The following is a 55903-nucleotide window of genomic DNA, read 5'->3' as shown; positions in this document are numbered from 1 at the left end:
CCTCCTACGGCCATGTGCGCGATTTGCCGCCCAAAGACGGCTCGGTCGACCCTGAGCGCGACTTCTCGATGCGCTGGGACGTCGACAGCCAATCCAAGAAGCGGATCGACGAGGTCGCCAAGCGCCTGAAGGGCGCGAAACGCCTTTACCTCGCCACGGACCCCGATCGCGAGGGCGAGGCGATTAGCTGGCATATCCAGGAAGAACTGGCCCGGCGCAAGGCGCTGAACGGCGTGGAGGTCAACCGCGTCGTCTTCAACGAGATTACGAAGAACGCCGTGCTCGACGCGATGGAGCGCCCTCGCCCGCTCAACGACGAGCTGATCGAGGCCTATCTGGCGCGCCGGGCGCTCGACTATCTCGTGGGCTTCACGCTGTCGCCCGTGCTGTGGCGCAAGCTGCCCGGCGCCAAGTCGGCCGGCCGCGTCCAGTCGGTGGCGTTGCGTCTGATCTGCGAGCGCGAGGCGGAGATCGAGGCCTTCCGACCGCAGGAGTACTGGTCGATCGACGCGACGATGGCGAACGCCGAAGGGCGGCGGTTCCCGGCCAAACTGACCCGTCTCGACGGCGAGAAGCTCGACAAGTTCTCGCTCGGCGGCGAACGCGCCGCGACCCGGGCCCTCGAAGCCGTGCGCGCCGGCGCCTACACGGTCGCGAAGGTCGAGCGCAAGCAGACCAAGCGCAATCCCGCCCCGCCCTTCACCACCTCCACCCTGCAGCAGGAGGCCAGCCGGAAGCTCTATTTCGGAGCGACCAAGACGATGACGCTGGCCCAGAAGCTCTACGAAGGCGTCGACATCGGCGGCGAGACGGTCGGCCTCATCACCTATATGCGGACCGACAGCACCATTCTGTCGAACGACGCGCTGACGGCGGCGCGCAACCTGATCAGCGACGATTACGGGCCGGACTACCTACCCTCCGGCCCGCGGCAGTACCGCACCAAAGCGAAGAACGCGCAGGAGGCGCACGAGGCCGTGCGTCCGACCGACCTGTTCCGCCGGCCAGAGCAGGTTAGCCGCTATATCGACGGCGACATGCTGCGCCTCTACGAGCTCATCTGGAAGCGCACGCTGGCGAGCCAGATGGAGAGCGCCGTGCTCGACAACGTCGCGGTCGATCTGGCGGACCGGACCGGCGAGACGATGCTGCGCGCCACAGGCTCCGTCGTTCGCTTCGACGGGTTCCTCACGCTTTATCGCGAGGACGTGGACGATCCGGGCGAGGAAAGCGACGAAGGCCGCATGCTTCCGCAGTTGGAGGAAGGCGCCGACGCCAAACTGCTCGAGGCGGCGGCGAACCAGCACTTCACCCAACCCCCGCCCCGCTATTCGGAAGCGAGCCTCGTCAAGAAAATGGAGGAGCTCGGGATCGGCCGTCCCTCCACCTACGCTTCGATCCTTAAGGTGCTGCAGGACCGGGAATACGTCCGACTCGACAAGCGGCGCTTCATTCCGGAGGACCGGGGTCGGCTGGTCACGGCCTTTTTGGCCAGTTTCTTCGAACGCTACTTTTCCTATGACTTCACCGCGGCGCTGGAGGAGCGGCTCGACGAGGTCTCCGACGGCCAAGTCGACTGGAAGCAGGTGCTGCGCGATTTCTGGGAGGCCTTCTCGAAAATCTGCGAGGAGACGATGGACCTCTCGCCGATCGAGGTGCGCGAGACCATCGACCGCGAACTCGGCCCCCACTTCTTCGAGCAGGACGAGAACGGCTCGACCGAAGCGGCGCGCGTCTGTCCCGCCTGCTCCAACGGGCGCCTGAACCTGAACTTCGGGAAGTTCGGGGCCTTCATCGCCTGCTCCAACTATCCCGACTGCAAATTCACCCGCGACATCGGCACCGCCGCCAACGACGCCGACGGAATCGGCCCGGTGGAAGGCGAGTTCCCGCGCGATCTCGGCTACGATCCCGATACGGGCGAAGTTGTCAGCCTGCGCAAGGGACCCTATGGCCTCTACGTCCAGCGCGGCGAGGCGGAGAAAGGCAAAAAGCCCAAGCGTACCTCACTGCTGAAGGGGATGGACCCGAACACGCTGGATCTGCAGACGGCCCTCCGATTGCTCGCCCTCCCCCGCGACCTGGGCGAGCATCCGGAGTCCGGCGCCAAAATCCAGGCCGGTCTCGGCCGCTACGGCCCCTATCTGAAGCACGGCGACCGCTTCATCTCGCTGCCGGCGGACGACGACGTGCTGACGATCGGCATCAACCGCGCCGTGGCGGTGATCGCGGAGGCGGGCGAGAAGGGCAAGGCCGGCGCCGGCAAGGAGCTCGGCGCGCATCCCTCCGACGGCAAACCGATCCAGCTCGGCTCCGGCCGCTTCGGGCCTTATGTGAAGCACGGCAAGATCTACGCCTCGATCCCGAAGGGCGCCGAGCCCGGGGACGTGACGCTGGAGCAGGCGATCGAGTTGATCGACGCGAAGGCCGCCAAGAAGGGCGCGGCCAAGAAGGCCGGCCCCAAGCAGGCGACTGCGAAAAAGGCGGGCGCAAAGAAATCGAAGGCCAAGAAATCGAAAGCCAAGAAGGCGACGGCGAAAAAGGCCGCCGGCCGCAAGGCGGGCTGACGGATTTTGGCGAAGAAAGGCGATCCGGACGACAAGACGCCCCTTCCTTCGAAGCAGCAGATCGTCCGCTTCATCCAGGACAGCGACAAACCGGTCGGCAAGCGCGAAATCGCGCGCGCCTTCAACATCAAGGGCGCGCAGCGCGCCGACCTGCGCGGCCTGCTGAAAGAGATCGAGAGCGACGGAAAGATCGACCGCGGCGCCAAGCGCAAGATGGCGCCCAAGGGCGCCCTGCCCGAGGTGGCGGTGCTGCAGATCGACGGCGTGGACCGGGACGGCGAGCTTTACGCCAAGCCGACCAGCTGGCCGGACGACGCCGGCGACCCGCCGCATATCCTGATCGTCGGCGCGCCGCGCAGCGGCCCGGCGCCGCGCGAAGGCGATCGGGTGCTGGCGAAGCTGCGCCGCGTCGGCGCAAAGCGCTATGAGGCCGGGATCATCCGGACCCTGAAGGCCGGCCCCGCGAAGCTTCTGGGTTTGCTGGAATCGGCCAAGGGCGGCGCCCTGCTGGTCCCGACGGAAAAGGGATCGACCAAGAGCTGGTTCGTCGAACGCGAGGATCTGGGCGGCGCCGCCGTCGGTGACCTGGTGCTGGCGGAGACCCTGCCCGGCGGGCGCGGCACGGGCCACATGGCGCGGGTCGTCGAGCGGGTCGGCGCGCTGGACGATCCGAAAGCCTTCAGCCTGATCGCGATCCACAGCCAGGGAATACCGGTCGAGTTTCCGGAGGCGGCCCTCAAGGAGGCCGAGGGCTCGAAGGTCCCCGCGCTCGGCAAACGCACGGATCTGCGCGCCCTGCCGCTGGTCACCATCGACGGCGCCGACGCCCGCGACTTCGACGACGCCGTCCACGCGCGTCCGGACCCGGATCCCAACAACGCCGGCGGCTTCGAGATCACGGTCGCCATCGCCGACGTCTCGCATTACGTCCGGCCCGAGGGCGCGCTCGACAAGGCGGCGCGCGATCGCGGCAATTCCGTCTATTTCCCTGATCGCGTCGTGCCGATGCTGCCGGAGGCGCTGTCGAACGATCTGTGTTCGCTCCGCCCCAACGAAGATCGCGCCTGCCTCGCCATGCAGATGGTGATCGACATCGACGGACGCCTGAAGCGTCACAAGGTGGTCCGCGCGCTGATGCGCAGCCACGCGCGCCTCACCTACACCCAGGTGCAGCGCGCCGCCGACGGCCATCCGGACGAGGCGACCGACCCGCTGAAGGAGGCGGTTATCGAGCCGCTCTACGCCGCCTACGCCGCTCTCAAGCGCAATCGCGAGGCGCGCGGGACGCTGGAGCTCGATCTGCCGGAGCTGCAGGTCGTGGTCGGCGAAAGCGGACGGGTGAAGGAGATCGCGCGTCGACAGCGTTTCGACAGCCACAAGCTGATCGAAGAGTTCATGATCTGCGCCAACGTCGCCGCCGCTCAGGCGCTGGAGGCGAAGCGCGCGCCGGCGATGTACCGAGTGCACGAGCCGCCGCCGCTCGACAAGCTGGAGATGCTGCGCGAATCGCTCGGCGCGCTCGGCTTCAAGCTCGCCAAGGGCCAGACGCCGAAGCCGGCGCAGTTCACCGGCATTCTCGCGCAGGCGGCCGATACCGAGAAGGCGCAGATCGTCTCCGACCTGATCCTGCGCGGGCAGGCGCAGGCCGTCTACAGCCCCGAAAACCGCGGGCATTTCGGCCTGGCGCTGGAGCGCTACTGCCACTTCACCTCGCCGATCCGACGCTACGCCGACCTGCTGGTCCATCGCGCGCTGGTCTCGGCCTACGGGCTCGGCGACGGCGGGCTGCCCGGCGAACAGGCGGAGCGGTTCGAAGAATTCGGCGAGCATATCTCTCAGACCGAGCGGCGCGCCATCATGGCCGAGCGCGAGGCGACCGACCGCTACCTCTCCGCCTACATGGCCGATCGGATCGGCGCGGAGTTCCAGGGCCGCGTGACCGGCGTGCAGCGCTTCGGGCTGTTCGTGCGTCTTGAGGAGACGGGCGCCGACGGGCTGGTCCCCATCCGCTCCCTGCCCCGCGATCGGTATCAGCATGACGAGGTGCATCATCGCCTGGTCGGCGCCTATGACGGTCTGGCCTTCCGCCTGGGCGATCCGGTGACGGTTCGCCTTGTCGAAGCGAGCCCGCTTTCCGGCGGGTTGATCCTCGAAGTGATCGACGGCGGAACCGTCCTGCCGAAAGGCGAGCGCCAGGTCGCGTCGTCCGGAGATCGCGGCCGCCCCGGGTCCAAACGACCGGTCGGCAAGCGCGGGCCGCCGCGCAAGGGCGCCAAGAAGGGTCCGAAAAAGCCCGGCAAGAAGGGCAAGGGGCGCTAGGCTTTCAGGGCGGCGCGCAGGCGGGACGCCCGGTTTCCCCAGGAGCCGTGCGGACGGCGCGACGCTTCGCAGCCGCCATCGCTTCCATCGGATATCCCGCCCCTAGCCTTGGGGACGCCCTGCGGCTATGGTGCCGTCAGGGCATCAGATTGTTTCAAAAGGGTTTTCACGGGTGGCGAACGGGTCGGGCATGGCTTCGCGAGCGGCGGCGCGGCTGCGACGCGCAGGCGCGCTGTCGGCCGCCCTTCTCCTCGCCGCCTGCGCGGCCGGCGATCCGGACGATCGCCTCGACCCCGGGGCCTTCGAGCGGATGACTGAGGCCGCGTTGGAGGAGATCGATCTTTATTACATTGAGCCCACAGTCCCGGCCGATTTGGTCGCCGCCGGCCTCGAAGGCCTGGCGCGGTTCGACAAGACGCTCAAGGTCGAGGCGCGCGACGCCGGCGTGACGGTGCGCCTGAACGAGACGGTCGCCGGGCGGGCCGACGCCGGAGCCGACGACGCAGGCGACGCAGCCGCATGGGCGGACAAGGCGCGCATGCTGCTGGTCGCGGCGCGGGCGGACAGCCCGGCGCTTGCGGCGGTCGAGCAGGAAGCGCTCTACGACGCGTTTTTCGACGGCATGCTGGCGCGGCTTGATCGCGCGTCGCGCTACGCCGGGCGTGAGGCCGCGCGCGAAGCGCGGGCCGAACGCGACGGTTTCGGAGGGATCGGGGTCACGCTGGAGGCCCACCCGGACGGCGCGCGCATCACGCGGGTCGAGCCGGACAATCCCGCCGCCGGCGCCGGTCTGTTGGTCGACGACGTCATCGTGGCCGTCGAGGCGGCGCCGTTGAGCGGCCTGGGTCTTCGCCGGATCGCTGAGCGGCTGCGCGGCCCGATCGATCGGCCCGTTACGGTTACCATCCGGCGCGCGGGAGTGGCAGAGCCGATAACGGTCGCGGTCGGCCGAACCCGGATCGTACCGGACACGGTCGATCTGCGGCGGGAAGACGGCGTCGCCGTCATCTCGGTCTCGAGTTTTAACCAACGCACCGCCAAACGACTGGCGGAGGCCCTAGCGAGCGCCCAGGCTGCGGCCGGCGGGCGCCGCGAGGGGGTCATTCTGGACCTGCGCGGCAATCCCGGCGGCCTCCTGGACCAGGCTGTGGACAGCGCCGACCTGTTCCTCGAGGCCGGGTTGATCAGCCGCGCGGACGGTCGGCATCCGAACAGCCATCAGCGCTTCTACGCAGAGCCGGGCGATCTGGCGCACGCCCGACCGCTGGTGATCCTGATCAACGGGGCCTCCGCCAGCGCGGCGGAGATTCTGGCCGCCGCCCTGCAGGATCAGGGCCGCGCGGCGGTCGTGGGCATGAACTCGTTCGGAAAAGGGACGATTCAGACGGTCATCCCGCTGCCGAACGACGGAGAACTCTATCTCACCTGGGCGCGGTTCGTGGCTCCCAGCGGCTATCCGCTTCAGCGGCTGGGCGTCGGCCCGACCATCTGCACCAGCGGCGCGCGCGACGCCGTGCGGGCGCTGGACGAGGGCCTCGCCGCCGCCAGCGCGGGCGAAAGCCCCGTCGCCCTGCGCCGCGGGCTTGCGCCAAAGGCCGCCGACGCCGACATTGCGCGGGTGCTGTCCGCCTGCAGTTGGATTCCCCACGAGGGCGGCGACATCGATATGGCCGTCGCACGGCTTCTGCTTGAGCAACCGGCCCTTTACGAACGGGCGATCGCGCTCGGCCGTTGGCCCGCCGATACGTAAGAGCCCGTCGCGTCAACAGAGAGACCCGCCGCCCCGATGATCGATCAACCCGTCCCCGGCGCGAGCGCGCCGGCCGAGCCCGTCACCCCCCGTCCCGCCGCGAGCCTGGTGCTGTTGCGCACGCCGAAGGCGGGGCCGGAGCGCGCGGAGGTGCTGATGGGCCGCCGGCCCGAGACGGCGCGTTTCATGCCGGGCGTTTTCGTCTTCCCCGGCGGGGCCTTGGACCCGGGCGATTCGGCCCACGGGGCGGCGCTGATCGGCCGCGATGCGGCGCCCCCGCATCTGCTGCGTACTGCGCAAGCGGACGAAGCCGTCGGACTGATCTGGTCGGCGTTGCGCGAGACCTGGGAGGAGACGGGCCTGCTTATCGGGGCGGCCGCCGCCGCGGCCGCGGCGAGCGCCACGCCGCCGGACTGTCCTGCGGGGGCGGCGTACGCCGAAGCCGGCCTCGCCCCCGGCCGTGAGGCGCTGCACTATATCGCGCGCGCCGTCACCCCGCCGATCAGCCCGATCCGCTTCGACACCCGCTTCTTCATGGCCGACGCCGAACGCGCGCACGGCGAAGCTGCGGCGAGCGGCGAGCTGCCGGAAGTGCTGTGGGTGCCGGTCGGGGAGGCGCTCGCCTCATCGAAGGTGCGCGGGGTCAGCAAGTTCGTGCTGCGCCGGGCGCTGGAGTTGGCGGCGGAGCCGGCGTTATTGCGCGCGCCGGAGCGCCCCGTGCCGCGCTACACCTATGAAGGCGACGCGCGCGTCGTCACCGACGAGTAGCCCGCCCGCGCGGCGCAAGCGTTCCCTCTTGACTTGGGCCGGCCCGCGCGTATGGTGCGCGCCGGATTAGCCGAGGGGGTGCGCCGGCCGCGCCCCTTCGCCATTTGAAACCGCGTACGCGTCAGCATAGGAAGAGCGATCATGGCGAAGCCCGCGACCCTGCAGGTGAAGCTGGTGAGCACCGCCGGCACCGGGTACTTCTACGTCGCCAAGAAGAACCCGCGCACCCAAACCGAGAAAATGGAATTCCGCAAGTACGATCCGAAGGCGCGTAAGCACGTGCTGTTCAAGGAGTCGAAGATGAAGTGAGGCCGCACGGCCCGCTTCGTCGCTTGCGACGCAAAAAGCCGCCCGGAAGGGCGGCTTTTTTCGTCCGCGGATGAGCGTCGGACCGCGCTCTACGCCCTGGCCTCCCCGGCCCCCAGCGTGGTGAAGCCGGCGTCCGTCCAACCGACGGTCTTGTTGCGACCGGAGCGCTTCGCCTCATAGAGCGCGTCGTCGGCCTTCTTGATGACGCTGTCGACGCTGTCCTCGCCGGGCTCAAACATGGCCGCGCCGACGGAGATGGTGATCTCCAGCGCCTGATCGCCGCCGCCGCGCACCCGGAACGGGTCCTTGGCGACGTTGGCGCGCAGACGCTCGGCCACGGTGCTGGCCACCGGCTCCTCGGTATCGGGCATCACGACGATGAACTCCTCCCCGCCGAGCCGGGCGACCGTGTCGACGGAGCGCACATTGTGGACGACGCGCCGGCTCAACTCGACCAGCACCTCGTCGCCCACCGCGTGCCCGTGGGTGTCGTTGATCTGTTTGAAGAAATCGATGTCGAACATGAGGACGGCGAGCGGCTTACCGCTCTCGCCCATCCGTTCGATCAGAGCGGCCATGTGGGCGGTCAGATAGCGCCGATTGTAGAGCCCCGTCAGACTGTCGGTCAGCGCCATCGCCAGACTGCGCTCGTAATTGTCGCGCAACCGCTCCTGGAAACGCTGTCGGCGGATCTGGGTGCGGGTGCGGGCGAGCAACTCCTGGCGGTCGATCGGTTTGATCAGATAGTCGTTGATGCCGAGATCGAGCCCCTTGGCGAGACGGTCCGTATCGTCCTCCTCCGCAACCACGAGGATCGGTGTGTGACGCGTCAACTCGCTGGCGCGCATCTGGCTGCAGAAGCGTAAGGCGTCCTGATCGCGCAGACGCAAATTGACGATGACAAGATCGTATCGGTCCTCGCGCAGCTTGGCGTGCGCCGCCTCGACCGAGGCGACCGCCGCCACGTCGTCTTCGTCCTGATCGAGGGTCGCGCGCACTTTCGCCGCATCCACCTCGTTATCGTCGAGAACGAGCACGTTCGCGTGCCGTGCGTTGACCTCGTAGAGCGGCTTCTCATCCTTCAGCACGCCGAGCTGACCCGACGTCTGCTCGCGCAGCCGCCATTCGTCGGTCAGCATCTTGAGCCGCACCAGCGAGCGCACGCGCGCGAACATCGCGATGTCGTTGACCGGCTTGGTCAGAAAGTCGTCGGCCCCGGATTCGAGCCCCCGCACCCGATCGGAGGCGTCGGAGAGCGCGGTGATCATGATCACCGGGATGTGCATCATCTCCGGATCGGCCTTGATTTTCTGACAGACCTCGAAGCCGTCCATACCCGGCATCATGACGTCCAGCAGAACGATGTCGGGTTGCGATTCCCGGATTTTCTCCAAGGCCTCGGGTCCGTCGGCGGCGGTGATGACGTCGAAATACTCGCTCGTCAGCTTCGCCTCCAGAAGCTTGACGTTCGGACGTAGATCGTCGACCACCAAAACCCGTGCAGTCATCGTCCCCTCCGGCCCCTCAGCCGACCGCGCGCATCAGGCCGTGATCAGGCCAGAAATTTCTCAACCGTCGCGAGGAAGCTGGACACCGAAATCGGCTTGGCGATGTAGGCTTCGCACCCGCCTTCGCGGATCTTTTCCTCGTCGCCCTTCATGGCGAAGGCGGTGACGGCGATCACGGGAATGGCCTTCAGGTCGTCGTCTTCCTTGATCCACTTGGTGACTTCGAGACCCGAGACCTCCGGCAGTTGGATGTCCATGAGGATCAGGTCAGGCTTTTCGGTGCGCGCGATCTTCAGCGCCTCCATGCCGTCCTTCGTCTGCAGAATATTATAGTTCCGCGCCTCGAGCAGATCATGAAAAAGCTTCATGTTCAGCTCGTTATCTTCGACGATTAGGACGGTTTTCGCCATCACCCCTGTTCCTTTTACCGCATCGGGCGCCGCACTTCCCATAGCGCGGCGCGGCGCATAGGCTTGCGCCGCGCTCACCCCTGGTCTCCTTATAGCATTATGGCCGAGTTTACTAAGAAATTCCTACCCGAAGGCGGTTTGAACGCCGCCGGATGGACCGTGGGCGTCGACCTCGGCGGCACCAAGATCGAAGCCGCGCTGGCCGCCCCGGACGGCGCCCTCGTCGCGCGCCCGCGCGCGCCGACGCCGCGCGGCGACTACGCCGGCACGATCGAGGCGATCGCCGCCCTGGTCGCGACCGTCACGGCCTGCGCCCCGGCGGACGTCGGTCCGATCCCGGTCGGCGTCGGGATGCCCGGCGCGCTTTCACGGCGCACAGGCCTCGTCAAGAACGCCAACTCCACCTGGCTGATCGGCAAACCGCTCGACCACGATCTGGCCCGCCGACTGGGGCGGCCTGTGCGCGTCGCCAACGACGCGGACTGCTTCGCCCTGTCGGAGGCGATCGACGGAGCGGCCGCCGGGGCCGACGTCGTCTTCGGGGTCATCCTGGGCACCGGCGTCGGCGGCGGCGTGGTCGTGGGCGGCCGTCCGCTGGCCAGCCCCAACGGGATCGCGGGGGAATGGGGGCACAATCCCCTGCCTTGGGCCGACCCGGCGCGCGATCCGGCGCACGCCTGCTATTGCGGCAAGCGCGGCTGCATCGAGACCTATCTTTCGGGTCCTGGCTTCGCGGCGCACGCCGGGATCGGGGCGGACGCCGCGGAAATCGCCGCCGCCGCGCGCGCGGGCGACTCCGAGGCCGCCGCGGCGCTCGACCTCTATTGCGACCGGCTGGCGCGGGGGCTGGCTGGCGCCATCAACATTCTCGACCCCGACGTGATCGTGCTGGGCGGCGGGCTAAGCCATCTCAGCGAACTTTATGAACGCGTTCCAACCTATTGGAAAAAGTATGTCTTTTCTGACCATGTCGAGACCCGACTGACCCCGCCTTTGCATGGCGACAGCGGGGGCGTGCGCGGGGCGGCCTGGCTCTGGCGCGACGCGGATCCGGCCGCGATCCTGGCGTGGTCGCCGCCGCACGACGACGCGCCGCCATGACGGACGAGGCCGCGCCGATCGTCCATTTATGCCGCGAGTGCCTGACCGACTGGCGCGCGCCCGCCCCTGAGACCTCGGCGCGCGCGCCCTGCCCGGCCTGCGGCGCGACCCGCACCATCGCGCACGCCGAACTCGACCGGCTGTCGATCGCGCACATCGACTGCGACGCCTTCTACGCCTCCGTGGAGAAGCGCGACGATCCCAGCCTGATCGACAAGCCGGTGCTGATCGGCGGCGGCCGGCGCGGCGTCGTGGCGGCGGCGTGCTATGTCGCGCGGATGTACGGCTGCCGCTCGGCGATGCCGATGTTCAAGGCCTTGGCCGCCTGTCCGAACGCCGTCGTCATCCGGCCCAGGATGGAGGTCTACGCCGCCGTCGGACGCCAGATACGCCAGATGATGCTGGACGCCACGCCCGCGGTGGAGCCGCTGTCGATCGACGAGGCCTTCCTGGATCTGGCCGGCACCGAGCGCGTGCACGGCGGTTTCCCGGCCAAGACGCTGGCGCGGCTCGTGCTGCGCATCGAGCGCGAGGCGGGCGTCACGGCCTCGATCGGGCTAGCGCCCAACAAGTTCCTCGCCAAGCTCGCCTCCGACCTCGACAAGCCGCGCGGCTTCGCCGTGATCGGCCGGTCCGAGGCGGAGGATTTCTTGGCCCCGCGGCCGGTCACCGCCATCTTCGGCGTCGGCAAGATGCTGGGCGCGAAGCTGGCGCGCGACGGAATCCGCACCATCGGCGACCTTAGGCGTTACGACGCCGAGACGCTGCAGCTGCGCTACGGCGCGATGGGGCGGCGGCTCCACGCCTTCTCGCGCGGGTTGGACGACCGCACCGTCGATCCCAGGAGCGAGGCGAAGAGCGTTTCGAACGAGACGACCCTCGATCAGGACGTCAGCGATGCGGAGCGCCTCAAGCGCATCCTCTGGCCCTTGTGCGAGAAGGTGGCGGCCCGGATGAAGAAGGCCGACATCGCCGGGCGCACCGTGACGCTGAAGCTCAAGACGGCGGACTTCAAAACCCGCACGCGATCCCATAGCCTGCCGGCGCCGACGCAGTTGGCGGAGACGCTCTACCGCACGGCGGCGCCGCTTCTGGAGAAGGAGGCCGACGGCGCGCGCTTCAGGCTGGTCGGCGTCGGCTTGTCGGAGCTGACCGACAGCGCGGACGCCGATCCGTATGATCTGGCCGACCCCGACGCCGCCAAGCGCGGCCAGGTGGAGCGGGCCATTGACGCGGTGCGCGAAAAGCTGGGGGACGGCGCGTTAACGAAGGGGCGCGGATGGCGCCCTCCTGCGCAAAGGCAAAAGGATAAGGGGGATCGTTCGGACGATGAGTGAAGCGACGAAAGGCTTTCGCGTGCTGGCCACCCGGCTGATGCCCGACGCAGTGGAGGCGCGCTTTCGCGCCGAATTCGACGCCGTCCCGAACGACGAGGACGCTGCGCTCGATCAAAAGGCGATCCTGCGCCTCGCCGAGGGGTGCCGAGGGATCGTCTGCACGCCGACCGAAAAGTTCGACGCCGAGACGATCGCGCTCCTGCCCGAGAGCGTCGAGATCCTCGCCACCTTCTCCGTCGGCTGCGATCATATCGACCTTGAGGCCGCGCAGGCCCGCGGCCTCGTCGTCGCCAACACGCCCGACGTGCTGACCGACGCCACCGCGGACACGACGATCCTGTGCCTTCTCGGCGCCGCGCGCATGGCCCAGAACGCCGAACGCATCCTGCGCGAGGGGCGCTGGGGCCGCTGGTCCCCGCGCGAGATGTTGGGCGTCCACATGTCCGGCAAGCGCCTCGGGATCGTCGGCATGGGGCGGATCGGCCAAGCGGTCGCCCGACGCGCCCAGGGCTTCGGCATGTCGGTGATGTACCATAACCGCCGCGAACTGCCGGCCGAGGACGCGCAAGGCGCGACCTTCTACGCCGAGCCGGCCGAGATGCTGCCGCAGTGCGATTTCCTGGCGCTGACCTGCCCGCTGACGCCGCAGACGCATCATTGGCTGAACGCCGAGCGCATCAAGCTGCTGCCGGACGGCGCCGTCGTCGCCAACACGGCGCGCGGACCCGTGGTTGAGGACGACGCGCTGATCGCCGCCCTCAAATCCGGCAAGATCGCCGCCGCCGGTCTCGACGTCTTCACCGGCGAGCCCAAGCTGGACGAACGCTATCTCGACCTCGGGAACGCCTTCCTCCTGCCCCACATCGGCTCGGCCACGGTCGAGACCCGCAACGCGATGGGGAACCGCGCGCTGGACAACATCGCCGCCCACGCGGACGGGCGCGACCATCCCAGCCGGGTGGCGTGAGGCGACGGGGCCGAGGCCCCGATGTCAGGGCTCGGGGCTGTCGGCTCTTCTGCTCGGAGATGTCGGAAACCGTCGTCATGGTAGGGCTCGACTCGCGCCCTTGATGCGACGCGCTCAGATCTTGTTGTCCTCAAGCTGATCGCGCAGCTGCTCCAGGCGCTGGGCGATGCCCGGCATGTAGGGATTGAGGTCGAGGGCTTTTTCATAGGCCTCCGCCGCGGCCTCGGCGTCGCCGAGCGCGTCGTAGTTGAGGCCGAGGCCCGACATGGCGCCGAAATGGCGCGGCTCCAGAGTGAGCGTGCGCTTGATGTCCTCGATCGAGCCGGCGTAGTCGCCGCCGTAATAGCGCACGGTGGCGCGCTTGTTCCAACCTTCGGCGAAGTCGGGCGCGAGTTCGACGAGGGCGGTGAAGCTTTCCTCCGCGCGTTCGACGTCGCGGTCGCTCATCGCCGCCATGCCGTCCTTCAGCAGCACTTCGGCGCTGCCGCTGTCGGTCTCGAGCCAAACGCCCCAGATCCGCTGCTCCAGCGCCTTGGCTTCGGTGAAGGAAAGCTCGCCCGATTGCAGGACCTCGAACATCTCGTCGAGGCGGGGGTCGTCCTGCCCCGCCGACGCCGGCGCGGCGAAGAGCGTCAGCAGCGCGCACAGCGCGAGCGCGAGCGCCGCGCGCATTGCCTGCATCGGGTCGGCTGGAGTACATCCGATCATGACAGAAAGTATGGGGCGCGGCCCGCACGGCGGCAAGTCGCGCTCCCGATTCTTGAACTTTTAGGGGGAGCCGGGCCGGAATGGCGGACGCCGATAGGCTGTTCAGCGACGATTTGGCGACGGCGCGCGCGCGGTTCTTGACCGCCTGCGACAAGATAGGTCTGCGCGTCGCCTCCTATCCCGGCCGCGGTCCGGCGCCGGCGGATGACGGGCCGCTCTATTGCGACGTCGCGCGCCTCGGCTCGCCGGAAGCGACGCGCATGCTGGTCTTGTGCCCGGCCGGGGCGGGCGGCGCGGGATTCGCCGGGGCGGCCGCGGTTTTGGGGGTGCTGTCCGGCGGGCTGATCCGCGACTTGCCGCGCGACGTCTCGTGCCTGCTGATCCATGCCGTCAATCCGTTGGGTCCGATATGGCCCGACCGCCCGGACGCCCCGCCGCCCGCCTCCTCGGCCGGGAACGCCCCCGGCCCGGGGGACGGCGCGCCCCTGACGGCGGACTGGGACGACGGCGTCCTCAGCGCCGCCGAACGCCGGTTCGCCGCCTACGAAGAAGCGCAGCGCTTCGACCGCGAACGTCTGGCCGGACGCACGCTGGCCGAACTCGCCCCGCCGGCCTGGGACGCCGCCGTGCTCCAGGCGATCGCCGACGCGCATTTCCCGGGAAAGCGGAAGCTGTTGTTCATCGACGTGCGCACCGGGCCCGGCCCGTTCGGCGACATAGAGTTCATCGCGCCGAAGCAGGCGGGCGCCGGCGCGCCGGAGACGGCTCAGCGTTGGCTGGGTCTGCCGCTCGCCGGCGGCTCGGAAGGGCTGGCGGAGGCGCGTGCGCCCACCGCCGGCGGTCTGCCGGCGCTGGCGCGCGCCCCGGCGCTGGAGACGTCCTGCGTCGTGCTGGAGGCCGGCGTCTATTCCATGGCCACTCTGTTGCAGGCCAGCGGTCCGGCCAAGAGCGGCGCCGGCGCCGCCTATCCGCGCGACCGGCTGTGGCGCGAACAGGTCTGGGATGCGGCGGCCGACCTGATCCGCCGCGGCTTCAACGGCCTGGCGGCGGCGTGACGCCGCCGCTCATCAACTCGGCTGCGCGCAGCGCATCTGAACCCGCATGAAGCCGTCGGCGTCGAAGACCGCGTCCGACGACAGGCCCAAAGCCGCGGCCGCCGCCGCGACCGTGCTGCGTTCTGCCGCCGACAGCGGCTTGCGATAGGCGACGGGCGCGCCGTAGGGCGCGACCGCATAGCCGTGCGCGGTCACCGCCGAGGCGATGGGGCCGGGGTCCACATTAGGACGCGGGCAATAAAGAATTGTCGGGCGGCGCGGCGCGGCGGCGGCGATCAGGCGCGGCAAGGCCGGCGCCAGCAATCCGCCGACGGCGCCGCTCTCCACGATCAGATCGGCCTGGCGCAGGAACGCCGTCAGGCCGGCGCTCGGCGCCTTTTCCAGAACGTTCTCGCAGAAGCCGAGATCGACCGCGCCCACCGCCTGCGCATAGGCGAGCGCGCGCCCGGCCACGTCCAGGCCGGCGATGCGCCAGCGGCCCGGCGCCGCGTCGAAGGCGCGCGCATCGTCCGAGGGGTCGGCGGCGTCGGCGTAGCGTCGATAGAGATCCGCCATCGACAGGCCGGTCCTCAGCAGAAGCCCGACCGCGCCGTAGCCGCAGGCGAAATCCAGCACATGAAAGGGACGCCGGCCGACGCTAAGCCGTCGGACCGCCTGCGCGACCTGCGCCGGCATGGCGTAGCCCGACGGCGCGAGCCCGCGATAGTAGGCCCGCGGATCCGCCAGATCGTACAGCGCCTCAAAGTCCTCCGACCGTTCGGGCGCGGGACCGCTCGCCGTCATCTTTCATCCCCTTTGCGGGCGCGCTACGATGCGGGCAGTCTACGCTGAAGCGACAAGCGCCTGCGAGCACCCATGACCGACGACGCCCCCCGTCAGCCGCTGGCCGGCGTGACCGTGCTGGATTTCACCACCCTGCTGCCCGGGCCGCTGGCGACCCTGCTGCTGGCGGAAGCCGGCGCGACGGTGATCAAGGTCGAGCGGCCCGACGTCGGCGACGAGCTGCGGATCTATCCCCCGCCGCGTTGGACCGAAAGCGGTGATACGGCCGCCTTCGCATTGCTCAACCGCGGCAAACGCTCGATCGCGATCGATCTGAAGGACGAAGGCGAACGCGCGCGCCTCACGCCGCTGCTGGAGCGCGCGGACGTCCTGGTCGAGCAGTTCCGGCCGGGCGTGATGGCGCGCCTCGGTCTCGACTACGAGACGTTGGCGGGCGCCAATCCGAAGCTGGTCTATTGCGCGGTGACCGGCTGGGGCCAGTCGGGGCCGATGAAGGACCACGCCGGCCATGATCTGAATTACATCGCCGAGACCGGGCTGCTGGCGCTGGGCGGCGCGGGCGCGGACGGCGCGCCGCTTCCCCCGCCGGGCCTGATCGCCGACATCGGGGGCGGCGCCTTGCCCGCCGTCGTCAACATTCTGCTGGCCCTGCGGGAGGCGGAGCGCACCGGCCGCGGCCGCTATTTGGACGTCGCCATGGTCGACGGGGTGATGAGCTGGCAATGGTGGGCGCAGGCGGCGGCGCAGATCACCGGCCGGGCGCCCGCAGGCGGCGGGGCGCTGTTGACCGGCGGCTCGCCGCGCTATCGCGTGTATCGCACGGCGGACGACCGTTTTCTCGCCGTCGCGCCGCTGGAGCAACGCTTTTGGGACGCCTTCTGTCAGGCGATCGATCTGCCGGAGGCGTTGCGTGACGACGCGCACGATCCGGCCGCGACCGCCGCCGCCGTGGCCGAAATCCTGGGCCGGCGCAGCGCGGCGGCGTGGGAGGAGCGCTTTCGAGGGCTCGACGTCTGCGTCACGGCCGTGAAATCGGTGGCGGACGCCCCCGCCCATCCCCATTTCCGAGCCCGCGGGCTGTTCGAGCGTGAGGTCCGCGCCGGACGGGACGCGGACGCCCCGGCGATGACCGCGCTGCCGACCCCGATCGACGCGAGCTTCAAGCCCGCCGACAAGAGCGCCGCCGCCCCGCGGCTGGGCGAGGACACGGACGCACTGGCGCCGCGTCGCGATTGAGCCGAGCGATCGGGCGCGCTATTGAAGAGCCCTCGCGACGCGATCCGGTCGCCTTAACATGAAATGTCCGCGCTAAAGGATTGATGCATATGAGTCTTCCGACGAACAAGACCGTCGCCGTCGTGGGCGCCGGCGCGATGGGGCAAGGCATCGCCCAGGTCGCCGCCGAGGCCGGCCATCCGGTGCTGCTGTTCGACGCCGCCGACGGTCAGGCGGCGGCCGCGGCGGAGCGGCTGGGGCGGGTTTTCGCCCGGCTGGTCGAGAAGGGCAAGCGCACCCAGGCGGACGCCGACGCCGTTCTAAAACGGGTCACGCCGGTCGCGACGCTGGAAGATCTGGCCCCGGCCGCGCTGATCGTCGAGGCGGTGGTCGAGCGCCTCGACGTCAAGCAGGAGGTGTTCGGCAAACTGGAGGAGATTTGCGGCGCGGACGCGATCCTCGCCACCAACACGTCGTCGCTTTCCATCACCGCGATCGCCCGGCCGCTGAAGCGCCCGGCGCGCGTCGTCGGGATGCATTTCTTCAATCCCGCCCCGCTGCTGCCGCTGGTCGAGGTGGTGAGCGGCCTGTCGACCGATCCCGAGGTCGCGGACCTCGTCTTCGACACGGCCGCCGCCTGGGGCAAAAGCCCGGTCTTCGCAACCTCCACCCCCGGCTTCATTGTGAATCGCGTGGCGCGCCCCTTCTACGGCGAAGGCCTGCGTATCGTCGAAGAAGGCGCGGCAGATCCCGCGACGGTGGACGCCTGCATTCGCGACGCCGGCGGCTTTCGCATGGGGCCGTTCGAACTAATGGACCTGATCGGCAACGATGTGAATTATTCGGTCTCCGCGGCCGTATTCGAGGCCTTCAGCTACGACCCGCGTTATCGCCCCTCCGTCCTGCAGAAGGAAATGGCGGACGGCGGCCTGCTGGGCCGCAAGTCCGGCCGCGGGTGGTACGATTATGCGCAAGAGGCGGAGCGTCCGGAGCCGCCGGAGGCCGAGACTGCGGACATCGCCCCCCCGGACGCCGCGATCCTGCTGGGCGAGCCCGGGCCGTGGAGCGCGCTGTTCGAACGGCTGGCCGAGGCCGGTCTGCAGATCGAGCGCCAGGAGGACGACTGCCTCTTCCCCTTGCTTGATTTCGGACCTGTGATCCTGTGCCCCACCGACGGGGCGCACGCGGAATCGATCGCCGAGGCCGAGGGAAAACCTGCGATCGTGATGGATCTCGCGCTCGACTGGACGAAGGCGGGCCGGATCGCGTTGGCGCGCTCCAGCAACTGCCCGGCGGAGGATTTCGCCCGCGTCGCCGCGCTGTTCCAGGCGGCTGGGATGAAGGTTTCGCCAGTCGAGGATGTGCCCGGCCTGATCGTCGCGCGCACCGCGGCGATGCTGATGAACGAAGCCTGCGACGCGCTTTACAAGGGCGTCTCCGATCCCGAGGGGATCGACACCGCCATGAAGAAGGGCGTCAACTACCCGATTGGGCCGCTGGCCTGGGCGGACCGACTGGGCCACGCAAGGGTTCTGGAGATCCTCGACAATCTTTGCGACAGCTACCGCGAGGAGCGCTATCGCCCCTGCGCGCTCTGGCGCCGGCTGCCGGAGGTCCTGCAGTTCCGGGAGGAGTGAGCGCGCGAGGCCGCCGACGGACGGGCGCGCGCGGTCGCGAAGACCGGCGGCCGGCGCTCGTCGGCGTTTCAGCCGCTCACATCACGCAATTCTTGGCGAAGTCGCCCGCCTCGTTCGCGGTCCAGTCGCCCTTGGGCTTTTCTTTCATCGCCTCGCACCAATCCGGCGAGCCGACCTCCGGTTCGCAGGCGGTGAGGGCGAGCAGCGCGACGAAAGCGGCGATCAACGAAAACGGCGTACGCATGGCGAAACGTCTCCCTGTGGGATCGTCGGGCGGTCTCTATGCCGCGATTCGCCGGCGGCCGTCAGAGATCTTCGAGCTGGCGCTCCAACTCGTTCACCAGATCGGTGGCTTCCTGCAGTTTCAGCCGGGCGGCGCCGAGCTTGGAGCGGATCGCCTCCACCGGATCCACGGCGCCCGCCGTCTCGAACTTGTCGACATCGCCTTCCAGCAGCCAATGCGGGGTCACGTTCAGGATGCCGGCCAGCGTGAAAAGCCTGTTGGCGCGCGGATCCCGATCGCCCTTCTCCCACGCCTCGATGGTCTCAAGGGTGACGCCCATGCGCCGCGCCAGCTCCTCCTGAGACCAACCCTGATGGTCGCGCGCACGCGCGATCCGCGGTCCGACAGGCGGGGTTTGCTGATCGATCTGGCCGGTTTCGGTCGACATCGGGCGGGGCTCCTCAAAAGCTAAATTCGACGCGGGCGTGCGCGCTGAACGTTATCGTCGAGAACCGCGCCGGCGCCTGCAACGGGCGCGGCGAGCGTTTCTCTCAGGGCGTCATTTTCTGGAGGTCGGAGCCTACCTGTCGGGCGCCGAAAGGTAAAGCTCAGGTCGGATCAGCGCGAGAGTTCCCGGGCCACTGCGTCGGCGAGCGCTTCGACGACGGCTTGGGCGATCTCGTCGCCCTCCCCCTTGATGGAGCGCTTGTAGACCACCTTCATCGCGTCGACATGTTGGTCGATCAACGCCGGCGTCACCTCGCGCTCCTCCGGCAGTTCGCGCACGTAGCGACAGAAGGAGCGACCGATGTCCGTGATCAGCGGGTAGCCGAAGGTGGAGCCCTGGCCGCGCATGTTGTGGATCAGCTTGAACAGCGAATCCAGGGCGCGCGGATCCCGACTGTCGCGATACTTCCGCCCATAGGCCTCAAGCCGGTCGATGTCCTGACCCAGCTTGTCGATATACTCAGCCTCAAGCTTCCCGACGATCTGTTCGGCCTGCGCGATCGCGCGTTCGGGGTCCTTGCCGCCCGTCTTCGGCACCTTCTTGGCCAGATCGTTCGGGCGTTCGATCACTTGATGCCAGGTCTTCCCGCGTTCGGCCGGCACGTCGGGCAGGTTCTCCTTGGGCACGATCCGCCTTCCTTTCCCCGCCCTCACCGGCGGTCGGCGCGCGTCGGCGCGCCGCTAAATCTCAATCTCGTCATGCTGGCCGCGCCGATCCTGCCCGTCGTAGGTCGGCAGGTTCAAGCGGCGCCGGCACGGGCCGAAGAAGGTGGCGGTGCGCACGAACGGCCGCGGATTGTCGACGATCTGCACCAACCGCGCATGGAGCGAGCGGGCGGCCACCGGCTTCGCCAGGAACTCGGTGATGCCGAAGTCCCGCGCGCTGGTCACCTTGGCCTTCTCGGTATAGCCGGTCAGCATCACGATCGGCACGTAACGGCACGGGCTTTCCGGATCAAGCCGGACCCGGCGCACAAAACTCGGCCCGTCCTCCGGCTGCATCTCCCAGTCGCAGATCACGACGTCGGGCTCGAGCTCGTTGATCTGGTCCCACGCCTCGAAGCCGTCGGCGGCGAAACGAACCTTGGTGATCCCCAATGCTTCGAGCATGCGCTCGAGCACCATGCGCATGAACTTGCAGTCATCCACGACGAGGATGCTGAGCTGGCTGAAATCATGGCGATGTCGATTCGACATGCGAACAGGCTCCACCGGGACCCAATCGGAACGTCCCTCCCGGTCCAATACGGCAAAAGCGGCCGCTTATTCGCCGTTCTATAGCAAAAGCGTCACGCGACGGGAACTCTTTTGCACGACGCCGCGAGAGGCTGCGGTATTCCGCGGCGCCGGCCGTCTCTGACAGCGCCGTCGCTGGCGAGTCCCATACGACGCATGATAGCATCATCGCGATTGTGCATTGGCGAACCGGGGAGCCGAGATGTCAGGCGACAAGGGCGTGAAGGTCCTGAACCGCCGCACCTTCTACAAGGGCGACGTGATTTTCCATGAAGGCGATGAGGGGGCCGTCGCCTATGTCTTGCAGCAAGGGCGCGTGCGCATCACCCGCAAGACCGACTCCGGCGAACAGGCCACCCTCGGGTTCGTGGAAGAGGGCGGGGTCTTCGGCGAGATGGCCCTGATCGACAAGAGTCCGCGGATGGCGTCCGCGATTGCGGACGGCGCCGTCGTCTGTATCGCCATCCCGGAGGAAACCGTGCGCGCGAAGCTGAAAGCCAGCGACCCAGTGCTCCGAACCCTGATCGTCATGCTGATCCGGATGATCCGGACGATGGCGGATCAGACGACCTTGCCGCCGGACGATTTGAAGGCCCTGGCGGCCGCGGCGGAGGCCGAGGCCCACGCGGCCGCCGTCGCCGCCGAGAAGGGCCAGACGTCATGAGCGCCGGCGGCTCGCTCACGCGCAAACGCTTCGCCGAGGGCGACCTGATCTTCATGGAGGGCGATCCCGGCGACGAGACCTTCCTGATCCAGACCGGCAAGATCGAGATCATCAAGCGCGACGCGACCGGGATGTTCGAGCCGGTCGCCGTCTTGGGGCCGGGCCAAGTGTTCGGCGAGATGGCGCTGGCGACGTCCAAACCGCGGGCCGCCGGGGCCCGCGCGCTGGCGGACAGCGAGGTGATCGCCGTCAGCCGCGCCCAGGTCGCCGCCAAGCTCAAGGACGCGGATCCCTTCATCGCCGCCTTGTTTCGCATCCTGGCCGGCAATCTTGAAGCGATCGTCGCGCGCAAATCGAAGGAGGAGAAGCGCAGCGCCGCAAAACCGACCGCGCAGGATCTCGACGCGCTCACCGGCGAGGAATAGCGCGCCGCGGCGGAGGCGGCGGCGCGCCGGTCGCGCCTATTCCCCCGTGAAGTCCGGCTTGCGCTTTTCGGTGAACGCCTTGACCCCCTCTCGAAAATCGCGGGTCTCGGCGCCCTCCAAGAACGCCGCCCGTTCAGCCGCAAGCTGGCCTGGGAGGTCGTTGGTCACCGACTGTTCGATCAACCGCTTCACCCGCGCATAGGCCTTCGTCGGACCGGCGGCGAGGCGTTTTGCGAACAGCGTCACCTCCTGGTCGAACTTTTCCGGCGCGACGATCCGGTTGATCAGGCCCCAGGCCAGCGCCTGATCCGCGTCGAAGCGCTCGGACAACAGGGCGATCTCCAAAGCGCGGCGCTGACCGACGATCCGCGGCAGAAAATAGGTCGACCCGCCGTCCGGCGAGGCGCCGATACCGGTGTAGGCCAAGCTGAAGATCGTGCCGGACTCTGCGATCGCAAGGTCGGCCGCCATGGCCAGACTGACGCCAGCGCCGGCGACCCGACCGTGCAGCGCCGCCAGCACCGGCTTCTCCATCGCCCGCAGCGCCTCGATCGTCGGGTGGTAGCGGTCGATCAGATCGCCGGCGAACGAACCCACATCGTCGCCGTGGGCGGCGAAATCCGCCACGTCGCCGCCGGCGAAGAAGCCCTGGCCCGCGCCGCGCAGCACGACGCAGCGCACGGACGACTCATCGCGGGCGGCCTCGGCGGCGGCCAGAAATTCATCCGCCATCCGCGCATTCAACGCATTCATGCGGTGCGGGCGGTTCAGGGTCAGAACCCGGACCGCCTCGTCATCCTCCACCAGAACGCTCGGGCCGTCGTCGCCATCCTGCATCCGCTCACCTCTCCTCTCGATAGTCGTACCATCCGCGGCCGGCTTTGCGTCCGTAGCGGCCGCTTTGCACCATCTGCTTCATCAAGGGCGGCGGATGGAAGCGCTCGCCGTACGCCTCGTGCAGGATCTCCATCACCTGCAGCGCCAGCGGGTTGCTGACCTCGTCCAGCAGCTTGAAGGGCCCCACCGGATGGCCGAGGCCGAGCCGGCAGGCGGTGTCGATATCCTCCGGCGTCGCCACCCCCTCCTCGACCAGCTTGTTCGCCTCGATGAAAAAGGCCATCAGCAGACGATTGACGGCGAAGCCGGTCACGTCCTTTACCGGCACCGCCGCCTTGCCCGCCGCTTCGCACGCCGCCTGCGCCCGGGCCAGCGCCTTGGGATCTGTGTCGAAGCCGGAGATCGCCTCCACCAGCTTCATTCGGCTGACGGGGGAAAAGAAATGCAGCCCCATGAAGTTCGGGCGCCGCGCCTCGGACCAATGGCTCGCAAGCGCGGAGATAGAGATCGAGCTGGTGTTGCTGGCGATCAGACAATCCGCCGGCAGGACCGGATCCAGCGCGCGGTAGATCTCCGCCTTCACGCCCTCGTCCTCGAACACCGCTTCAATCACCAGCTCGCGATCGGAAAAGCGCGCGAGGTCCTCGGTGAAGGTCAGGCGCTGCAACGTCTCGGCCGCCGCAGCCGCGTCGTAGGCGCCTTTGGCGACGCCCTTATCGAGGATGGCGGAGAGCTTCGCCCGCGCGCGCTCCAGGGCCTCCGCCCCCTTGTCGGCCAGCAGCACCTCGCAGCCCGCCAAGGCGAAGACCAACGCGATCTCCGAGCCCATCATGCCGGCGCCGACGACGCCGATCCTTTTAATTCCACTCATTTAGCCTTCCCGGTCCCCTAGTTTCGGCGCACGCCGTATGAGGTCCCCGCCTTCGCGGGGACTCCCGAGTTACAGCCGGCGCCCCCGCGAAGGCGAGGGCCTTCATCGGTCCGCTCTGCGCCTAGAACCACGCCTCTTCCATGGAAAGCGCGCTCCGCTCTCCCTCCTCGATCAGGCGGGCCAGCGCGTCGATCTTCGGCAGATCGTGGGCGACGACGAAGCGGCAGCTCTGAATCTTGCCGCGGTAGAAATCCGCCTCCTCGCCCCCGGCGCCGGCGTCGAGCGCCGCCTGCGCGACCAACGCCGCCTTCAGCGCCGTCCAGGCCGTCACCAGATGGCCGGAGAGCTCCATGAAGGCCTGGGCGTTTGCGAGCTGCACCGCCGGCCCCTCCGCCTCGCCGAGGCGGATCAGCGCGGCCGCCGTCTCCTCGAAACGCGACAACGCACCCGCGAGCGCGGCGGCCTGCGGCGCAAGCGTCTCGACCGCGGCGCCCTCGCTGGCGGTCGCATCGATGCGCGTCGTCAGCGCGCGCAAGGCGGCGCCGTCCTTCATCGCGATCTTGCGGCCCGCGAGGTCCAGCGCTTGGATGCCGTTGGTCCCCTCATGGATCGGATTCAAGCGGTTGTCGCGCCAATATTGCTCGACCGGAAAATCGCGGGTGTAGCCGTAGCCGCCCAGCACCTGGATGGCCGCGTCGTTCGCCTCCAGCGCCCGATCCGAGAGATGCGCCTTCACGATCGGCGTCAGGATCTCGAGCAGCAGATGCGCCTCCGCCCGCACGCCCTCGTCCGGATCCTCGTTCTTCACATCGACCAGCGAGGCCGCGTATAGCGAGAGGGCGAGCCCGCTTTCGGCGATCGCCTTCTGCTTGAGAAGCAGCCGGCGCACGTCGCCATGTTCGATCAGACGGGCGGGCGGCGCGCTGGGGTCCTTGGCGCCGAGCGGGCGACCCTGGCGGCGCTCCTTGGCGTAGCCGAGCGCGTAGCGATAGCCGGCGTAGGCCAACATCGCCGAACTCATGCCCACGATCGTGCGCGCCTCGTTCATCATATGGAACATGTAGGCGAGGCCTTGACCCGGCTCGCCCAGCAATTCGGCCTTGCACGGCCGGTCGCCGCCGATGTCGAGAACCGTGTTCGTGGTCCCGCGATAGCCCATCTTGTGGTTCAGCCCCGCGAGGCTGACGCCGTTGCGCGCCCCCGGCCGGCCGTCGTCGTCCAGATGATGGTTCGGCACGATGAACAGGCTCAACCCCTTCACGCCCGGCTTGTCGCCGCGGATGCGCGCCAGCATCAGATGGACGATGGTCTCGCTGAGCGGATGCTCCCCGCCGGAGATCCACATCTTCGAGCCCTTCAGGACATAGCCGCCCTCGCCGTCCGGCTCGGCCGTCGTGCGGATGTCGCCGAGCGAAGAGCCCGCCTGCGGTTCGCTGAGCGCCATGGTGCCGAAGAAACGCCCTTCAAGCATCGGCTGCATGTAGCGCGCCTTCTGCCGCTCGTCCGCGAAGGCGTCGAGCAGATTGGCCGCCGCCACGGTCAGGAAGCCGTAGGCGAAGCTGCCGATGTTGGCCGCCTGGAACCAGGCGTAGCAGGCCTGCGCCACAGTCCAGGGCAGTTGCATGCCGCCGCGCTCGAAATCGGCGTGGGCGGCGAAGAAACCGGCCTCCGCAAAGGCGTCGAGCGCCTCTTTCACCTCCGGGATGATCTGCACGGCGCCGTCGACCAGCTTGGGCTCGTTCAGGTCGGCCTTGCGGTTATGCGGCGCGAACTTCTCCTCGGCCAGCTTCTTCGCCGTCGCCAGCGCGCCGTCGAAGGTCTCGCGCCCATGCTCGGCGAAGCGGGGATAGCGGGTAAGATCCTCCGCCTGCAGCACCTCATAGAGCGCGAAGGCGATGTCGCGCTCGCTCAAGATCGACTGATCGTCGGCCATGCCTGCGACCTACCCCTCACCGCACCAGAAAGCCGCCGTCGACCGTGATGGTCGAGCCCGTCATGTAGGCGCTCGCGTCCGAGGCGAGCAGCAGCAACACGCCGTCCAACTCAGACGGCGCGCCGGTGCGGCGCATCGGGATCGACTTGCGCAGCTTCTCGCCCGCGTCGGTGGCGAAGAAGGCCCGATTGATGTCGGTCTCGATATAGCCGGGCGCAATGCCGTTGACGCGCACGCCGGCGCGGGCGAGCTCGGCGGCCATGACCCGGGTCAGCTGGCTCAACCCGCCTTTCGAGGCGCAATAGGCCGACAGGCCCTTCATCGTCGTATAGCCCAGCACGCTCTCGATATTGATGATCGAGCCGGAGCCGCGCTGCGCCATGTGCTTGGCCGCCGCCTGGGCCACGACGAAGGCGCCGCGCAGGTTGGTGTCGAGGACCTTGTCCCACTCGTCGATCGCAAGCTCGGTGAAGCTCTGCGTCACCGCAACGCCGGCGTTGTTGACCAGTATGTCGAGGGGGCCCAGCGCCTCCTCCGCTTGCCGGACCGAGCGCTCGACCGCCTCGGGATCGGTCACGTCGAGGGAGACGGCGTGCGCCCGGCCGCCCGCCTTCTCGATCTTCTTCTGCAGTTTGGCGAGCTTGTCGGTCTGGCGCGCGGCGAGGCACACGGCCGCGCCGCGGCCCGCCAGCACCTGCGCGAAGCGCTCCCCCAGCCCCTGGGAAGCGCCCGTCACCAAGGCGGTGCGCCCGGTCAGATCGAAGATGTCGCGTTCGCTCATGATCCGTTTCGTCCTTCTCGCAACCGGCGCGGCCGTTCAGCCCGCCTCGTCCTGCAGCCGGCGGCGCAGGACGTGTTTTTGAACCTTGCCGGTAGAGGTCTTCGGCAGCTCCTCGAAGATCACCCGCTTCGGCGCCTTGAATCGGGCCAGACGCTCGCGCACCCAGGCGATCGCCTCCGCCTCGGCGAGACTCTCGCCGGGCTTGAGCGTCACGAAGGCGCAGGGGCTCTCCCCCCATTTCTCGTCCGGCATCGCCACCACCGCACATTCGAGCACGGCGGGGTGCCGGTAAAGCGCGCCCTCGATCTCGAGGCTCGAGATGTTCTCGCCGCCCGAGATCACGATGTCCTTGGAGCGGTCGCGCAGTTCGACATAGCCGTCGGAATGCAAAACGCCCAGATCGCCGGACAGAAACCAGCCGCGCCCCAGCGCGCGCTCGCTCGAAGTCGGATCCTTCAGATAGCCCTTCATGACCGTGTTCCCGACCATCGCGATCTCGCCCATGGTCTCGCCGTCGGCCGGGACGGGCCGAAGCGTCTCGGCGTCCAGCACCGTCATGTCGACGAGACCTAGCGTGGGGACGCCCTGGCGTTTCTTGATCTCCGCCTGCTCGGCCATCGGCAGGTCGGACCAAGCCTCCCGCCAGTCGCAGCAGGACGCCGGCCCGTACGTCTCCGTCAGGCCGTAGCCGTGCAGCACATCGAAATTGAGCGCCTCGGCCCGCTCCAGCAGCGCCGCCGGCGGGGCCGCGCCGCCGACCGTGTACGCGACCGTATGCGTACTCTCCCGACCGACCCCTTCGCCCGCGTTCATCAGCATATTGAGAACCACCGGCGCGCCCGACATGTGGGTCACGCCGCGCCGGTCGATCAGCCGGAAGATCTCCTTCGGGTCGACCGCGCGCAGGCAGACGTGCGTCCCCATAAGCGCGGTGATCGCCCATGTGTTGCACCAGCCGTTGCAGTGGAACATCGGCAGGGTCCAGAGATAGACCGCATGCGGCGCCAGTCGGAAACCCATGTGGTTCGCCAGCGCGTTCAGATAGGCGCCGCGATGGTGATAGACGACGCCTTTCGGCTCGCCCGTCGTGCCGGAGGTGTAGTTGAGCGCGATCGCCCGCCACTCGTCGTCGACGCCCGGCCAGTCGTAGGCGGGGTCGGCCGCCGCCAGCAGCGCCTCATAGGAGTGATCGCCGACCCGCGGCTCGGCCGGATAGGCCTCGCCGTCCAGATCGACGACGGCCGGCTTGTTCCTGGCGCGCTTGAGCGCTTCCTGAGCGATCCCAGCCAGCCCCGGGTCGACCAGCAGCACTTTCGCCTCGCCGTGATCGAGGATGTAAGCGACCGTCTCCGGGTCGAGGCGCGTGTTGATCGCGTTCAGCACGGCGCCGGCCATCGGCGCGCCGTAATGCGCCTCCAGCATGGCGTGCGAGTTGAAGGCGAGCGCGGCGACGCAATCGCCGGGCCGCACGCCGAGTTCACCGAGCGCATGGGCCAGACGCACGCAGCGATCCTTCATTTCCGCATAGGTCCAGGAGTGATCGCCGTCGATCACCGCCGTCTGATCGCCCACCACGCGGGCGGAACGCATCAGAAAGGTGATCGGCGTCAACGGCTGATGGTTGGCCGCACGCTGCGGCAAATCGGTCTCGAAGATCGACCCGTCCCGGCCCAAACCGTTATGTCGGCTCCCGGTCATGCGACCCCGCTCCTCCCCGGCCGCCGGCGCGCGGCCTGCGGCGTGCTCGTCCGTTTGTCGGACAATTCTTTGTCAACGCATCATGGCCGAACCGCCCGGGCCTCGCAATGGGCCCGCGGCCCCCTCTCACGCGATCGGCAGACCTTGCAGGCGCAGGAAGGACAGCTTGTCCCAATAGCCGCGCTGAAAGCGGATCAGCCCCTCTTGCACCTGGAAGAAGCCGCAGCCGCGCAGGCCGTTCGGATCGCGCCATTCGAGGATCGCCCACTCCCCATCCTGGAACAGATTGACCGGGATGCAGGTCATCTCGGCTTGCGCGAACAGCCGTTCGAAATCGGCGTGGATCGCCGCCCAGCCTTCGATCGGGTCTTCCGCCACCTGATGATTGACCGCATCTCGGTGATAAAGCGCCGAGATCTCGGCGGCGTCCGCGCGGTTGAAGGCCGCGATCCAGCGTTCCAGCAGCTGTTTCGGACTCATAGCCCCTCTCCTTTGCGCGACGATCCTATCACGGTCGGCCTCGGCTCCGTCGCCGCCGATTGAGCAGAAGACCGCCCAGCACCCCGCCGAACACAGCGCTCGGCAGGACGGCCGCGGTGCGCTGATCCAACAGGAACGCCGCGCCCGCGCCGATCCCCGCCCACAGCGCCCAGGCGGCGCCGGCGGCGAGGACCACGCCGCGGGTCCCGTACCGCTCTCCGAGAAGCAGCGCCGCCCACAGCAGCAGCAGCGGCTCCCAGGGGCTCGCGGCCTGCGGGCCGACATGGCCCGTGAAGCCCGCGGTCAGCGCGCCGGCCAGCGCGAGGGCCGCGCCGCCCGCAATGGCCGCCGCGGCGTCGATCAGCCGCGCCGATAGAGACGCCGCCGCGCCGAGCGCGACGAGCGCCGGCGCCAACGTCGCGATCGCCCCGGCCCCCGCCCCGAGGATATCGGCGAAGGGCCGCCCAGCGCCGGCGATCCCCTGCCCCGCCCCAAGCGCCGGGGCGCGCAGCAGCGCTTGCTCGACCGCGAGCGCCAGGAGCAGCGTCGCCGCGCCGGCGATCCAGACCGGAGCCCGCCGCAGCGCGCCCCAAAGCAGAGCCCCCGACACGCCGCCCAGCACAAGCGCCGCCACCGCGCCCACGGCGAAGGGCGCCTCCGGCCCCGCCAGCCGCCCGGGAAAGGCCGGCGCCGTCGTCCAGGCGGCGGCGTACCCTCCAAGCGCCAGAAAGGCGGCGGGTCCGAGATTGACCAGCCCCGCGCCGCGCCGATGCAGCCGCAGCCCCACGGCCGCCAAAGCCGTCAACGCGGCGAACGTCGCGGCGATCAGGAGCTGATCCGCGATGGCGGCGGGATTGAGGGGGATCATGCTACCGGCGGGCCATGCTATCGGCAGGAGACCGGCGCCGGCTCCGGATCGACCAGCGGCCAGGCGGTGCGGACGATCCGCCGCTCCCGGCTGCGCCAATAGCCTTCCAGCGTCAGCACGGAGCCGTCGTCGCCGAGGCAGAAACCCTCGGCGTTCGCCGCAGGCGCGCTCAGCCCCCGCCACTTGCCGTTCGGATAGGCGCAGACCGCGTTTGCGGCGGCGTGCGCGACGGAGGCCACCACCTCCGCCGGCGTACAGGCGTCGGGATAGAAGCTGCTGATATGGCGTTTCGCCCGCCAGCGGTCGCCGTCGAAGATCTCGACCCCGTCGGCGACATAGACGCCGGTCGCCTCATTGCGATCGACGATGCGGGCGATGCGCGCGCTCGACGGGCTCTCCCCGCCCGGACGGTGATGGAACCCGGTCCCGCGATCGCGCCGATTGACCTCGCCGCAGAACAGATGCGCGCGGTTGACCGGCGGCTCGGTCGCGCTCAGTCCGCCCTCGCCGAGGGCGCAGCCCGGCGCTTGCGCCGTCGCCGGCGCGGCGAGCGCCAATGCGAGCGCGAAAAGGACGGCGCTCAGGGTCTGGCGCAAAAAATTCATCGGCCTATCTCTGTGTTGCGGGATGCGGGGACGACCCGCCTTCTCTATAGTCGTCGACCGGGCTCGGACCGCCCGTCAGGCCTTTCGAACCAGCCTAGTGCAGGATCTCATGACCGTCAGCATTCGAGTGCGCGGCGCGCGCGAGCATAATCTGAAGAACGTCGACGTCGACCTTCCCCGGGACAAGCTGGTGGTGGTGACGGGCTTGAGCGGCTCGGGCAAGAGCTCGCTCGCCTTCGACACGATCTACGCCGACGGCCAGCGGCGCTACGTCGAAAGCCTCTCGGCCTACGCCCGACAGTTCCTCGAGATGATGCAGAAGCCGGACGTGGATTCGATCGAAGGCCTGTCGCCGGCGATCTCGATCGAGCAGAAGACCACCTCCAAGAACCCGCGCTCCACCGTCGGCACGGTGACGGAGATCTACGACTACATGCGCCTTCTGTGGGCGCGCACGGGCGTCCCCTATTCGCCCGCCACCGGCCTGCCGATCGAAAGCCAGACGGTCAGCCAGATGGTCGACCGCGTGCTGGCTATGGGCGAGGGCGCGAAGCTCTATCTGCTGGCCCCGATGGTGCGCGGGCGCAAGGGCGAGTACCGCAAGGAGCTGGCGGAGCTGCAAAAGAAGGGCTTCCAGCGGGTCAAGATCGACGCCAAGTTCTACGAGATCGACGACGCCCCCGCCCTCGACAAGAAGCTGAAGCACAATATCGACGTGGTGGTCGATCGCGTCGTGGTGCGCGACGGGCTTGAAGGGCGCCTCGCGGACTCGGTCGAGACGGCGCTCGGAATATCGGACGGGCTCTTGGTGGCGGAGGACGCGACCAACGGCGAGCAGACGATCTTCTCCGCCAAGTTCGCCTGCCCCGTCTCCGGCTTCACGATCCCAGAGATCGAGCCGCGGCTGTTCAGCTTCAACAACCCCTTCGGCGCCTGCCCCGAATGCGACGGCATCGGCACCGAGATGAGCTTCGATGAGGAGCTTGTCGTCCCCGATCCGACCAAGAGCCTGCAGCAGGGCGTGATCGATCCCTGGTCGCGCAGCTCCAGCCCCTATTACAAGCAGACGCTGGCGGCGCTGGCGAAGCATTACGGCTGCTCCATGAGCGCGCCGTTCGAGACCCTGCCGCAGGAGGCGCGCTCCGCCATCCTGTGGGGCACGGACGACGTCGTCACCTTCCGGTATGACGATGGGCTGCGCACCTACAAGACCGAAAAGCCGTTCGAGGGCGTGATCCCCAACATGCAGCGGCGCTACCGCGAGACGGAGAGCAATTGGAGCCGCGAGGAGCTCTCCAAATACATGACGACGACGCCGTGCGAGGCCTGCGGCGGCCATCGGCTGAAGCCGGAGGCGCTGGCCGTCAAGGTGGCCGGCCGCCACATCGGCGAGGCGGCGCAGCTCTCAATCTCGGAGGCGCATCGCTGGTTCTCCGAGGTCGAAGGCCACATGACCGCCCAGCAGGCCGAAATCGCCCACCGCATCCTGAAGGAGATCAACGAGCGGCTCGGCTTCCTCAACAATGTGGGGCTCGAGTACCTGACGCTCAGCCGCAATTCCGGCACGCTCTCGGGCGGGGAGAGCCAGCGCATCCGGCTGGCCTCTCAGATCGGTTCGGGCCTCACCGGCGTGCTTTATGTGCTGGACGAGCCGTCGATCGGCCTGCACCAGCGCGACAACGACCGGCTGCTGGAGACGCTGAAGCGCCTGCGCGACCTCGGCAACACCGTGATCGTGGTCGAGCATGACGAGGAGGCGATCCGCGCCGCCGACTATCTCGTCGACATGGGCCCGGGCGCGGGCGTCCACGGCGGCTGGCTGGTCGCCGCGGGCACGCCGCAGGAGGTCCTGCAGGTCCCGGAAAGCGTCACGGCGCAGTATCTGACGGGCGTGAAACAGATCGAGGTGCCGAAGAAGCGCCGCAAGGGCCACAAGGGTCAGACGATCAAGGTGATCGGCGCGCGCGAGAACAATCTGAAGAATGTCGACGCGACCATCCCGCTCGGGACCTTCACCTGCGTCACTGGCGTCTCCGGCTCCGGCAAATCGACGCTGATCCTGGAGACGCTGCAACGCGCGCTCGGCCGCGCGCTGATGGGCGAGAAGGCCCACCCCGGCGCGCACGACAAGATCGAGGGGCTCAAATTCCTCGACAAGGTGATCGACATCGACCAGTCGCCGATCGGGCGCACGCCGCGCTCCAATCCGGCGACCTACACCGGGGCCTTCACGCCGATCCGCGATTGGTTCGCCGGCCTGCCGGAGGCGAAGGCGCGCGGCTATCAGGCCGGGCGCTTCAGCTTCAACGTCAAGGGCGGGCGCTGCGAGGCGTGCCAGGGCGACGGCGTCATCAAGATCGAGATGCACTTCCTGCCCGACGTCTACGTCACCTGCGACCAGTGCGACGGCAAGCGCTACAACCGCGAGACCCTGGAGATCAAATATCGCGACAAGTCCATCTCCGACGTGCTGGAGATGACGGTCGACGAGGGAGCGGAGTTCTTCAAGGCCGTGCCGTCGATCCGCGACAAGATGGTGACGCTGCAGCGCGTCGGCCTCGGCTACATCAAGGTGGGCCAGCAGGCCACCACGCTGTCCGGCGGCGAGGCGCAGCGCGTGAAGCTGGCCAAGGAGCTTTCGAAAAAGGCCACCGGCCGCACCCTCTACATCCTGGACGAGCCGACGACGGGCCTGCATTTCGCCGACGTCCACAAGCTCCTCGAAGTCCTGCAGACGCTGGTCGAGAGCGGCAACACGGTCCTGGTGATCGAGCACAACCTGGAGGTCGTCAAATCGGCCGACTGGCTGATCGACCTCGGCCCGGAAGGCGGCTCGGGCGGCGGCGAGATCGTCGCCCAAGGGACGCCCGAGGAGGTCGCGACGGTCGAGCGCAGCTACACCGGCCGCTACCTCGCCCCCTATCTGCCCAAGTTGGCGGCGAAGCAACAGAAAGCGAGCTAGGGAGGCGGCGATGCGCGCGGCCCCGGCCCTTTTCGCAGCCGTTCTGCTAACCGGCTGCCTGGGTTTCGGCGGCGAGGAGGCCCCGCGCGGCGCCGCGCCTACTCAGCAGGCCGCCCTTGCTCCGGCCGCCCCGCATCAGGCCGAGACCGACGCGCCCTCCCCCGCCCCTACGGGCGCCGACGACCCCGCGCTTCGTCCCACCCAGGACTGGGCGCTGGTCACCCGCCGGGCCGACGACAACGGGGCGTTGATCGAATTCACGCCGAAGGGCCAGGGGCCCGAAAGCTGGACCAAGATGGCGAGCGCGACGCGCGCCGTCCTCGGCGAGCCGGCGAGCGCGACCAAGGTGCGCCGCTACATCTTCGAGCCCTATCGCGAGCGCTGCGCCGAGGCCGCCGTCGAAGTGCTGGCGCGCAAGCCGCCGACCAGCGGCGATCTGGCGGAAGAAGCGGTGCTCATCTGCAAAGGGTTCGACCGATCCGGCCTTCCCGCTCACATTCAGGCGAAACCCCACGCGATGCTCTATCTCGTGGTCACCGCCACCCGCAACGGCTACGAGACGTTCCAATTCGCCTGGCATCATGACACCATTCCAGCACGGGCTTACCGATTGAGCCCGCTGTTCGACGGAGAGGCGCGCGCGTGGCGGACCGGGATTCAGGAAGCCCTGAGACGGGCGATGCAGGCGACGAGCCCCAGCGGCTGAGCGCCCCCGGCCTGCGGCGGCCCGAAGACGGCCCGCCCGGAATGGTGAAGGGCGTGGGCGTGCCCGGGCGGCGCCCGCGCACCCACGCGCCCGAGGGCTGGCCGGGGCCGAAGGATTTCTCGATAGATCCGGGACGTATGCGGCGCAACATGCTGACGCTGCTGGTCTTCGCCGGCGTCGGACTGATCGCCTACGCGTCGCTGGGCGGCGGTCAGGTGCTGGCCTGGGGGCTGGCGATCCTGATCCTGGCGCTGGCGGCGGGCTCGATGGTGCGGGTGCAGGGCGACGCCTCCGCCGTCCGCCTGACGCGCGAGGGGGTCGAGTTCGTCGGAACCCGCCCGCCCAAGAGGATCCGCTGGGACGAGGTGACGGACGTCGATCTCGTCGAGATGCCCCGTGGCCTCTCCTTACGCCCCGGCGACGCGGAAGACCGCGTCATCCGGCTGAAGCTGGCGCCGACGCGCGCGGGCGGGCCGGCCGGCTTCGAGGTCATCCCGACCGGCGCCGGCGCGGACCTCGACGGGCTGGCCTGGGAGATCGAGGGCTGGTGGCGCTACGCGACGCGGCCTTGGTGAGAGGGCCGCCCGGCCCAGAGCCCGGACCGACCTTTGCTTCGCCCGCCGAAAGGCCTATGTCCGTGGTCGGTTTTGCGACAATCAGGAGGATATGAGCCGGTATGAGCAGCCAGACGGCCGACGGCTGGGGCGGTCGCTTCGATCTGCCCTACCGCATCCTGAGCGGAGACGACACGGACGAGCGCGCCTGCGAGGCGATTCCGGACGGGCAATGTTCGGACGTCCCGAAGAACTTCACGCTGAACGCGCTGAACGGCGCCTGTTCGAAACTGGCGGAGCAATTGGCCTCTCCCGGCCTGGTGCTCCCCTGGCTTCTGACGGCGGCCGGCGCGCCGGCGGTCTTCGCGACGGTCATGCCGGCCCTGAAACAGGCCTTCTCGCTCGCCCCCCAGATGGCGGTCGCGGGCCTGATCCGGGGCCGTCCGCAACGCAAGTGGATTTGGACCGGCGCCGGCGCCGTGCAGGCGCTGGCGATGGTCGGGATCGCGCTCGCGGCGGCCTCGCTCGAGGGGCTGGCCGCCGGCGTCGTCGTGGCCGCCCTTTTCGCGCTGTTCAGCCTGATGTCCGGCGCTGCGTCCGTCGCCTTCCAGGACGTGATGGGCAAAACGATACCGAAAGGTCGACGCGGACGGCTTTTGTCGACGCGCGCGGCGATCGGCGGCGCCCTGGTGCTGATCGCGGCCGCGGCGCTGAAGTTCGGCGTGGAGGACGGCGCAGACCTCGCCTTGCCGCTGGTCTTCGGCGCCGCGGCGCTCTGGGTGCTGGCGACGATCGCCTTCGCCCTGATTGAGGAACAGCCCGGCGCGACCGGCGGCGGCCGGTCGATGGGACAGTCCCTGGCGGCCGGGTTCGATCTGATCCGCAAGAACAAGCCCTACAACCGCTTCGTCAAGGCGCGCGCTCTGCTGTTGTCGATCGAACTGGCGATGCCCGTCTACGCCTTGCACGCGGCGGCGCTTTACGGCCAGGGGGCCGGCGTGCTGGCGGTCATGGTCTTCGCGGTCGGCCTCGCCAACATCGTCTCCAGCCCGTTATGGGGAAAGCTCTCCGACGCGGCCTCCGAAAAGGTCATGGCGGCGGCGGCGATCGCCGGCGCGCTGGCGGCGGCGCTGGCGCTCGCAGTCGATCTGGCCCTCGGCGCGCCGGGCTGGAGCCTGTGGCTCTACGCGCTGGTCTTCGTGCTGTTGGGGATCGCAGAGGCCGGCGTGCGCCTCGGCCGCAAGACCTATTTGGTCGACGGCGCGCCGAAGGAGGAGAAGGCGCTCTACGCCGCCTTCGCCAACAGCGCAGTCGGGGTGATCGCGCTGGCCGCGCTGCTGTTCGGCGTCCTGGTGGACGCGACGAACGCGCTGGCCGGCGTCGGGGCCGCCGGCGCTCTGGCGCTTCTGGCCGCGCTCTATACCCGCACCCTGCCCGCCGCGTCGGAGATGGAGAAGGCCGCACCGGCCGGAGACTGACGCGCTTTACGCGTGTATGGTCTTAAGCGCGTCCGCGGACTAAGCTCGCCCGACAACAACAAGACCCTTCGGGACATGGGGTCGGCGGTCGATGGAAAACAGGATGGCCGGTTGGGCCATGGGCGCAGACGCGCCTGCGCATATGATGATCTTCTGGGGCGGGCTGGCGGTTTTCGCGGCCGTCGTCCTGTTGTTGGCCCTGCTCGCCCTGCTCGCGGCGCTGCGCCCCGCCCGCCGCCGCGCCCCCCACGCCGCCGCGGCGTTCGACCCCGCCCGGCCCGCGCGTCGCCACCGGCCGCGCATCGGCCCTTGGCGCGACGGAATAGAGGGTCCGCCGGCGGACTTCGTTTTCCTGATCCCGGACATCAGCGGCTACACCCAGTTGGTGAAGCCGAGCCGCTTCTCGATCGCGCACGCGCATCACATCGTCCACGACCTGCTCGATGCGCTGATCGCCGCCGCCGCACCGTTCAAGCCGGCGCGGATCGAAGGCGACGCGGTGCTGCTCTATGTCGACGCCGCGACGCTCGCCTCCGATCCCAAGCGGTACAGCGCGGCGGTCACCCGCCTGTTCGACGCCTTCGACACGCGGCTGGCCGAATTGCGGGCTGAGAACAGTTGCCCGTGCGCCGCCTGCTCGCGCATCGACAGTCTGGATCTCAAGATGATCGCCCATCGCGGCGAGGCGGTGCGCTTCGCCATCGGCGCGATGGAGGATTTTACCGGCGAAGTCCTGGTCGAGGCGCATCGGATGCTGAAGAACGACGTCGGCCGCAAACGCTACCTGCTGGCCAGCGAGGCGGCGCTGCAGGTCTGGCCGCATCCGACGGCGGGCGCAGCCCGGCCGCGCCCGCAAACCTACCCGGACGTCGGCGAGATTCCGGCGCGCCTGTTCGACGCGCCGCCCCGCGCGGGCGATCCCGACCGCCCGGCGGGCGGCGTGCGCAAGATGTTGGACCTGCAGCGCAAGGTGCGCGCCGCGATCAAAGCGGCGGCTTGACCTGCGCAGGCGTCGATCGCCCCGGCGCCGGCGCCCGCCTCAGCCGGCCGCCTTCTTCTCCAACCGATAGGCGTGGAGCAGCGGCTCGGTGTAGCCGGACGGCTGCGTACGGCCCTTGAAGATCAGGTCGCGCGCCGCGTTGAAGGCGACCCCGTCAAAGGCCGGCGCCATCGGCGCGTACGCCGGATCGTCGCCGTTCTGCCGATCCACCACCTCGGCCATCTTGCGCAGGATCGCGTCGACCTCCTGCCCGTCGACCACGCCGTGATGCAGCCAGTTGGCGACATGCTGCGCGGAAATGCGACAGGTTGCGCGATCCTCCATCAGGCCGACGTCATTGACGTCGGGCACCTTGGAGCAGCCGACGCCCTGATCGACCCAGCGGACCACATAGCCCAGGATGCCCTGCGCGTTGTTCTCCACCTCCCGGCGGATCTGGTCGGGCGACCATTTGCGGTACTCCGCCGTCGGAATGTCGAGCAACGCGTCGACATGGGCGCGCCGGCCGCCCGCGGCCAGCTTCTCCTGCACCGCGAAGACGTCGACCTGATGATAATGCAGCGCGTGCAAGGTCGCGGCCGTCGGGCTCGGCACCCAGGCGCAATTGGCGCCGGCCTTCGTATGGCCGATCTTCGCCTCCAGCATCGCGGCCATCATGTCCGGCATGGCCCACATGCCCTTGCCGATCTGCGCCTTGCCGGACAGACCGCATTCCAAGCCGATGTCGACGTTCTGATCCTCATAAGCCGCGATCCAGCCCTTGCGCTTGATGAAGTCCTTGCGGCTGAAGGGACCCGCCTCCATCGAGGTGTGAATCTCATCGCCCGTGCGGTCGAGGAAGCCGGTGTTGATGAAGGCGACGCGATGTTTGGCGGCGCGGATGCATTCCTTCAGATTGACCGAGGTGCGGCGCTCCTCGTCCATCACGCCCAGCTTGACCGTGTATTGCGGCAGGCCGAGGACCTTCTCGACATGGCTGAAGATCTCGTCCGAGAAGGCGACCTCTTCCGGCCCGTGCATCTTCGGCTTCACGACATAGACCGAGCCTGCGACGCTGTTGCGTACGCCGTCGGTCTTCTTCAGATCGTGCATGGCGATCAGCACGGTCGCCATCGCGTCCATCAGCCCTTCGAAGATCTCCGCGCCGTCGGACGTGCGGATCGCCGGATTGCGCATCAGATGCCCGACATTGCGGACCAGCATCAGCGCCCGTCCCTTCACGCCGACCTCGCCGCCGTCGGGGGCGGTGTAGACCGGATCGGGATTGAGCCGTCGGGTGACAGTCTGACCGCCCTTCTCGAAACTTTCCTCCAGATCGCCCTTCATCAGGCCGAGCCAGTTCCGGTAGGCCAGCACCTTGTCCTCGGCGTCGACGCAGGCGACCGAATCCTCGCAATCCATGATCGCCGAGACGGCGCTCTCCAGCCGCACGTCGGCGAGGCCCGCCTGATCGCGCGCGCCGATCATGTTGGTGCGGTCGAAGACCAACTCGACATGCAGGCCGTTGTTGCGCAGCAGAACGGCGTCCGGGGCGCGCGGATGACCGCGAAAACCGACGAACTTCTCCGGATCCGCCAGCGGAAGGTCGTCGATGAGCAACCGTCCCTGATGGACGTAATAACGCCGCGCGTCCGCATGGCTCGTCCCCTCGATCGGGAAGGCCTGATCCAGAAACACGCGCGCCCGTGCGATCACCCGCGCCCCGCGGCCGCGGTCGTATCCGCCGGCGGGCGGAAGCGAGCCCATCGCGTCCGTCCCGTAGAACCCGTCATAGAGGCTGCCCCAACGCGCGTTGGCCGCGTTCAGCGCATAGCGCGCGTTGGTCACCGGCACGACGAGCTGCGGACCCGGAACGCTCGCGATCTCGGGATCGGTGTTCGCGGTCTCGATCTGGAACGCCTCGCCCTCCGGCACGAGATAGCCGATCTCCTCGAGGAAGCTGACATAGGCCTCATGATCGTGCGGGCGGTCGCGGTGCTCGACATGCCAAGCGTCGATCTTGGCTTGCAGATCCTCGCGCTTGTCCAGAAGAGCCTGATTGCGCGGTCCGAAGTCCGCCGCCAGCGCCGCGAGACCGGCCCAGAATGCGTCCGCCTCGACGCCCGTTCCGGGAATCGCCTCCTGCTCGATGAAGGCCGCGAGCTCTTCGGCGACCTTGAGGCCGTGGCGATCGGTAAAGCGGGTCTCTGCGGCCATCACGGCGCTCCCTTCTCTAAAAGTCTGCTCTGCAGAAGCGGCCGATAAAGTCTTAGGCGCGACCCGGTTCGTCAAGCGCGGAGGGACGGCGCCCTACCGCGGTTCAGGCCATCGCCGCGACGCGGTCCCCCAAAGCCAGCGAAGCCGTCAGACCCGGGCTCTCGATGCCGTAAAGCCCGATCCAACCGCGGACGCCGTGCTCGGCCGGGCCTTGGATCACGAAATCCTCGCCCGAGCCGCCGGGCCGCGCGACTTTCGGTCGGATTCCGGCGTAGGCGGGAACCAACGCCCCGTCGGGCAAGGCCGGCCAGTAGCGCCGCACGGCGGCGTAGAAGCTCTGCGCCCGGGCCGGGTCGACGTCGTAGTCGATCGCCTCGACCCACTCCACATCCGGGCCGAAGCGCGCCTGACCGGCTAGATCGAGGGTCAAGTGGACGCCCAGCCCCCCCGGCTGGGGCGTCGGGTAGATCAGGCGAGAGAACGGCGCGCGGCCGGTCAGCGCGTAATAGTTTCCTTTGGCGAGATGCAGCGGCGGGGCGGCGTCGATCGGCGCGCCCGCCACCGCCGCGGTGACGGCCTGCGCGCTCAGGCCGGCGGCGTTGACCACCAGCTCGGCCTCAAGCCGCATCGGCGCGTCGCCGCCGACCTCCAGACGGATCCGCCCGTCGTCCAGCACCTCACCGCCCGCGACCGGCGCGTTGAACGCGATCACGCCGCCCGCCTCTTCCAGATCGCCCTGATAGGCGAGCATCAGATCGTGACTGGATACGACGCCCGTCGAACCGGAATGGAGCGCGGCGGTGCAGACGAGGTCGGGCTCCATCGCCTGCGCCTCGGCCCGGCTGAGCCGGCGCATCTCCTCCACGCCGTTCGTCTCGGCCTTTTGTGCGATGGCGTTCAGGGCGGCTTCCTCGTCCGCGCTGGTCGCCACGATAAGCTTGCCGCAGCGCCGGTAAGGCACGCCGTGCGCGTCGCAATAGGCGTAGAGCGCGCGCTTTCCCTCCAGGCACAGCCGGTGCTTCAGCCCGCCCGTCGGGTAATAGATGCCGGCGTGGATCACCTCGCTGTTGCGCGAGCTGGTGACGGAGCCGATCAGGCCCAGCGCCTCGAGCACGACCACCTCGCGGCCCTGCAGCGCCAACGCGCGCGCCGCGGCCAGGCCGACGACCCCCGCCCCGATCACCACGCAGTCGGTCCGCGCGCCGTCCATGCACCCTCCCCGCCCGTGCGCCGCCGGCCGCCCTCGCTTGTGAGGGCGCCGGGCGCCTGATAGGTAACGAGAGGTCGATAGCCCGCGCCCGCGTCCTGGGCAAGAGGCCTTCCAGAGCGATCAAGACCAGGGAGTGACGAGGCCATGGAACGCGACACCCGGATCGCCCACGCCGGTCGGCGCATTCGCGAGTACAAGGGCGCGGTGAACCCGCCTGTCTACCGGGTCAGCACGGTCGCCTTCGAACATATCGAGGATTTTGAAAACCGCCGCGGCGAGATGGTCTACGGCCGCTTCGGCACGCCGACGACCCGCGCGGTGTGCGAGGCGATGAGCGATCTGGAAGGCGCGGCCGAGAGTTTTCTGTGCGCCAGCGGCCTCAACGCCATCACCGCGACGATCCTGGCCTACGCCAAGCCGGGCGGCCATTTCCTGGTGAGCGACAGCGCCTACTATCCTGTCCGCAAGTTCTGCGACGGTCTGCTGAAGCAGCTTGACGTCGAGACCGAATTCTACGACCCGCGCATCAGCGCCGAGGACCTCAAGGCCAAGTTCCGGCCCGAGACCTTCATGCTTTGGCTGGAGAGCCCGGGCTCGCTCACCTTCGAGATCCAGGACACGCCTGCGCTCGCCGCAGCCGCGCGCGCGGCCGGGATCGTCAGCGCGATCGACAACACGTGGGGAGCGAGCCACTATTATCTGCCGCTGACGCTCGGCGTCGACATCTCGGTCGTCGCCGGCACCAAGTATCAGGTCGGCCATTCGGACGCGATGATGGGCGTCGTCTGCTGCAACGAGGCGACGGCGGACGCCGTCCGCGCCAGCGTTGTCGGCCTCGGCGTCTGCGCGGGCACCGAGGAGGCTTACCTCACCCACCGCGGCTTGCGGACGCTGTCGGTGCGCCTTGAACGCCACCAGAAGAACGGAATCGAGGTCGCGCGCTGGCTTGAGGCTCGCCCCGAAATCGCCCGGGTGCTTCACCCGGCGCTTGAAAGCCACCCCGACCACGCCTTGTGGAAGCGCGATTTCACCGGCGCATGCGGTCTTTTCGGCGCGATCGTCAAGGCGCCGAGTAAGGAGAAGCTGGTGGCGATGATCGACGGCCTGGCGCTGTTCGGCATCGGCGCCAGCTGGGGCGGCTATGAAAGCCTGATCCTGACCGGCTATCCGGAGAAAATCCGCAGCGCGACCAAATGGGAGGCGGACGGCTTTTTGATCCGGCTGCATATCGGGCTCGAGGATCCCAAGGATCTGATCGCCGATCTGGAGGCGGGCCTTGCGCGGCTGGCTTGAGCCCTCTTCCCCGGCGCGGAACGCTGCGATATAGCTGAACGACCATATCGCTCGAGCCGGAGCCGCCATGCTGCGCGTCATCGCGTTCGCCATCGCCCTGTTCTCGCTGACGCCCGCCGCGCGCGCGGAGGCGCCCGCGCTTTACGTGTTCGCGGCCGCCAGTCTGACCGATGCGCTCAGCGCCGTGGGGCAGGCCTACGGCGAGCGAGAGGGCGCGGATCTGCGTCTGGTCTTCGAATCGAGCTCCACCCTCGCCCGACAGATCGAGAACGGCGCGCCGGCGGACCTTTATTTTTCCGCTAATCCGCGCTGGATGGACTACGCGGAGGCGCGCGGGCTGGTCGCGACGGCGACGCGACGCGATCTGCTGGCCAACGCTCTTGCGCTGGTCGCGCCCACGGGCCGCGCGCCGGCGGGCGACGCGCTCGCCGATCCAGACGCCCTGCTGAGCGCCTTAGGCGCGCGCGGGCGCCTGGTGATGGGCGATCCGGATCATGTCCCCGCCGGCATGTACGGGCGTCAGGCGCTGGAGAGTCTGGGGTTGTGGGAGACGGTCGCGCCGCGCGTTGCGCGCGCGGCCAACGTGCGCGCGGCGTTGGCGTTGGTCTCGCGCGGGGAGGCGCCCTTGGGCCTGGTCTACCGCACCGACGCCCTGATCGATCCGGACGTGGAAATTGCGGCGAACGTACCGAGCGACGCGCATGGGCCGATCCGCTATCCCGCCGCCATAACCGCCGATACGGCCGCCGATCCGAACCGGCGTCCGGCGGCGGAGCGGTTCCTGGCCTTCCTCGCCGGCGAACAGGCCGGCGCGATCTTCGCGCGCTTCGGCTTCACGCGTCCCGACGCGGCCCGATCCGACGGGGCGGACGGCTGATGGGCGACTGGCTGACGCCGGTCGAATGGGAGGCGCTGGCGCTCTCTCTCAAGGTCGCAAGCTGGAGCGTCGCGGTCAGCCTGCCGCTGGCGCTGGCGACGGCCTGGGCGCTCTCGCGCGGGCGGTTTCCCGGCCGCACGCTGCTGAACGGCGTCGTGCATCTGCCGTTGATTCTGCCGCCGGTGGTGACCGGATATCTGCTGCTGATCGCGTTCGGGGCGCAAGGGCCGATCGGCGGAGTCTTGCAGGACGTCTTCGGGATCAGCGTCGCCTTCCGATGGACCGGCGCCGTGTTGGCGGCGGCGGTTATGGGCTTTCCCCTGATGGTGCGGGCGATCCGGCTGTCGCTGGACGGTGTGGATCGTCGGATGGAGGCGGCGGCGCGCACGCTCGGCGCCGGCCCCGCGACGGTCTTCGCCACCGTGACGCTCCCGCAGCTCCTGCCCGGGATGATCGCCGGCGCCATCCTATCCTTCGCGAAGGGCGTGGGCGAATTCGGGGCCACCATCACATTCGTCGCCAACATTCCCGGCGAGACGCGCACGCTTTCGATCGCGATCTACAGCTTTCTGCAGACGCCGTCGGGCGACGCGGCGGCGATCCGATTGACGGTCATCGCGGTCGCGCTCTCGATGGCCGCGCTGGTCGCCTCCGAGCTGCTGGCGCGCCGGGCGAGCCGCCGGATCAAAGGTTTCGACGCATGAACGCGCCCGCCCCCGCCCTCCATATCGCCGTCGAAAAGCGTCTGAGCGAGCGCATAACCATCGCCGCCGACTTTCAGGCGGGCGACGGGGTGACGGCGCTGTTCGGCCGCTCGGGCGCGGGGAAGACCAGCCTCGTGGAGATGATCGCCGGCCTGCTCCGCCCCGACCGCGGCCGCATCGCCGTCCAGGGCCGGGTGCTGTTCGATTCGCAGGCGCGCATCGACCTGCCGGCGGAGGCGCGGCGCGTCGGCTACGTGTTCCAGGACGCCCGGCTGTTCCCGCATCTGACCGTGAGGCGCAACCTGCTTTACGGGCGCTGGGCCGGCCGGCGGCGCGGCGCGTTGAAGTTGGAGACGGTGTGTCGGCTGCTGGACCTTGATCCGCTGTTGGAGCGTCGGCCGGGCGCGTTGTCCGGCGGCGAGGTGCAGCGGGTGGCGATCGGACGGGCGCTGCTGGCCGACCCGGCCATCCTGCTGATGGACGAGCCGCTGGCGTCCTTGGACGGACCGCGCAAGAACGAGATCCTGCCGTTCTTGGAGCGCCTCAAGGAAGAGAGCGGCGTCCCCATCGTCTATGTGAGCCATGCGATGGAAGAGGTTATCCGACTTGCGGACCAGATGGTTCTGCTGGACGGCGGGCGGGTCGCGGCGGTCGGGCCGATCGAAGATGTGACGACGCGCCTAGACCTGCGCCCGCTGACAGGCCGCTACGAGGCCGGCGCCGTCGTGCCGGTGCGCGTTGAAGGGCACGACGAGGCGTACGAACTGACGACCCTCTTGATCACGCCCGAGGCCAAGCTGCAGGTGCCGCGGCTGAAGCTGCCCGTCGGCGCGGCCTTGCGCATCCGGCTGCGCGCGCGCGACGTGACGCTTTCGCTGACCCGGCCGGAGGGGGCGAGCACCCTGAATGTCTTGGCCGGCGCGGTGCGCGAACTCGCGCCCGCCGAGGGCCCCTTCGTCGACGTGCTGGTCGACGCCGGCGCGCCGATCTGGTCGCGGGTCACACGGCTCAGCGCAGACCGCATGGGCCTTGCGCCCGGGCGGGCCGTTTATGCGGTCGTGAAGGCGGGCGCGATCGACAGGGCGAGCCTGGGCCGCGCGGGCTGATCCGTGCTAGCCTGACCGAGAGGCTTGTCCCGCCCCATCGAAAGCGCCGCCCATGCCTGACGAGATCGAGAACCCCGCGCCGGAGGCGCTGTCGCTTTTGCCGGAAGACGCAGAGCGTCCGTCCGGCGCGTGCATCGCCGCCCTCTCGGCGGAGGGATGGTCGATGACGCCGGTGATCGATTGGCTGTTCGGACCGGGGTGCCGCACCGCCGACATCGGCGGTCTGCTGGCCGGGTTGGGCCGCGCGTTGATCCAGGCCGGCGCGCCGGTCATGCGCCTGCGGCTCGGCCTCTGGGCGATCCATCCGCAGCAGGCCGCCTATTCCTATCTGTGGATGCGCGGTCAGGCGAGGGCCGAGGCCCTCAATGTCGGCCACGGGCTCTATCAGAGCCCGGACTTCATCGGCAGCCCGGCGCAAAAGATGCGCGACGCCGGCCGCGGCGTGCGCTATCGGCTCGATCGACTGGATCCGGCGCGCGACCATTCGGTGCTGTTCAGCGTGCGCGACGCTGGCGCCACCGACTATATCGGCCTGCCGATGGAGACGTTCGCGGGCCGCAAGGACTTCTTCTTCATCGCCACGGACCGGCCGGAGGGCTTCACGGACGCCGACATCGCGAAGTTCCAGCTGTTGGCGCGCCTGCTGCTGCCGGTGGTGGAGTCGCTGGCGCAGCATCAGCTCTCGCTCACCGTTCTCGACACCTATCTCGGCAAGCGCACCGGGGCGCGGGTGCTGGCGGGCGAGATCCGCCGCGGCGAGGGGCAGCGGATTGAGGCGGCGCTGTGGTACTGCGACCTGCGCGACTTCACCGCCATGACCGAGACGGTGGAGGAACAGGCCATGCTGGGCCTGATGAACGCCTATTTCGAGCATGTGCACGAATCCGTCAGCGTCTACGGGGGCGAGGTGCTGCGGTTCATCGGCGACGCCATGCTGATCGTCTTTGCGACCGACGACGGACGCGCGGCGGCGGCGGCCTGCGCCGACGCTTTGGCGGCCGCCCGGGATGCGATCGATCGGCTGCCGGCGCTCAACGCGCGGCTCAAGCGGCAAAAGCTGCCCGCGATCCGTTTCGGAATCGGTTTGCATGAGGGCTCCGTGGTCTACGGCAATGTCGGAGCAGCCGATCGGCTGGATTTCACCGTGATGGGTCCTGCGGTCAATCGCACGGCCCGGATCGAGACCCTGACCAAGCGGCTCGAGACGCCGATCCTCATGTCGGAAGGCTTTGCCGCACAGCTGCCCGCGAGCGCCCGATGGGAGCGGCTCGGCGCCTTCGAGGTCCCGGGCGTGGCCGAGCCGATCGCGGTCTGCCGGCCGACCGAGGGGTGAGCGGCGGCCTCCTCTCAGCGCGGCGGCGCCAAAGCCCTCATCCCGTCAACTCGACGATCTGGTCGTAGAGCGCCTTCGGAATGACGACGCCCGTCTCCGGCGTCTCCTGCCGGTTCTTGTAGCGCCGCGCTGAGGGCAGGCGCGTCCCGGGGATCGACTGGAACTTCTCGAAGAAGGCCTCGCTGTGCTGCGCCCAGCCGTCCGCGTCGCCGAATCTCGACGGGTCGATCGCCATCATGAATTCGCCGCCGCGCGGCGGGCCGCCGTCGTTCGTATCGCCCTCGGCCGCCTCGTAGCTGAACCACTCGCCGATCAGGCCGGCGACCAGCAGTTCCACCATCATCGCGATGTTCGCGCCTTTGTAGCCGCCAAAGGGGAGCTGCGCGCCTTTCAGGATTTCGTTCGGGTCCGTGGTCTCCTTGCCGTCCGGGCCGATGCCGGTCCCCGGCGGGACCTCATGGCCGTCCCGCGCGGCGATCTGGATCTCGCCGCGCGCCTTGGCGGAGGAGGCCTGATCGAAGATCACCGGATCCTTGCCGGGCCGCGGCCAGCCGAAGGCCATCGGGTTGGTGCCGTAAAGCGCCTGCGTGCCGCCCCCGGGCGTCACGACCGGCTTGAAGGCGGTGAAGGCGAAGCCGGCGAGGCCCGCCTCGCACAGCGCCTCCACCTCGACCCAAAGGGCGGAGAAGTGATGCACGCGCGTCAGCGCCAGCGCCGCGATCCCGTTCGCCTTGGCCTTGTCGATCAGCGGCTGTCGGCCGACCTCAAGCGCGACCGGCGCCATGCAGCCGTCGCCGTCGACTTTCACCGCGCCGGGCGCGAGGTCGATCACCTTGGGATCCGCCTTGCCGTTGATCTTGCCGCTTTTCAGCGAGGACAGATAGCCGGGACACCGGAACAAGCCGTGCGAGGCGCAGCGATCCCCTTCCGCCTGCATCATGTTGCGCGCGACCGCCTCCGCGTTCCGGCGGTCGCAGCCGTTGGCTAGAAAGGCGTTCACCGCCAATTCAAATCCCTCTTCCAGGCTCAGGGTCACCGTCTCGGCCATGCCCGCATTCCTCCCGTCATGTGTTTGTCGCAAACTCGCCGGACGCTAGCACCGCCGACCCGCGATGTCTCGCCCCTCGCCCGCCAATCCGGGCGCGCTATATCATTGCCGTCGCCAGCAACGGGAGAGCGATCATGGTCCGTCCCGCGTTCCTCCTCGCCGCCGCGTGCGCGCTCCTCCTCGCCGCCGCGGCCCCGGCCCCGGCTCAGCAGATCGACGTCGATCTGGAGCTGGTGCTCGCCGCCGACGGCTCCGGCTCGATCGACAATCAGGAACTCGCCCTGCAACGCGACGGCTACGCCGACGCGATCGCCGATCCGGAGATCATGAAGTTCATCCAGGGCGGGCTGACCGGCCGCATCGCCGTCGCCTACGTCGAATGGGGCGGCCCCTTTTCGCAGCACACGATCGTCGACTGGACGGTGATCGACGGCCCGGAAAGCGCCGCCGCCTTCGGCGCAGAGCTGCGCGCCGCGCCGCGACAGGCCACGGGCTGGAACTCGATCTCCAACGCCATCGACTATTCGGTCAATCTCGTGGAGACCAACCGCTATCGCGGCCTGCGGAAGATCATCGACGTCTCGGCCGACGGCCCGAACATCGGCGGCCGCTCGATCACGGCGGCGCGCGACGATGCGGTCGCGAAGGGCTTCACCATCAACGCGTTGCTGGTCCTGCACCGCGAGGGCAGCCTGCCCGGTCGCAGTCCCGAGCAACTGGTCGCGCACTACGAGCGCGACGTGATCGGCGGCATGGGCGCCTTCGTCATGACCGCCGACGAGAACCGCACCTTCGCGGAGGCCGTGCGCGCCAAGCTGATCCTGGAGGTCGCGCGCGCCTTGGGGATGGAGGACCGGCTATAGGACGCGCCGGCAGGCCCGCCGCCTCGATTCCGTCGCAGACGGCCGGATTTCTTACCCTTTCGTCGTATGTCACAAAAAATCCGTCGCACGAGTCGCACCTGAAACTCTTCCGGGTTCCTAAATACACTGGGGAGGCCAAAACAACGCCCAGACCGGAGGACGCGCCATGACGGAGATCAAGCAGTTCGGCTTCGGACCTCAGATCCGCAAATCCCCCTATTTCGACGCGACGCTGCGCTGGGGCGCGCAGGGATTTTCCGTTTACAATCACATGTACATCCCGCGCGACTTCGGCGATCCGGTGGAGAATTTCTGGACCCTGATCCGCACCGCCATCCTGTGCGACGTCGCCGCCGAACGGCAGGTCGAAATCACCGGCCCGGACGCCGCCGCCTTCGCCCAGCTGCTGACCCCGCGCGATCTGCGCGAGATGGAGGTCGGCCAGTGCAAATACACGCTGATCACCAACGCCGACGGCGGGGTGCTGAACGACCCGATCGCGCTGCGGCTCGGCGAAAACCATTTCTGGTTCTCGCTCTCGGACAGCGACGTTCTGTTGTGGGCGCAAGGCCTCGCGGTCAATTCGGGGCTGGATGTGACGATCCGCGAGCCGGACGTCTCGCCGCTGCAACTGCAGGGCCCGATGTCGGGCGAAATCATGAAGACCCTTTTCGGCGAGGGGATCGGCGACTTGCGCTACTTTCGGTTGCGCGAGGTGATGCTGGACGACATCCCCCTCGTCGTCTCCCGCACCGGCTGGTCGAGCGAATTGGGCTACGAGCTTTATCTGCGCGACGCGGCCTACGGCGACGAGCTTTGGGAGCGGATTATGGCCGCCGGGGCGCCCTTGGGCTTGAAGCCCGGCCACACCTCGGCGATCCGACGGATTGAAGGGGCGATGTTGTCTTATCACGCCGACGCCGATAGCGATACGAACCCGTTCGAACTGGGAATGGACCGACTGGTCGCGCTCGACGCGCCGATCGAGTTCATGGGCAAGGAGGCGCTGAAACGCATCCGCGCCGAGGGCGTCACGCGCAAGCAGGCCGGCTTGCGCATCGACGCGCCGCCGCTGGCCGCGCCGAACACCAGCTTCTGGCCGATCAGCCGCGACGGCGAGACGGTCGGCAAGGCGACGTCCGCCGTCTACTCCCCGCGCCTGGAGCAGAACATCGCACTCGCCCTCGTGGGCGTCGAGCACGCCCGCCTCGGCGCGACCCTGGCGGTCGAGACGCCGGACGGCTGGGCCGCCGCCCAAGTGGTGGAGAAGCCCTTCTACGATCCGAAGAAGCGCCGCGCCGCGGCGGTGTGAGGCGGGATCACGCCCCCTCGAACCCCGCCAACATCGCCGGGACGCCGGCTTTCAGCGCGGCCGCGTCGTAGCCGCCGCCGTTGATCCAGACGGTCGGCAGACGCAAGCTCGCGATCGCCGCGCCGATCCGCGGATAGTGGTCTACCTCCAGCCGGAACCGGCTGATCGGGTCGTCCTTGTGGGTGTCGACGCCCATGGCGATCACCAGGGCGTCGGCGCCGAAGCGGCGCGTCGCCTCGGTCAGATGGGCCAAGGCCGGCTCGTAGGCGCGCCAGCCGGTCCCGAAGGGCAGCGGGATGTTGAGGGTCGCGCCCTCGCCTTCCCCCTCGCCCGTCTCGTCGGCGTAGCCGGTGAAAAAGGGGTATTCGTCCGAAGGATCGCCGTGGATCGAACCGTAAAAGACGTCCCCGCGCCGATAAAAGATCGATTGCGGCCCGTTGCCGTGATGGTAGTCGACGTCGAGGATCGCGACCTTCTTCGCGCCGCGGTCGAGGAGATGCTGCGCCGCCAGCGCCTCGATCGCGAGGTAGCAATAGCCGGCGTAGTAATCGACCCCCGCGTGGTGCCCGCCCGGCCGGCCGAGCGAGAAGGCCGCGCGCTCTCCGCCCGCGACGATGTCGGCGGCCGTGGTCGCGCAATGCGCGCTTTTCAGCGCGGCCGCCCAGGTTCCCGGTCCGATCGGGCTGCCGATATCGTAGCTGAAGTAGCTGAGCTTGCCGTCGATCGAGCGCGGAATCCGGTCGCGGCGCATGTCGTGTTGCACGCGCGCGAGCGGCAGCGCGTCTGCGGCGTCCGCGCCGTAGGCCGCCGCCCATTCGTCCCAGGCGCTCTCAAGAAAGTCGACATAGGCGGCCGTGTGGATCCGGCTCAGATACTCGCGGCCCCAATCCTGCGGGGCTTCGATGCGGCCGACCCCGGCCTCGCGCACCCCGTCGAGCACGGCCTGGGCGCGGAACGGCCCTTCGGCCGGCGCGCCCAGCTCGCCGTTGACCAGATCGAGCTTCGGGACATGGCGTTCGTGAGCGTCGGAATAGATGATGCGCATGCCCTGGCCTGTCAGTTCAGCGCCGGGGCCGCATCCTCGAAGCCCTGAAGCACGTTGACCGTATTGATTCCGACCTGCTCGACCGCATAGCCGCCCTCCATGACGAAGAGGGTCGGCAGACCCGTCTTGCCGATCATCCGGCCGTAGGTCGTGTAATCGTCGCTCTTCAGCTTGAAATAGCTGATCGGATCCTCCTCGAACGTGTCCACGCCGAGCGAGACCACGAGAGCGGTCGGCTGATAGCCGCGGATCTTGGCCAGCGCGTCGTCGAGCGCCTCGGCCCATTTGTCGAAAGGCGTACCTTCCGGCATCGGGTAGTTGAGCGTGAAGCCGCGGCCGGCCCCCTCGCCCGTCTCGTCGGCGTAGCCGAGGAAATAGGGGAAGGCGGTCTCCGGCTCGCCGTGGAGCGAGGCGAACAGCACGTCGTCGCGGCCGTAGAAGATGTCCTGCGTCCCGTTGCCGTGATGGAAGTCGACGTCGAGGATCGCGACTTTCTTCGCGCCGTCGTCGAGAAACGCCTGCGCCGCGATGGCGGCGTTGTTCAAGAAGCAATACCCGCCGAACATGTCGCCGGTCGCATGGTGGCCCGGCGGGCGGCAGAGCGCGAAGGCCGCCCGCTCGCCCTCCGCGATCAGCTTGCGCGCGGTGAGCGCGACGTCGGCGCTGGCCTGCGCGGCCTCCCACGTTCCCGGGCAAATCGAGGTCTCGGAGGCGAGCGCGTGGTAGCCGATCAGCCCGTCGATATGTTTTGGTCGCCGGCTGCTCATCCGACGCGCGGGCCAGTTGGCGGCGATCGCCTCGCCCTCGAAGCCGGCCGCTTTCCACTCGTCCCAGCAGATCGACAGGAAGTCGAGATAGTCCGCGTCGTGGATGCGGCGCACCGGGTCGAGGCCGAAACTCTGCGGCTCGACGATCGGGCCGAGATCGACCTCTTTCAGGCGCTGCGTGATGAAGTCCAGACGCTCCGCACATTCGAACGGCGGCACGATGGCCCCGCCATAGAGTTCGGTCTTCGCGTTCCGCAGACGGTGACGGTCGGTGTAAACGGTTTTCAACGGCTCAATCCTGTTCTTTCTGTCCCAGCGGGTTCGCATCATGCAAACAGCCGACCCGCTTAGAAAGCCCGAAGTGACGCGCGCTTGCGTAAGGACGAGCGCGCGCTTAAAGCCTATGCGGATAGTATTTGGGAGCGCCTAGCGATGCTGAAAACCGCCGCCAACCTAGCCAATCTGGGGACCGAGACCGCTTTCGACGTGCTGGCCCGCGCGGCGCGGCTGGATGCGGCCAGACGCGCCGACGGCCGGTCGCCGGTGATCAATCTGGGCATCGGACAACCCGATTTTCCCACGCCCGATCATGTGGTGGAGGCGGCGGTTAAGGCGCTGCGCGACGGACATCACGGCTACACGCCGGCGCAAGGCGTCCCGGCGCTGCGCGAGGCGGTCGCGGCCGACCTGCACGCCCGCCACGGCGTCGAGGTCGACCCGGGGCGCGTCGTCGTCGTCCCCGGCGGCAAGCCGACCATGTTCTTCGCCATGCTGATGTTCGGCGAGCCGGGGGCGGAGATCCTCTATCCCGATCCCGGCTTTCCAATCTATCGCTCGGCGATCGAGTTCACGGGCGCGAAGGCCGTGCCCATTCCGCTGCGCGAAGAGAACGCCTTCGCCTTCTCCGCGTCCGATGTGATCGAGCGCATGACGGAACGCACGCGCCTCGTCATCGTGAATTCTCCCGCTAATCCGACCGGCGGCGTCACGCCGCCCGAGGAGATGGACAAGCTGGCCGAGGCGCTGGCGGAGCGTCCGGACGTCGCCGTCCTGTCGGACGAGATCTATTCCACCATGCTGTATGACGGTCGCGAGCATCGCTCGATCCTGCAGTATCCGGAGCTCGCCGGTCAGGCGATCATGCTGGACGGCTGGTCGAAACGCTACGCGATGACGGGCTGGCGCTTGGGCTATGCGGTCTGGCCGGAAGCGCTGGTGGAGCGCGCAGTGCGGCTGTGCGTCAACGATCATTCCTGCGTCAACGCGCCGACGCAGTACGCCGGCATCGCCGCCCTGGAAGGGCCGCAGGACGCCGCGGAGGCGATGGTGCAAGCCTTCGACGAGCGGCGCCGCGTCACGGTCGACCGGCTGAACGCCCTGCCCGGCGTGCGCTGCGTCGAGCCGGGCGGCGCCTTCTACGCCTTCCCGAACATCGAGGGGACAGGCTTGGAGTCGCGCGGGCTGCAGGACCGCCTGCTGGAGGAGGCGGGCGTCGCGGCGATCGCAGGCCCCAGCTTCGGCCTGTTCGGCGAGGGCTATCTGCGGATCTCTTACGCCAATTCGACGCAGAATATCGAGGAGGCGATGGACCGGATGGCGGCCTTGCTCAGCTGAGCCGTCGGGGCGTCTCGCCCGCACAGCCTGCGCCGTCGCGCTCGAACTCGAGGGTGGAGTGGGCGATCTCGAAGCGCTCCGACAGCAGCGCTTTGAGTTCAGCCTTGATCGTCTCCAAGCGCGCCAGATCCCCGGCCTGAACGGCCTGATCGGCGATCACGACGTGCGCCTCGAGCGCCGTACGGCCTTCGTCGAGGCGCCAGATATGGACGTGGTGGACGCCCTCGACCCCCTCGACAGAGCGCATGGCGTCAACCACCTCCGGCCGCTGGATCGCCTCGGGTGCGCCTTCCATCAGGATGTGAATGGTTTGCGGCATCATCGCGAGCCCCTGCCACAGCACGTAGAGCGCGATCGCCAGGGTCAGCAGCGCGTCGACCCAGACCCAGTCGTAGAGCAGGATCAGCGTGCCGCCGACAATGACCGCCAACGAGGCGCCGGCGTCGGCCAGATTGTGGATGAAGGCCGCCTTCACGTTGATCGAGCGTTGCGCCATCGCAAAGGTCAGCACCGCGGTCGCCACGTCGACCGCCAGGGCGAAACCGGCCACGATCACGACGATCCAGCCCTGGATCGGCTCCGGCTCCACCAGCCGCCAGGCGGCCTCATAGATCAAGAACAACCCCAGGACGACCAGGACCGTCAGATTGATCAGGGCTGCGATCAGCTCCGCCCGGCGATAGCCGAAGCTGTGGCCCGCGTCGGCCGGCTTGCGCCCGATCTTGCGCGCCACCAGCGCCAGCAGCAGCGAGGCGGCGTCGGAGAAATTGTGCAGCGCGTCCGCGACCAGCGCCAGGCTGCCCGAGATCAATCCCCCCGCGACCTGCCCCGCCGTCAACGCCATGTTGGCGGCGACCGCCCAAAGCAGCTTGGCGTCGCCCATCGCCTCCGGATCGCCGGGCCGCTTGCCGTCGCCGGACGAGGCGCGCGTGCGCTGACCTCCGCCATGCATCAGCGGTTCTCCCGTTAATCGGCCAGGCGGGCGGCCAGTTTCAAACGAAGGCGCGCCAGCGTCGGCTTGACCTCCCGCGTCAACAGGTCGGACGCGACGACCGCTTGCGCCGGCGCGGCCCGGCTGCGCCATTGATAGGTCATCACGACCAACGTGTCGCGCAGCAGTTCGAAACGCGCGTAGAGATAGCTGTTCTCAGGACTCTCGCGCCCGTCGCTGGAGACCGGGTCGAAGCCTTCGCAGACGATCTCGACCGCCGTCGCGGCGTCGCCGCTCGGCGACGACGCCTCCAGCGTTCGGGCCTGCGCGTCATGGCAATCCTGTTCGGCGCGGCGGCGGAATCCTTCGGCCGCCTCGCTCAGAAGCCGCGCCCCCGCAGTCCCCGCGCCGACGCCGGTCGGGGTCTGCAGCACCTTGATCTCGCGGCTGTCGGCCGGCGGCGGCTCGACCGGCGCGTAGCGCGCGGTCAACCGCCCGCGCCCGTCTGCGAAGTCGATCTGACGATAGGCGTCCGCCGTGGGGAGCGGTTCGGCCGCGGCCGGCGCCGAGCCCGCCGCGTTCGCCAACGCGACCGCGAAGAGCGCGGCGTACGCGCGCCTCACCGTTCGGCCGCGCGGTAGACGTGGATGCGCGCCGTCAAATCGCCCTCGCTTTCGGAATAGGGCATCGCGCGGATCTCCGTCGAACGCTCGACGCATCGCCAGCGTCCGGCGGCCTCCAGATCGTCGGCGAGCGCGCCGAAGCCGCCCTCTTCCCAGGCCGGGCGGCTGACGGAAAAAATCATAAAGCCGCCAGGCTTCACCGCCCGCACCATGCCGGTCAGCGACTCAGGCGGCGCGTGTCCGGGGGTGAGCGTGCCGAAACTGATGCAGGCGTCGAGGCTCGCGTCCTCGACCCCGTCGATGCGCGCGCCGAGCGCGCCCTTGATCAGCCGCTCATAGCAGCCTTTCGCACGCGCGACGTCCAGCATCCCGTCCGACAGATCGAGCCCGATCAGCCGCCGATACCCGACCGCCGCCAGCGCCTCGCCCATCAATCCGGTCCCGCAGCCGCCGTCGAGGATCAGCGCGTCCGACGCCGCACGCCGTGCCACCAGCGCCGCGCCGACCGGCGGATAGCGATAGCCGGCGGCCATCAGGTCGCGCTCGTAGTCGAGCGCCCAGGCGTCGTAATGCGCGCGGAGCGCAGCTTCGCCGTCGGCGCGGTATACCTTCTCAAGCCAGGGATCGATCGCGGCTTTGGACATGACGAACTCCTCACGCGGAAGGGCGCACGAACGAACGCACGGGGCGAGCGTCTACAGATCAACGCACTCAAGGGTACCGTCCCGCGGGCGCCCTGGCAAACCGCCGCCCGCGCTTTGCCTAAAAATTAATCAAATGCCTTGATTTCGGGCGCCAAAAATCCCGCCGCCTTCCCCCGGCGCCAAGGTATCCCTCTGTTTTTCTTTCCTTTTTTAAGGTTGCTTTCTGTGGCACGCCCCCTGCTAAGGCAGGGGCGGACGGTTGCGCCTCGGCGCGGCGCCCCGCCCCCGTTTGGGGCGCGCGTCGCGACGGTCGGTCCGCCGCCGCCGAGGTCGATCGGCCGACGTCGATCACGAGAGCCGGACCCCGGCGGGCGTTTCAAGTTTGAGGAGATCAGTGATCCGATGAAGAAGATCGAAGCCATCATCAAGCCCTTCAAGCTGGATGAGGTGAAGGAAGCGCTCCACGAGGTGGGCATCCAAGGAATCACCGTCACCGAAGCGAAAGGCTTCGGCCGCCAGAAGGGCCACACGGAACTCTACCGCGGGGCCGAATACGTCGTCGATTTCCTGCCGAAAGTTAAGCTGGAGATCGTCGTCGAGGACGGGCTCGCCGAACGGGCGGTCGAGGCGATCCAGAACGCAGCCAAGACCGGCCGCATCGGGGACGGCAAGATCTTCGTCTCCAGCATCGAGGAAGTGATCCGCATCCGCACCGGCGAGACCGGCTCGGAGGCGATCTAACGGACCGAGGCCGCCTGCAGGCGGCGTCACAATCAAGACGGTAAACGCGAGAGGGAACAGGACAATGTCCGACGCGATCAACAAAGTCATGGAAATGATCAAGGAAAACGACGTCCAGTACGTCGATTTCCGCTTCACCGACCCGCGCGGCAAGTGGCAGCACACCGCACAGCACGTCTCCACCATCGACGAGGACGTCTTCAAGGACGGCATCATGTTCGACGGCTCCTCGATCGCCGGCTGGAAGGCGATCAACGAGTCGGACATGATCCTGATGCCGGATCCGGAGACGGCCGTAATGGATCCGTTCGCCGCCCAGCCGTTGCTGGTGCTGTTCTGCGACATTCTGGAGCCGTCGACCGGCCAGCCCTACGATCGCGATCCGCGCTCGACCGCCAAGAAGGCCTTGGCCTACATGGCCAGCGCCGGCATCGGCGACACCGCCTTCTTCGGCCCGGAAGCCGAGTTCTTCGTGTTCGACGACGTCAAGTGGTCGACTGAGATGAACTTCATGGCTTACAAGATCGACAGCGAGGAAGGCCCCTACAATTCCGCCTCCGACTTCGAGGAAGGCAACATGGGTCACCGTCCGGCGATCAAGGGCGGTTATTTCCCCGTCCCGCCGGTCGACTCGGGCCAAGACATGCGCGCCGAGATGGTCTCGACCATGATCGAGATGGGCCTCGAGATGGAAAAGCATCACCACGAGGTCGCGCCGGCGCAGCATGAGCTGGGCATCAAGTTCAACACGCTGGTGCGCTGCGCCGACCAGATGCAGATCTACAAATACGTGGTGCATCAGGTCGCCCACGCCTACGGCAAGACCGCGACCTTCATGCCGAAGCCGGTCGTCGGCGACAACGGCTCGGGCATGCACGTCCACCAGTCCATCTGGAAGGACGGCAAGAACACCTTCGCAGGCTCGGGCTACGCCGACCTGTCGGAGACCTGCCTGTTCTACATCGGGGGCATCATCAAGCACGCCAAGGCGCTGAACGCCTTCACCAACCCGTCGACCAAGAGCTACAAGCGCCTGATCCCGGGCTTCGAAGCCCCGGTCCTGCTCGCCTATTCGGCGCGCAACCGCTCGGCCTCGATCCGCATTCCCTATGTCGCGAGCCCGAAGGGCAAGCGGCTTGAGGCGCGGTTCCCGGATCCGACGGCGAACCCGTACCTCGCCTACACCGCGCTGCTGATGGCCGGCCTCGACGGCATCCAGAACAAGATCCATCCGGGCGAAGCCATGGACAAGGATCTGTACGACCTGCCGCCGGAGGAATTGCAGGACATCCCGACCGTCTGCGGTTCGCTGCGCGAAGCGCTGGAATCGCTGG

52 protein-coding genes (1 of these 52 cut by a window edge) are annotated in these 55903 nt (G+C 68.6%); 28 read left to right on the top strand and 24 right to left on the bottom strand.

All coding sequences use genetic code 11. The features are described 5' to 3' along the window. The 5 genes from topA to rpmG form a co-directional block, all read left to right on the top strand. A protein-coding gene (gene topA, locus RIB45_RS01100) for a type I DNA topoisomerase (RefSeq protein WP_350047884.1) crosses the window boundary here: on the top strand, positions 1 to 2567 show its 3' portion. The gene continues 88 nt to the left of window position 1, outside the view; 2567 of the gene's 2655 nt are visible here — the last part of the coding sequence; its start codon lies beyond the left edge, outside the window; its stop codon occupies positions 2565 to 2567. 6 nt (positions 2568 to 2573) lie between these two features. After that, a complete protein-coding gene (rnr, locus tag RIB45_RS01095; protein ID WP_350047882.1) occupies positions 2574 to 4886 on the top strand; it encodes a ribonuclease R in 2313 nt (770 codons plus the stop codon). A 190-nt stretch (positions 4887 to 5076) separates the two neighbouring features. Next, positions 5077 to 6636 carry a S41 family peptidase gene (locus tag RIB45_RS01090; protein WP_350047880.1) on the top strand — a complete coding sequence of 520 codons (1560 nt, stop codon included), beginning with the start codon at positions 5077 to 5079 and terminating at the stop codon, positions 6634 to 6636. A gap of 36 nt (positions 6637 to 6672) precedes the next feature. Next, positions 6673 to 7404 (top strand): NUDIX hydrolase, encoded by a 732-nt coding sequence (locus tag RIB45_RS01085; RefSeq protein WP_350047878.1) that lies wholly within the window; start codon positions 6673 to 6675, stop codon positions 7402 to 7404. Between the two features lie 141 nt (positions 7405 to 7545). Beyond that, positions 7546 to 7713 carry a 50S ribosomal protein L33 gene (gene rpmG, locus RIB45_RS01080; RefSeq protein WP_350047876.1) on the top strand — a complete coding sequence of 56 codons (168 nt, stop codon included), beginning with the start codon at positions 7546 to 7548 and terminating at the stop codon, positions 7711 to 7713. Between the two features lie 89 nt (positions 7714 to 7802). Here rpmG and RIB45_RS01075 read toward each other — a convergent pair whose 3' ends face one another. Further along, the gene (locus tag RIB45_RS01075; protein ID WP_350047874.1) at positions 7803 to 9221 is read right to left on the bottom strand and encodes a PleD family two-component system response regulator; all 1419 of its coding nucleotides are present in this window, start codon (positions 9219 to 9221) and stop codon (positions 7803 to 7805) included. A 44-nt stretch (positions 9222 to 9265) separates the two neighbouring features. Further along, positions 9266 to 9631: a response regulator gene (locus tag RIB45_RS01070; RefSeq protein WP_350047873.1), complete on the bottom strand. Its 366-nt coding sequence runs from the start codon at positions 9629 to 9631 to the stop codon at positions 9266 to 9268. 99 nt (positions 9632 to 9730) lie between these two features. Here RIB45_RS01070 and RIB45_RS01065 point away from each other — a divergent pair, with 99 nt between their 5' ends. The 3 genes from RIB45_RS01065 to RIB45_RS01055 are packed head-to-tail and all read left to right on the top strand — an operon-like array spanning position 9731 to position 13036. Continuing rightward, complete coding sequence (locus RIB45_RS01065) at positions 9731 to 10732, top strand: ROK family protein (RefSeq protein ID WP_350047871.1); 1002 nt, start codon at positions 9731 to 9733, stop codon at positions 10730 to 10732. Beyond that, positions 10729 to 12069 (top strand): DNA polymerase IV, encoded by a 1341-nt coding sequence (locus RIB45_RS01060; protein WP_350047869.1) that lies wholly within the window; start codon positions 10729 to 10731, stop codon positions 12067 to 12069. The genes RIB45_RS01065 and RIB45_RS01060 overlap by 4 nt, the downstream gene beginning before the upstream one ends. Beyond that, positions 12062 to 13036, top strand: coding sequence for a 2-hydroxyacid dehydrogenase (locus RIB45_RS01055; RefSeq protein WP_350047867.1), 975 nt, complete (start codon positions 12062 to 12064; stop codon positions 13034 to 13036). The genes RIB45_RS01060 and RIB45_RS01055 overlap by 8 nt, the downstream gene beginning before the upstream one ends. Before the next feature lie 114 nt (positions 13037 to 13150). Here RIB45_RS01055 and RIB45_RS01050 read toward each other — a convergent pair whose 3' ends face one another. Further along, positions 13151 to 13717 carry a tetratricopeptide repeat protein gene (locus RIB45_RS01050; RefSeq protein ID WP_350047865.1) on the bottom strand — a complete coding sequence of 189 codons (567 nt, stop codon included), beginning with the start codon at positions 13715 to 13717 and terminating at the stop codon, positions 13151 to 13153. A 107-nt stretch (positions 13718 to 13824) separates the two neighbouring features. Here RIB45_RS01050 and RIB45_RS01045 point away from each other — a divergent pair, with 107 nt between their 5' ends. Further along, positions 13825 to 14799, top strand: a complete 975-nt coding sequence (locus RIB45_RS01045) for a DUF2817 domain-containing protein (protein ID WP_350047863.1) — start codon at positions 13825 to 13827, stop codon at positions 14797 to 14799. 12 nt (positions 14800 to 14811) lie between these two features. Here the strand turns inward: RIB45_RS01045 and RIB45_RS01040 are convergent, their stop codons facing one another. Then, positions 14812 to 15582, bottom strand: a complete 771-nt coding sequence (locus RIB45_RS01040; protein WP_350047861.1) for a class I SAM-dependent methyltransferase — start codon at positions 15580 to 15582, stop codon at positions 14812 to 14814. A gap of 72 nt (positions 15583 to 15654) precedes the next feature. Here RIB45_RS01040 and RIB45_RS01035 point away from each other — a divergent pair, with 72 nt between their 5' ends. Together RIB45_RS01035 and RIB45_RS01030 are read left to right on the top strand one after the other, a co-directional pair. Continuing rightward, the gene (locus RIB45_RS01035; protein ID WP_350047859.1) at positions 15655 to 16818 is read left to right on the top strand and encodes a CaiB/BaiF CoA transferase family protein; all 1164 of its coding nucleotides are present in this window, start codon (positions 15655 to 15657) and stop codon (positions 16816 to 16818) included. An 89-nt stretch (positions 16819 to 16907) separates the two neighbouring features. Next, complete coding sequence (locus tag RIB45_RS01030) at positions 16908 to 18434, top strand: 3-hydroxyacyl-CoA dehydrogenase (protein WP_350047857.1); 1527 nt, start codon at positions 16908 to 16910, stop codon at positions 18432 to 18434. Between the two features lie 76 nt (positions 18435 to 18510). Here the strand turns inward: RIB45_RS01030 and RIB45_RS01025 are convergent, their stop codons facing one another. The 4 genes from RIB45_RS01025 to RIB45_RS01010 form a co-directional block, all read right to left on the bottom strand. Next, the gene (locus RIB45_RS01025) at positions 18511 to 18678 is read right to left on the bottom strand and encodes a DUF3012 domain-containing protein (RefSeq protein WP_350047855.1); all 168 of its coding nucleotides are present in this window, start codon (positions 18676 to 18678) and stop codon (positions 18511 to 18513) included. Positions 18679 to 18739: 61 nt separating this feature from the next. Further along, complete coding sequence (locus RIB45_RS01020; RefSeq protein WP_350047853.1) at positions 18740 to 19105, bottom strand: helix-turn-helix domain-containing protein; 366 nt, start codon at positions 19103 to 19105, stop codon at positions 18740 to 18742. A gap of 170 nt (positions 19106 to 19275) precedes the next feature. Beyond that, positions 19276 to 19791 (bottom strand): hypothetical protein, encoded by a 516-nt coding sequence (locus RIB45_RS01015; protein WP_350047851.1) that lies wholly within the window; start codon positions 19789 to 19791, stop codon positions 19276 to 19278. Between the two features lie 54 nt (positions 19792 to 19845). Beyond that, positions 19846 to 20361, bottom strand: a complete 516-nt coding sequence (locus RIB45_RS01010; RefSeq protein ID WP_350047849.1) for a response regulator — start codon at positions 20359 to 20361, stop codon at positions 19846 to 19848. A 241-nt stretch (positions 20362 to 20602) separates the two neighbouring features. On the opposite strand from RIB45_RS01010, the gene RIB45_RS01005 reads away from it, so the two are divergent. Together RIB45_RS01005 and RIB45_RS01000 are read left to right on the top strand one after the other, a co-directional pair. Beyond that, positions 20603 to 21064 (top strand): Crp/Fnr family transcriptional regulator, encoded by a 462-nt coding sequence (locus RIB45_RS01005; protein WP_350047847.1) that lies wholly within the window; start codon positions 20603 to 20605, stop codon positions 21062 to 21064. Then, complete coding sequence (locus RIB45_RS01000) at positions 21061 to 21489, top strand: cyclic nucleotide-binding domain-containing protein (RefSeq protein ID WP_350047845.1); 429 nt, start codon at positions 21061 to 21063, stop codon at positions 21487 to 21489. The genes RIB45_RS01005 and RIB45_RS01000 overlap by 4 nt, the downstream gene beginning before the upstream one ends. A 36-nt stretch (positions 21490 to 21525) precedes the next feature. Here RIB45_RS01000 and RIB45_RS00995 read toward each other — a convergent pair whose 3' ends face one another. The 8 genes from RIB45_RS00995 to RIB45_RS00960 form a co-directional block, all read right to left on the bottom strand. After that, positions 21526 to 22326, bottom strand: a complete 801-nt coding sequence (locus RIB45_RS00995; protein ID WP_350047843.1) for an enoyl-CoA hydratase/isomerase family protein — start codon at positions 22324 to 22326, stop codon at positions 21526 to 21528. A gap of 4 nt (positions 22327 to 22330) precedes the next feature. Beyond that, positions 22331 to 23197, bottom strand: coding sequence for a 3-hydroxyacyl-CoA dehydrogenase family protein (locus RIB45_RS00990; RefSeq protein ID WP_350047841.1), 867 nt, complete (start codon positions 23195 to 23197; stop codon positions 22331 to 22333). A gap of 121 nt (positions 23198 to 23318) precedes the next feature. Then, positions 23319 to 25130: an acyl-CoA dehydrogenase gene (locus RIB45_RS00985; protein WP_350047839.1), complete on the bottom strand. Its 1812-nt coding sequence runs from the start codon at positions 25128 to 25130 to the stop codon at positions 23319 to 23321. A 16-nt stretch (positions 25131 to 25146) separates the two neighbouring features. Further along, entirely contained in the window at positions 25147 to 25911 is a 765-nt protein-coding gene (locus RIB45_RS00980) for an SDR family NAD(P)-dependent oxidoreductase (RefSeq protein ID WP_350047837.1), read from the bottom strand. A gap of 36 nt (positions 25912 to 25947) precedes the next feature. Then, positions 25948 to 27609 (bottom strand): long-chain-fatty-acid--CoA ligase, encoded by a 1662-nt coding sequence (locus RIB45_RS00975; RefSeq protein ID WP_350047835.1) that lies wholly within the window; start codon positions 27607 to 27609, stop codon positions 25948 to 25950. 126 nt (positions 27610 to 27735) lie between these two features. Further along, a complete protein-coding gene (locus RIB45_RS00970) occupies positions 27736 to 28089 on the bottom strand; it encodes a nuclear transport factor 2 family protein (protein ID WP_350047833.1) in 354 nt (117 codons plus the stop codon). Positions 28090 to 28117: 28 nt separating this feature from the next. After that, complete coding sequence (locus tag RIB45_RS00965; protein ID WP_350047831.1) at positions 28118 to 28957, bottom strand: hypothetical protein; 840 nt, start codon at positions 28955 to 28957, stop codon at positions 28118 to 28120. Positions 28958 to 28974: 17 nt separating this feature from the next. Continuing rightward, positions 28975 to 29562, bottom strand: a complete 588-nt coding sequence (locus RIB45_RS00960) for an EndoU domain-containing protein (RefSeq protein WP_350047829.1) — start codon at positions 29560 to 29562, stop codon at positions 28975 to 28977. Positions 29563 to 29671: 109 nt separating this feature from the next. Here RIB45_RS00960 and uvrA point away from each other — a divergent pair, with 109 nt between their 5' ends. From uvrA to RIB45_RS00935, 5 genes are all read left to right on the top strand, one after another. After that, complete coding sequence (gene uvrA / locus RIB45_RS00955; RefSeq protein ID WP_350047827.1) at positions 29672 to 32524, top strand: excinuclease ABC subunit UvrA; 2853 nt, start codon at positions 29672 to 29674, stop codon at positions 32522 to 32524. A 10-nt stretch (positions 32525 to 32534) separates the two neighbouring features. Then, complete coding sequence (locus tag RIB45_RS00950; protein WP_350047825.1) at positions 32535 to 33230, top strand: hypothetical protein; 696 nt, start codon at positions 32535 to 32537, stop codon at positions 33228 to 33230. A gap of 41 nt (positions 33231 to 33271) precedes the next feature. Beyond that, positions 33272 to 33805, top strand: coding sequence for a hypothetical protein (locus RIB45_RS00945; RefSeq protein WP_350047823.1), 534 nt, complete (start codon positions 33272 to 33274; stop codon positions 33803 to 33805). Positions 33806 to 33906: 101 nt separating this feature from the next. Further along, entirely contained in the window at positions 33907 to 35262 is a 1356-nt protein-coding gene (locus RIB45_RS00940; protein WP_350047822.1) for an MFS transporter, read from the top strand. Positions 35263 to 35365: 103 nt separating this feature from the next. Then, entirely contained in the window at positions 35366 to 36262 is an 897-nt protein-coding gene (locus RIB45_RS00935) for a DUF2652 domain-containing protein (protein ID WP_350047820.1), read from the top strand. Positions 36263 to 36301: 39 nt separating this feature from the next. On the opposite strand, the gene RIB45_RS00930 is transcribed toward RIB45_RS00935, so the two are convergent. Together RIB45_RS00930 and RIB45_RS00925 are read right to left on the bottom strand one after the other, a co-directional pair. Next, entirely contained in the window at positions 36302 to 38458 is a 2157-nt protein-coding gene (locus tag RIB45_RS00930; protein ID WP_350047818.1) for a malate synthase G, read from the bottom strand. 103 nt (positions 38459 to 38561) lie between these two features. Further along, positions 38562 to 39668 (bottom strand): NAD(P)/FAD-dependent oxidoreductase, encoded by a 1107-nt coding sequence (locus tag RIB45_RS00925; protein WP_350047816.1) that lies wholly within the window; start codon positions 39666 to 39668, stop codon positions 38562 to 38564. A 144-nt stretch (positions 39669 to 39812) separates the two neighbouring features. Here RIB45_RS00925 and metC point away from each other — a divergent pair, with 144 nt between their 5' ends. The 5 genes from metC (at position 39813) to RIB45_RS00900 (ending at position 44981) form a co-directional block, all read left to right on the top strand. Further along, positions 39813 to 40961, top strand: coding sequence for a cystathionine beta-lyase (gene metC, locus RIB45_RS00920; protein WP_350047814.1), 1149 nt, complete (start codon positions 39813 to 39815; stop codon positions 40959 to 40961). A 67-nt stretch (positions 40962 to 41028) separates the two neighbouring features. Beyond that, a complete protein-coding gene (modA, locus tag RIB45_RS00915) occupies positions 41029 to 41838 on the top strand; it encodes a molybdate ABC transporter substrate-binding protein (RefSeq protein WP_350047812.1) in 810 nt (269 codons plus the stop codon). Further along, on the top strand, positions 41838 to 42542 hold the full coding sequence (modB, locus tag RIB45_RS00910) for a molybdate ABC transporter permease subunit (RefSeq protein WP_350047811.1): 705 nt from the start codon (positions 41838 to 41840) through the stop codon (positions 42540 to 42542). The genes modA and modB overlap by 1 nt, the downstream gene beginning before the upstream one ends. Next, on the top strand, positions 42539 to 43648 hold the full coding sequence (modC, locus tag RIB45_RS00905; RefSeq protein ID WP_350047809.1) for a molybdenum ABC transporter ATP-binding protein: 1110 nt from the start codon (positions 42539 to 42541) through the stop codon (positions 43646 to 43648). Before modB ends, modC begins: the two co-directional genes overlap by 4 nt. Before the next feature lie 52 nt (positions 43649 to 43700). After that, entirely contained in the window at positions 43701 to 44981 is a 1281-nt protein-coding gene (locus RIB45_RS00900) for an adenylate/guanylate cyclase domain-containing protein (RefSeq protein ID WP_350047807.1), read from the top strand. 37 nt (positions 44982 to 45018) lie between these two features. Here RIB45_RS00900 and RIB45_RS00895 read toward each other — a convergent pair whose 3' ends face one another. After that, on the bottom strand, positions 45019 to 46029 hold the full coding sequence (locus RIB45_RS00895) for an Ldh family oxidoreductase (RefSeq protein WP_350047805.1): 1011 nt from the start codon (positions 46027 to 46029) through the stop codon (positions 45019 to 45021). Between the two features lie 134 nt (positions 46030 to 46163). On the opposite strand from RIB45_RS00895, the gene RIB45_RS00890 reads away from it, so the two are divergent. Continuing rightward, positions 46164 to 46892, top strand: coding sequence for a DUF1194 domain-containing protein (locus RIB45_RS00890; RefSeq protein WP_350047803.1), 729 nt, complete (start codon positions 46164 to 46166; stop codon positions 46890 to 46892). 166 nt (positions 46893 to 47058) lie between these two features. Continuing rightward, positions 47059 to 48204 (top strand): glycine cleavage T C-terminal barrel domain-containing protein, encoded by a 1146-nt coding sequence (locus RIB45_RS00885; RefSeq protein WP_350047801.1) that lies wholly within the window; start codon positions 47059 to 47061, stop codon positions 48202 to 48204. A 7-nt stretch (positions 48205 to 48211) separates the two neighbouring features. Here RIB45_RS00885 and RIB45_RS00880 read toward each other — a convergent pair whose 3' ends face one another. Together RIB45_RS00880 and RIB45_RS00875 are read right to left on the bottom strand one after the other, a co-directional pair. After that, positions 48212 to 49249, bottom strand: a complete 1038-nt coding sequence (locus tag RIB45_RS00880) for a histone deacetylase family protein (protein WP_350047799.1) — start codon at positions 49247 to 49249, stop codon at positions 48212 to 48214. A gap of 11 nt (positions 49250 to 49260) precedes the next feature. Then, a complete protein-coding gene (locus RIB45_RS00875; protein ID WP_350047797.1) occupies positions 49261 to 50304 on the bottom strand; it encodes a histone deacetylase family protein in 1044 nt (347 codons plus the stop codon). Positions 50305 to 50448: 144 nt separating this feature from the next. Here RIB45_RS00875 and RIB45_RS00870 point away from each other — a divergent pair, with 144 nt between their 5' ends. Continuing rightward, on the top strand, positions 50449 to 51630 hold the full coding sequence (locus RIB45_RS00870) for a pyridoxal phosphate-dependent aminotransferase (protein ID WP_350047795.1): 1182 nt from the start codon (positions 50449 to 50451) through the stop codon (positions 51628 to 51630). On the opposite strand, the gene RIB45_RS00865 is transcribed toward RIB45_RS00870, so the two are convergent. From RIB45_RS00865 to RIB45_RS00855, 3 genes are read right to left on the bottom strand one after another with little or no spacing between them, the layout of a single operon-like run. Beyond that, positions 51623 to 52582, bottom strand: a complete 960-nt coding sequence (locus tag RIB45_RS00865) for a cation diffusion facilitator family transporter (RefSeq protein WP_350047793.1) — start codon at positions 52580 to 52582, stop codon at positions 51623 to 51625. The genes RIB45_RS00870 and RIB45_RS00865 overlap by 8 nt on opposite strands. A gap of 14 nt (positions 52583 to 52596) precedes the next feature. Continuing rightward, entirely contained in the window at positions 52597 to 53184 is a 588-nt protein-coding gene (locus RIB45_RS00860) for a hypothetical protein (protein ID WP_350047791.1), read from the bottom strand. Next, complete coding sequence (locus RIB45_RS00855) at positions 53181 to 53828, bottom strand: class I SAM-dependent DNA methyltransferase (protein ID WP_350047789.1); 648 nt, start codon at positions 53826 to 53828, stop codon at positions 53181 to 53183. The genes RIB45_RS00860 and RIB45_RS00855 overlap by 4 nt, the downstream gene beginning before the upstream one ends. Before the next feature lie 402 nt (positions 53829 to 54230). On the opposite strand from RIB45_RS00855, the gene RIB45_RS00850 reads away from it, so the two are divergent. Together RIB45_RS00850 and glnA are read left to right on the top strand one after the other, a co-directional pair. Continuing rightward, entirely contained in the window at positions 54231 to 54569 is a 339-nt protein-coding gene (locus tag RIB45_RS00850) for a P-II family nitrogen regulator (protein ID WP_350047787.1), read from the top strand. A gap of 64 nt (positions 54570 to 54633) precedes the next feature. Further along, on the top strand, positions 54634 to 55903 hold a 1270-nt coding region (glnA, locus tag RIB45_RS00845; protein ID WP_350047785.1), incomplete at its 3' end, for a type I glutamate--ammonia ligase.

It is taken from the genome of Marivibrio sp. (assembly GCF_040218065.1).
Classification (GTDB): domain Bacteria; phylum Pseudomonadota; class Alphaproteobacteria; order UBA8366; family Aestuariispiraceae; genus Marivibrio.
This window is presented reverse-complemented; position numbering and strand designations above follow the sequence as displayed.

What these genes read in the sequence shown, in the direction of transcription:
- RIB45_RS01085 (WP_350047878.1), top strand. Translation starts at nt 6,673, where the DNA reads ATGATCGATCAACCCGTCCCCGGCGCGAGCGCGCCGGCCGAGCCCGTC.
- RIB45_RS00935 (WP_350047820.1), top strand. Translation starts at nt 35,366, where the DNA reads ATGGCCGGTTGGGCCATGGGCGCAGACGCGCCTGCGCATATGATGATC.
- modA (WP_350047812.1), top strand. Translation starts at nt 41,029, where the DNA reads ATGCTGCGCGTCATCGCGTTCGCCATCGCCCTGTTCTCGCTGACGCCC.
- RIB45_RS00880 (WP_350047799.1), bottom strand. Translation starts at nt 49,249, where the DNA reads ATGCGCATCATCTATTCCGACGCTCACGAACGCCATGTCCCGAAGCTC.
- RIB45_RS00995 (WP_350047843.1), bottom strand. Translation starts at nt 22,326, where the DNA reads ATGCAGGATGGCGACGACGGCCCGAGCGTTCTGGTGGAGGATGACGAG.
- RIB45_RS00925 (WP_350047816.1), bottom strand. Translation starts at nt 39,668, where the DNA reads ATGGACGGCGCGCGGACCGACTGCGTGGTGATCGGGGCGGGGGTCGTC.
- modB (WP_350047811.1), top strand. Translation starts at nt 41,838, where the DNA reads ATGGGCGACTGGCTGACGCCGGTCGAATGGGAGGCGCTGGCGCTCTCT.
- RIB45_RS01045 (WP_350047863.1), top strand. Translation starts at nt 13,825, where the DNA reads ATGGCGGACGCCGATAGGCTGTTCAGCGACGATTTGGCGACGGCGCGC.
- RIB45_RS00885 (WP_350047801.1), top strand. Translation starts at nt 47,059, where the DNA reads ATGACGGAGATCAAGCAGTTCGGCTTCGGACCTCAGATCCGCAAATCC.
- RIB45_RS00940 (WP_350047822.1), top strand. Translation starts at nt 33,907, where the DNA reads ATGAGCAGCCAGACGGCCGACGGCTGGGGCGGTCGCTTCGATCTGCCC.
- RIB45_RS01000 (WP_350047845.1), top strand. Translation starts at nt 21,061, where the DNA reads ATGAGCGCCGGCGGCTCGCTCACGCGCAAACGCTTCGCCGAGGGCGAC.
- RIB45_RS00895 (WP_350047805.1), bottom strand. Translation starts at nt 46,029, where the DNA reads ATGGCCGAGACGGTGACCCTGAGCCTGGAAGAGGGATTTGAATTGGCG.
- RIB45_RS01035 (WP_350047859.1), top strand. Translation starts at nt 15,655, where the DNA reads ATGACCGACGACGCCCCCCGTCAGCCGCTGGCCGGCGTGACCGTGCTG.
- RIB45_RS00965 (WP_350047831.1), bottom strand. Translation starts at nt 28,957, where the DNA reads ATGATCCCCCTCAATCCCGCCGCCATCGCGGATCAGCTCCTGATCGCC.
- RIB45_RS01050 (WP_350047865.1), bottom strand. Translation starts at nt 13,717, where the DNA reads ATGCAGGCAATGCGCGCGGCGCTCGCGCTCGCGCTGTGCGCGCTGCTG.
- RIB45_RS01020 (WP_350047853.1), bottom strand. Translation starts at nt 19,105, where the DNA reads ATGTCGACCGAAACCGGCCAGATCGATCAGCAAACCCCGCCTGTCGGA.
- uvrA (WP_350047827.1), top strand. Translation starts at nt 29,672, where the DNA reads ATGACCGTCAGCATTCGAGTGCGCGGCGCGCGCGAGCATAATCTGAAG.
- RIB45_RS00985 (WP_350047839.1), bottom strand. Translation starts at nt 25,130, where the DNA reads ATGGCCGACGATCAGTCGATCTTGAGCGAGCGCGACATCGCCTTCGCG.
- RIB45_RS01030 (WP_350047857.1), top strand. Translation starts at nt 16,908, where the DNA reads ATGAGTCTTCCGACGAACAAGACCGTCGCCGTCGTGGGCGCCGGCGCG.
- RIB45_RS00950 (WP_350047825.1), top strand. Translation starts at nt 32,535, where the DNA reads ATGCGCGCGGCCCCGGCCCTTTTCGCAGCCGTTCTGCTAACCGGCTGC.
- RIB45_RS00990 (WP_350047841.1), bottom strand. Translation starts at nt 23,197, where the DNA reads ATGAGTGGAATTAAAAGGATCGGCGTCGTCGGCGCCGGCATGATGGGC.
- RIB45_RS01005 (WP_350047847.1), top strand. Translation starts at nt 20,603, where the DNA reads ATGTCAGGCGACAAGGGCGTGAAGGTCCTGAACCGCCGCACCTTCTAC.
- RIB45_RS00865 (WP_350047793.1), bottom strand. Translation starts at nt 52,582, where the DNA reads ATGCATGGCGGAGGTCAGCGCACGCGCGCCTCGTCCGGCGACGGCAAG.
- RIB45_RS01075 (WP_350047874.1), bottom strand. Translation starts at nt 9,221, where the DNA reads ATGACTGCACGGGTTTTGGTGGTCGACGATCTACGTCCGAACGTCAAG.
- RIB45_RS00850 (WP_350047787.1), top strand. Translation starts at nt 54,231, where the DNA reads ATGAAGAAGATCGAAGCCATCATCAAGCCCTTCAAGCTGGATGAGGTG.
- modC (WP_350047809.1), top strand. Translation starts at nt 42,539, where the DNA reads ATGAACGCGCCCGCCCCCGCCCTCCATATCGCCGTCGAAAAGCGTCTG.
- RIB45_RS01070 (WP_350047873.1), bottom strand. Translation starts at nt 9,631, where the DNA reads ATGGCGAAAACCGTCCTAATCGTCGAAGATAACGAGCTGAACATGAAG.
- RIB45_RS01065 (WP_350047871.1), top strand. Translation starts at nt 9,731, where the DNA reads ATGGCCGAGTTTACTAAGAAATTCCTACCCGAAGGCGGTTTGAACGCC.
- RIB45_RS00975 (WP_350047835.1), bottom strand. Translation starts at nt 27,609, where the DNA reads ATGACCGGGAGCCGACATAACGGTTTGGGCCGGGACGGGTCGATCTTC.
- RIB45_RS01055 (WP_350047867.1), top strand. Translation starts at nt 12,062, where the DNA reads ATGAGTGAAGCGACGAAAGGCTTTCGCGTGCTGGCCACCCGGCTGATG.
- metC (WP_350047814.1), top strand. Translation starts at nt 39,813, where the DNA reads ATGGAACGCGACACCCGGATCGCCCACGCCGGTCGGCGCATTCGCGAG.
- RIB45_RS01010 (WP_350047849.1), bottom strand. Translation starts at nt 20,361, where the DNA reads ATGTCGAATCGACATCGCCATGATTTCAGCCAGCTCAGCATCCTCGTC.
- RIB45_RS01090 (WP_350047880.1), top strand. Translation starts at nt 5,077, where the DNA reads ATGGCTTCGCGAGCGGCGGCGCGGCTGCGACGCGCAGGCGCGCTGTCG.
- RIB45_RS00855 (WP_350047789.1), bottom strand. Translation starts at nt 53,828, where the DNA reads ATGTCCAAAGCCGCGATCGATCCCTGGCTTGAGAAGGTATACCGCGCC.
- RIB45_RS00870 (WP_350047795.1), top strand. Translation starts at nt 50,449, where the DNA reads ATGCTGAAAACCGCCGCCAACCTAGCCAATCTGGGGACCGAGACCGCT.
- RIB45_RS00945 (WP_350047823.1), top strand. Translation starts at nt 33,272, where the DNA reads ATGGTGAAGGGCGTGGGCGTGCCCGGGCGGCGCCCGCGCACCCACGCG.
- RIB45_RS01025 (WP_350047855.1), bottom strand. Translation starts at nt 18,678, where the DNA reads ATGCGTACGCCGTTTTCGTTGATCGCCGCTTTCGTCGCGCTGCTCGCC.
- rpmG (WP_350047876.1), top strand. Translation starts at nt 7,546, where the DNA reads ATGGCGAAGCCCGCGACCCTGCAGGTGAAGCTGGTGAGCACCGCCGGC.
- RIB45_RS00970 (WP_350047833.1), bottom strand. Translation starts at nt 28,089, where the DNA reads ATGAGTCCGAAACAGCTGCTGGAACGCTGGATCGCGGCCTTCAACCGC.
- RIB45_RS00930 (WP_350047818.1), bottom strand. Translation starts at nt 38,458, where the DNA reads ATGGCCGCAGAGACCCGCTTTACCGATCGCCACGGCCTCAAGGTCGCC.
- RIB45_RS00890 (WP_350047803.1), top strand. Translation starts at nt 46,164, where the DNA reads ATGGTCCGTCCCGCGTTCCTCCTCGCCGCCGCGTGCGCGCTCCTCCTC.
- RIB45_RS00900 (WP_350047807.1), top strand. Translation starts at nt 43,701, where the DNA reads ATGCCTGACGAGATCGAGAACCCCGCGCCGGAGGCGCTGTCGCTTTTG.
- RIB45_RS00960 (WP_350047829.1), bottom strand. Translation starts at nt 29,562, where the DNA reads ATGAATTTTTTGCGCCAGACCCTGAGCGCCGTCCTTTTCGCGCTCGCA.
- RIB45_RS00980 (WP_350047837.1), bottom strand. Translation starts at nt 25,911, where the DNA reads ATGAGCGAACGCGACATCTTCGATCTGACCGGGCGCACCGCCTTGGTG.
- RIB45_RS01040 (WP_350047861.1), bottom strand. Translation starts at nt 15,582, where the DNA reads ATGACGGCGAGCGGTCCCGCGCCCGAACGGTCGGAGGACTTTGAGGCG.
- RIB45_RS01060 (WP_350047869.1), top strand. Translation starts at nt 10,729, where the DNA reads ATGACGGACGAGGCCGCGCCGATCGTCCATTTATGCCGCGAGTGCCTG.